Source organism: Pseudomonas aylmerensis, assembly GCF_001702265.1.
In the GTDB taxonomy this organism is placed as follows: domain Bacteria; phylum Pseudomonadota; class Gammaproteobacteria; order Pseudomonadales; family Pseudomonadaceae; genus Aquipseudomonas; species Aquipseudomonas aylmerensis.
On record NZ_MAUE01000013.1, the window covers coordinates 56,938 to 114,608 of the forward strand.

Consider the following 57,671-nt stretch of genomic DNA (forward strand, 5'->3'; position numbering starts at 1 on the left):
CCTGACCCTGCTCGGTGGCATTCGCAACCTCAACGCCAGCCGCATTGCCGTGCTGGTGGACCTGGGCGCATGCGACTGGAAAGACACCGACTTCTTCTCCCTGGCCCTGCAGGCCGGCGAGCGTTTCCAGCGCGATGAACAGGTTCTGACGCTGTTTACCTACGATCTGCTTGACTATAAACAGGTGCCGGACTGGCTCAACGCCCGCTTCTGGGCCAACCCGGAAAACTTCGGAAAGTATTGGTGGTAACCCGATGAGTACATCCATTTGCCCCTGCGGCAGTGGCAACCTGCTGGATGCCTGCTGCGGCCATTATCACGCCGGGCACCCGGCCCCGTGCGCCAGCGCCCTGATGCGTTCACGCTACAGCGCCTATGTGCTGGGCCTGGTGGACTACCTGGTGGCCACCACCCTGCCCGCGCAACAGGCCGGCCTCGACCGCGACGCCATCGCCGCCTGGAGCGCCCAGAGCACCTGGCTCGGCCTGGAAGTCGAAAACTCGGAGGTGTTCGGCGGCCAGCCAGAACATGCCTTTGTGACCTTTACCGCGCGTTGGCACGACAGCACCGGCGAACATAGCCACCGCGAGCAGTCTTCTTTCGTACAGAATGAGGGGCGCTGGTACTTCATCGACCCGACAGTGGAAGTGAAGGCCGGACGCAACGATGCCTGCCTGTGCGGCAGTGGGCAGAAATTCAAGAAGTGTTGTTCCAGCTACCTCTGACCTGCAAGCGCGAGCTTGCTCGCGAAAACCCCGGGGGCGCCTTTGTGTGTCAGGCTTAGCGCGTCATCGTTGACGACCTTCGCGAGCAAGCTCGCTCCTACACAGGATGGATAACGCCATGCTTCGGATGTACAGCTTGATGCTGGCGTTGACCCTCGGCCTCACCGGCTGCGCGTCCTGGTTCGAAGACGATGCGCCGCCGCCCCACGTCTCGCTGGTGAAAGTCGAAGTGGTGCGGGCCAAGTTGCTCGAGCAGAAATTCAAACTGTACTTTCGCGTGGACAACCGCGACGACGCCGACCTGACGGTGCGCGGCCTGATCTACAAAGTCAGCCTCGGCGATTTTGTGCTGACCGAAGGTGAGTCCAACGAATGGCTGACCGTGCCGCCCCGGGGCCACGCGTTTTTCAAGGTGTCGGTGCGCACCAACCTCTGGCCGCAGATCCGCGATGTCGTGCAGATGCTGAAAAATCCCGACAAACCCGTGCCTTATCGTCTGGAGGGTGAGCTGAAAACCGGATTATTCATCGGTTATGACGTGCAGGTGAACCACAATGGCGAGATAATCCCCGGCGATTTTATTCCGGAGCGACATCGATGACTCAGCAACCCCATGTCCATGGTCCTGACTGCAACCACGATCATGATCATCACGATCACCACGATCACGACCACGGTCATGTCCACGGCCCGAACTGCGGCCACGCTCACCAGGAGCCGGTGCGCAACGCGTTGAAGGACGTCGGCCGCAACGATCCTTGCCCGTGCGGCAGCGAGAAGAAATTCAAGAAGTGCCACGGGGCTTGATGCCCTGACCCTGCAGGAACCGGCTTGCCGGCGATGGCGTCCCCAACATCGCTGTCGCCGACAAGCCGGCTCCTTCAGGTTGAGTTAGCACGTCAGGGTTTGTGTTGAAACTGCAACACCACCTCAAGCCCCCCGCCGTTCCGATTGCTCAAGCTCAACCGTCCCTCGTGCGCCCGGGCAATGGTGTGCGCAATGCTCAACCCCAGCCCATACCCGCCCGTCTCGGCATTGCGTGAACCCTCCACGCGGTAGAACGGCTCCATCACCTGCTCCAGTTGTTCCTGGGGAATCCCCGGCCCTCGGTCGCGGATGATGATCTTCAAACTGTCCGCCTGGTCCTCGACCCGCACCACCACGTCGCGACCATAACGCACCGCGTTTTCCAGCAGGTTCTGCACGCAACGCTTGAGGCTGCGCGCGTACCCCGGCAACGGTTGCCTGGCACGACCTTCGATGCGCACGCTTTCGCCCACATCCTGCAAGTCCGCCTGCAAGCTTTGCAGCAGGGCATTGATGTCGATGTTCTGCCGCGTCTCGTTGATTTCACCGCTGCTGGCAAAATCCAGGGTGCTGGAGACCATGTGCTCCATTTCTTCCAGGTCGCTGCGAAAACGCTCCTGGGTGCGAGGGTCGTCGAGCATCTCGGTACGCAGGCGCAGGCGTGTGATCGGTGAACGCAAGTCGTGGGAAATCGCCGCAAGAAAACGCGTGCGCTCGGCGATGTTGGCAATCAGCCGTTGCTGCATCGCGTTGAAGGCCTGCGCGGCGCGGCGCACTTCGGTGGGGCCATCCTCCGACAGCGGCGGCCGCTGGATATCACGGCCCAGGGCTTCGGCGGCCTTGGCCAGCGCATTGAGCGGACGGATGGCCAGGCGCACCGCCACCAGGGCAATCACCACCAGCACCAACACGCGCAACAAATAGATGCGCATCACGTAGTCGAACAGCAGGTCCAGCGGCGAGGTACTGGTCCAGCCCTGCTCTTCACTGGCATCCACCTGCAACCAGCGCCCATCGGGAAGACGCAGGTCGATCAAGAATTGCCCCACCACCGGTTGGGAGCTGAGCAGTGTCGAGAGCCCGGCGCTTTGCCCTTCGCCATCGACCAGGGAAAGGCGCAACAGCACCAGGGTCTGGGCGTAGCCGGTCTTCTGCGACAACACCTTTTTGATCAAGCGCTCGGTGGGCCGGTCGGCATCGTTGAGGGTACTGGGGGTGCTGCTGGCCTGCTCGCTCAGGGTCAGGCGGAAGTTCGGCGTATCGAGCATTTTGATCAGCAGGTCCGCCTGCTGCGGATCGCTGTGCACCAGCCGCACCACATCCGCCAGTCGAGTGGCGATCAGCCGCGCAGGGATTTCCAGCACCTGGCCATGCCGCCGGTCGTACCAGATGCTGCTGGTCAGGGCCTGGGCCGCGAGCATGCCGCTGACCAGGATCAGCACCAGCCGCCCGAACAGCGAGCGCGGCAGCAGTCTCACGATTCCAACACCACGTCATCGGCGGTGAGCATGTAACCCTCGTTGCGCACGGTCTTGATCAGCCCCGCCGGCAGTTGCGAGCGCAGGCGGCTGATGCACACGTCGATGGAGCGGTCGAACGGCGTGCTGTCCTTGTCGAACACGTGGTTGAGCAAAAAGTCGCGGCTCAACGGACGGTTGGGGTGCTGCAACAGCAGGCGCAACACGCGGTAATCCGAGTTGCCCAGGCTCACCACCACGCCTTGCGGCGACAGCAACTGCCGCGCCCGCGTGTCGAGCTGCCAGCCGGCGAAGCGAATGCTCGGCGCCTCGTCCAGGCGCGCGCGATCCGGAAAACTCTGCACGCGTCGCAGCACGACCTTGATCCGTACCAGCAACTCACGCGGGTCGAACGGCTTGGGCAGGTAGTCATCGGCGCCGATCTCCAGGCCGACGATGCGGTCGATCAACGAGCCCTTGGCCGTGAGCATGACCACCGGCGTGTTGGAACTGACCCGCAGTTCGCGACACAGGCTCAGGCCGTCTTCACCCGGCAGCATCAGGTCGAGCACGATCAGGTCAATCACGTTCAGCGCCAGGCGGCGGCGCATTTCCTTGCCGTCGGCGGCGGTGGATACCTGGAAACCGGCGTCGCTCAGGTAGTCGCAGAGCAGTTGGCGGATTTGCGGGTCGTCATCAACGATCAGCAGGTGGTCTTGCTTGGCCATGGGCAGTCGATCCGAAAACTCAAAACGCAGGAGATAGCCGAAAGTTCAGCCAGCAGTGCAGGCAAATGTAATGGAATGTTGTAGGAAACCATAATCACGCATCAGCGATACAAAGCCCCGGTATGGCAGGCGGAATCGCTCTTTAGACTACCGAACCTAAATGAGAGTAATTGTAATTTAGACTCGGATCACTGCCTATGTCATTGCCCACCCCTCACCGTCACACGTTGCACAGTACCCTGGCGCCGATGTTCGGTTTCCTCGCGGCTGGTGGCGTCGCCCCGACCGCCTTGGCCGATACGACAGCCGCCACGACCAATGGCTCGGTGCTGAGCCTGCCGGAAATCAAGGTCGACGGTGAAGCCACCTCCACCTTCAAAGTGGACCGGGTGACCTCGGCGAAAATCAGCCAGCCGCTGCTGGACGCGCCGCAAAGCGTGACCATCGTGCCCCAGCAGGTGCTCAAGGAGCAAAACGCGCAGACCCTGCAGGAAGTGTTGCGCAACGTGCCGGGCATTACCTTCATGTCTGGCGAGGGCAACCTGGGCTGGGGCGATCTGTTCTCGATCCGGGGCTTTTCTTCGGAGCAGAGCCTGACCGTCGACGGCGTGCGCGATGCCGGCATGTCGACCCGTACCGACACCTTCAACCTGCAACAGGCCGAAGTGTTCAAGGGCACCGGCTCCATCGAGTCCGGGGTGTCTGCGGTGGGCGGCAGTGTCAACCTGGTCAGCAAGGAAGCGCACCTGGGCGATGCCAACAAGGTCTCGGCCGGGATCGGCACCGACAGCTATCGCCGGCTCACGGCCGACCTGAACAAGCAACTGAACGACACCACCGCCGTACGCATCAACCTGATGAAACACTACAACCAGGTGGCCGAGCGCGACGACGTGGACTACGACCGCTGGGGCATCGCCACCTCGTTCGGCTTCGGCCTGGGCACCGACACGCGGCTGTTCATCGACACCTTCTACCAGAAAGACACCAACACCCCGGACGGCGGCGTGCCGATCCAGCGGGGCACCGACGGCGACCGCATGCCCGGGGTGAAACGCTCGAACTGGTACGGCGACTCCAGCCTCTACACCCAGCAAAACAAAACCACCTCGCTGACTGCCCGCCTGGAGCACGACTTCGACTGGAATGAAGCCAACCTGCGCAACCAGACTCGCTGGGAACGCAGCGACAACTTCGCCGTGCTCTCCCCGGCGCGCTTTTTTGCCGCCGACGCGAATGGCAACAAAACCTGCACCGGCGCCCGTTGTGCGACTTTGGGCTACACCGGTGTAGGCCCGATCAGCCAAGTGCCCGGTAGCACGGTGAATGCCTACACCGACTACGTGAACAACAGCAACACCGCCTACGGCATCCTGCGCGGCAGCGACTTTGGCTTGTCGAAGCACTACACCATCCTGGATAACCAGACCGACTTCAGCTTCAAGTTCAATACAGGAAGCCTGCAACACGCGGTGGTCTCGGGCCTCGAGTTCTACCACGAGACCTACGGCGGGCTGAAGCGCAACGCCGAAGTGCCGGCAGGCAACCTGTTCTTCGACATGAGCGAGCCCAGCCACAGCTTCGCCAGCACCTACGTGACCAAGGGTGAAGGCGACCCGCGCTCGGTGATCGACAACGCCGGTATTTACCTGGGTGACACCGTCACCCTCAACGAGCAGTGGCAGGTGCTGGGCTCGCTGCGCTACGACAACTGGCGGGCGCAAACCAGCCAACGCGGCCAATCGACCATCAGCAGCACCGACGGTGCGGTGAGCGGACGGGTCGGCGCGGTGTACAAGCCGTTGCCCAACGGCAGCGTCTATGTGTCCTACAGCGAAGCAGCGCAACCCTCGGCGTTGGGCGCATCCACCAACAACCAGATCTACGGCGCGGCCAGCACCAGCAACTACAGCCCGGCCAAGTCCAAGACCTACGAGTTGGGCACCAAGTGGGACATTGCCCACGACATGCTGAACGTCACCGCCGCGATTTTCCGCACCGAACTCGACAACGCCTGGGAATACCAGGACGGCGAATCCGCCCCGGTACGCGCCCTGCCCGCCAAGCGCGTGGACGGCGTGGAACTCGGCCTGCAAGGCAATATCACCTCGCGCTGGACCGCCTACACCGGTTTCTCGGCGCTCAAGAGTACCCAGACCAAAGGCATCAACAAGGGCGCCGAAGCCAAGAACGTCCCTGACCTGACCGCCAACCTGTGGACCACCTATGCCGTCACCGACGCCCTGAGCCTGAGCTACGGCGAGCAATACGTCGGCCGGCGCCGCTACACCGACAACAAATACGTCGGCGGCTTGAACAACAACAGCAGCTACGCCAATGGCCCCTCCGGCGTGAATGCGATCTACACCCGCGACCATGAAAAAGCCCCCGGCTACTGGCTCAGCAGCCTGGCCGCGCAATACAAGGTGAACAGGGACACCACGGTCAACCTCAACCTCAACAACGTCTTCAACACGTTCTATTACAGCCAGGTCGGCGCCTCCCTCGATGGCTTCCAGCTCTATGGCATCCCAGGTGCCGGGCGCACCCTCACCGCCAGCGTCGATTATGAATTCTGATCCTCTCTCACCAGGAGCCTCTGCCATGCGCAAACCCCTTCACTTGCTCAAGCTCGGCGTGCTGTTCGGCGCCTTGGTCCTCGGCCATGCCGAAACCGCCGCCGCCCACGAAGTCACCGACGTGCTCGGCCGCAAGGTCGAGGTAAAAGACGACGTCAAACGCGTGGTACTGGGTGAAGGTCGCCTGATTTCGGCATTTGCCCTGCTCGACAAGGACGCGCCGTTCCAGCGCATCGTCGGCTGGCAGAACGATCTGAAGCTGCTGGACCAACACACCTATAACGCCTACGTGGCGAAATTTCCGACGGTCAAGGACATCCCTTTGATCGGGCAGGCGTCGGAACAAAGCGTCAGCGCTGAAGAAATTCTCTCACTGAAACCGGACCTGGCGGTGTTCAGCATCTCCGGGCACGGCCCGACCGAACACAGCCCGGTCGCCGATGTATTGGCCAAGGCCGGAATCCCGGTGCTGTTCGTCGACTTTCGCATCAACCCGGTACAAGGCACCCATAGCAGCATGAGCGCGCTGGGCCAGGCGTTGGGGCGTGAAGCCCAGGCCAAGGCATTCCTCGCGTTCTATGACCAGCACATCAAGGTGATCAGCGACGCCGTCGCCACCTTGCCGGCCGGCCCGCGCCCGAGCGTGTTCCTCGAACTGCTGGCCGGTGCCTGGCAGGCACCGGGGCACACCACCGGCAAAAGCGGCATGGGTGAAGTGATCAAGCTGGTCGGCGGACGCAACATCGCTGCCGATGTCGTGCCCGGCGCGCTGGGTGATATCAGCGTTGAATATGCGCTGAAGGCTGATCCGGATGTGTACGTGGCCACCGGCAACCACAAACCCGGGCTGATCCTGGGCGCAGGCGTTACCCAGGACGAGGCGCGTGAAGCGTTTGACCGCGTGTTGGCGCGGCCGGAATTCGCCAATCTTCGCGCGATCCGCGAAGGCAATTCCCACGGCCTGTGGCATGACTTCTACAACTCGCCCTACAACCTGCTGGCGATTGAAGCGCTGGCCAAGTGGGTACACCCGCAACTGTTCGCCACGCTGGACCCGCAGGCGACGATGGCGCAGATCAACCAGCAGTTCCTCGGGATGCCGCTGCAGGGTGCCTATTGGATCAACAGCAAGCCTGCTGTCGAAACGCGGTAAAAACTGTGGGAGCGGGCTTGCTCGCGAAGGCGGTGTATCAGTCGACCTATTCAGTGACTGACACCGCGCATTCGCGAGCAAGCCCGCTCCCACATTTGGATTTTCATCGTCTTCAAAATTGTGTGAACTCCATGACCACTCAAACCCTCGACCTCGCCAGCGCCACCCACGGCTACCGGCGCCTGCTGGCGCGGCGTGCCTGGCTGCTGGCCTTGCTCGGCAGCGCGCTGGCCTGCGCGATTCTGGTCGACCTGGCCAGCGGCCCGTCGGGCATGGGCCTGCTGGCGTTACTCGACGGCATCCTGCATCCCTCGCACCTGAGCGCCACCGACCAGGTGATCATCTGGAACGTGCGCCTGCCCTACGCGCTGATGGCGGTGCTGGTAGGCTGCGCGTTGTCGCTGGCCGGGGCCGAGATGCAGGCGATCCTCAACAACCCGCTGGCCAGCCCGTTTACCTTGGGCGTGTCGTCGGCGGCGGCGTTGGGTGCATCGCTGGTGATTGTGTTCCCGGTGACCACGCTGTGGGTCTCGGCCAACACCGCGATTTCGATCTCGGCGTTTATCTTCGCCGCCGCCTCGGTGTTTTTGCTGCAAGCCATGTCACGCCTGCGCGGCGCCGGCGTGGAAAGCCTGGTGTTGTTCGGCATCGCGCTGGTGTTCAGTTGCAACGCGGTGGTGGCCTTGCTGCAACTGGTGGCCACCGAAGACGTGCTGCAACAGCTGGTGTTCTGGACCCTGGGCAGCGTGACCCGGGCCAATTGGGACAAGCTCGGCATCCTGGCGCTGGTGGTCGCGGTGGTGCTGCCGTTTTCCTTCACCGCCGCACCGCGCCTGACCCTATTGCGCATGGGCGAGGACCGCGCGCAAAGCTTTGGCGTGGACGTGAAGCGCCTGCGGTTTTTCTCGTTGCTGCGCATCAGCCTGTTGTCGGCCACCGCCGTGGCCTTTGTAGGCACCATCGGATTTATCGGTCTGGTAGGTCCGCATATCGCGCGGATCCTGGTGGGTGAGGATCAACGCTTCCTGTTGCCGGCCAGCGCCCTGACCGGTGCGTTGCTGCTGTCGCTGTCGTCGATTGCCAGCAAGCTGATCATGCCCGGGGTGATTGTGCCGGTGGGCATTGTCACCGCCTTGGTCGGCGTGCCGATTTTCGTGGTGCTGGTGTTCAAGCGGGGGAGGCAGTTATGAGTGCGGGCTTATCGGTACACAACGCCAATGTGAGCTACGGGCGCCGGCAGATCGTGCATGACCTGAGCTTGCCGACTTTGCCCCACGGCAGCCTGACCGCCTTGATCGGCCCCAACGGCGCGGGTAAATCCACCTTGCTGCGTGCCGTGGCCGGGCTGGAAAAGATGCAAGGCGTTGTGCGATTGGGCGACCTCGACCTGTCGGCCATGTCCGTTGCCGAACGCGCGCGACGGGTGACCTACATGCCGCAGAACCTGCCGCCCGGCCTGAGCCTCAGCGTGATGGAAAGCGTGATCGCCGCGCTGCGCGTGGCCCATGTGGAGGGCGTTCCACTCTCCAGCGAGGCCTGCCTGCGCGAAGCCTTCGAGGCGTTGCAACGCATTGGCATCGCGCACTTGGCCGACCAGTTACTCAGCACGCTGTCGGGTGGCCAGCGCCAATTGGTCAGTCTTGCCCAACTGATCGCGCGTCGCCCCCAGGTGATGCTGCTGGACGAACCCACCAGCGCCCTCGACCTCAACTACCAGTTGAAAGTCATGGAGTGCGTGCGCGGGCTGGTGCGCGAGCACCAACTGATCGCCGTGGTGGTGCTGCACGACATCAACCTTGCCGCACGCTTTGCCGACCATATCGCCGTGCTGCGCCAGGGCCGGCTGTATGCCAGCGGCACGGCAGATGAGGTGCTCGACCCGGCGCTGTTTGCCGAGGTGTATGGCGTGCAGGTGCGCATCGAACGCTGCTCGCAGCAGTCGCTGCAAGTGTTGGTGGACGGCGCTGTGTAAAACGCTTCTAAGGTTAGACGCAAATGTTTGATTGAATTATTGCCCTTTGGTCTTCACCTATAGCTGCAGGCATTCGCTCATTTGGAGAGCTTCATGATCGACCTGTACTACTGGACTACCCCCAACGGTCACAAAGTATCGCTGTTCCTGGAAGAAGCCGGCCTGCCCTATAAGGTGCACCCGATCAATATCGGCCAGGGCGACCAGTTCAAGCCGGACTTCCTGAAGATCGCTCCCAACAACCGCATCCCGGCCATCGTCGATCAGAATCCGACCGACGGCGGTGCGCCGATTTCGCTGTTTGAATCCGGCGCAATCCTGCTGTACCTCGCGGAAAAAACCGGCAAGTTCATTCCGCAAGACCTGCGTGGTCGCCAGGAAGCACTGCAATGGTTGTTCTGGCAGATGGGTGGATTGGGGCCGATGGCGGGCCAGAACCACCACTTCAGCCAGTTCGCCCCGGAGAAGATTCCCTACGCGATCAAGCGCTATGTGGACGAAACCGCGCGCCTGTACGGTGTGCTCGACCGGCGCCTGGCCGACCGCGCGTTCGTCGCGGGTGAGGACTACAGCATTGCCGACATGGCGATCTATCCATGGATCGTTTCCCACAAGTGGCAGAGCCAACGCCTGGAAGACTTCCCACATGTGCTGCGCTGGTTCAACAGTATCAAGGAGCGGCCAGCAACCGTGCGCGCGTATGAACTGGTACAGAAAGTGAACCCGCCCAAGGCCTGATCTGAAGCAGCACGCGATCAAATCCGGGCGCGGGCCTGCCTGCGATAGCCTCACCAGAGTGTGACTGACGCACCTGAGTGCTGGCATCGCAGGCAAGCCAACGCCCACCTTGATCGCTGTCCGAATCAAGTTCTCACGCTTAACCCAAAACTCCCGCTTGCGTCGTTTCGCCGCGCTCACTAACGTAGCGCCTTTACTGACGCTACCCCCCGCAGGAGCTTTGCCATGGCCTCGCCAGCCCTCTCACATTTTCTTCCCCGGTTCGGCGTTGCCGCGGCAGTGGCCAGTGCATTAAGCCTGGCCGGTTGCCAGCTCCAGAGCACCCAGGACACCCTGCCGCCAGTTGCCGGCGTGCAGCCGATCAAAGGCCTGGCACAGAATGTATCGGTACGCCGCAATGCCCAGGGCATGCCGCTGATCGAAAGCAACACCTTCCACGACGCGCTGTTCAGCCTCGGTTATGTGCACGCCAGTGACCGCATCACCCAGATGGTCACCCTGCGCCTGCTGGCCCAGGGCCGCCTGGCAGAAATGTCCGGCCCTGAGGTGCTGGATGTCGACCGTTTCATGCGTGCGGTCAACCTCAAGAAAAGCGCCGGCGAGCTGTATAACGCCTCCTCGCCGCGCCTCAAGCGCTTCTTCGAAGTGTATGCGCGCGGCGTCAACGCCTACCTGTTCCGCTACCGCGACAAGCTGCCGCCGGACCTGGCACAGACCGGCTACAAGCCCGAGTACTGGAAGCCGGAAGATTCGGCGCTGCTGTTCTGCCTGCTGAATTTCAGCGAGTCGGCCAACCTGCAGGAAGAACTTCCCTCCCTGGTGCTGGCGCAAAAAGTTGGCGTCGACAAGCTCGCCTGGCTGACGCCGAGCACGCCGGATGAGCCGATTCCGCTGGCCGAAGCCGAGAAACTCAAAGGCGTGAACCTTAGCCAGATCACTGGCCTGGCCGGGCTGGACACGGCCAGCCAGCAACTGAGCAGCCTCAACGCGCTGGCCGTCACTACCTCGAGCAACTGGGCGATTGGCCCGCAACGCAGCCGCAGCGGCAAAAGCCTGCTGGCCAGCGACCTCGCCGCCCAGCCCCAGGCTCCGTCGCCTTGGAGCTACGTGCAGATTCGTGCGCCGAAATACCAGGCGGTCGGTGCTTCGATTGCCGGCTTGCCGACCCTGTTGTCCGGCTTCAACGGCAAAGTCGCGTGGAGCATGAGCACGGTCAAGGGCGACACCCAGGACCTGTTCCTGGAGAAGGTCAAACGCCAAGGCAACGCGTTGTACTACGAGAACAACGGAAAATGGCTACCGGCTGGCGTGCGCAACGAAACCTACTTCGCCAAGGGCCAGCGCCCACTGCGCGAAGTGGTGTACGAAACCCGTCACGGCGCTCTGCTCAACAGCAGCCAGGCCCTGACCAGCGGCTTGGGTCTGGCCCTGCAAACGGCCGACTTCAAGGATGACAAGAGCCTGGATGCATTCTTCGACTTGTCCCGGGCGCAAAACGTCGCCAAGGCGTCGGACGCCACCCGGGAAATCCGCGCGATTGCCTTGAACATGATCTTCGCCGACGCCACCAATATCGGCTGGCAAGTCACCGGGCGTTTCCCCAACCGTCGCGAAGGCGAAGGCCTGCTGCCCTCGCCGGGCTGGGACACCCGCTTTGACTGGGACGGCTACGCCGATGCGATGCTGCACCCCTACGACCAGGACCCGGCCCAAGGCTGGATCGGCACCGCCAACCAGCGCACCGCGCCGCGCGGCTACGGCATGCAACTGTCCAACTCGTGGGACGCGCCGGAGCGCAGCGAGCGCCTGGCGCAATTGGCCAATGCCGGCAAGCACGACAGCCGCAGCATGATCGCCATGCAGTACGACCAGACCACCCTGTTCGCCGCCAAGCTCAAGACCATGTTCCAGGCACCGGGCATGGCCCAGCCGCTGAAACAGGCGATTGCAGCATTGCCGGCCGCCGAACAGGCCAAGGCGCGCGAGGCGCTGAGTCGCCTGATGGCGTTTGATGGCCGGCTCGTGGCAACGTCCGCCGACGCCGCGCTCTACGAGCTGTTCCTGCAGGAAAGCACCAAGCAGATCTTCCTCGACGAACTGGGCCCGGAAAACAGCGCCAGCTGGAAGGCCTTCGTCAGCAACGCCAGCCTGTCCTATGCCGCCCAGGCCGACCACCTGCTGGGCCGTGAAGACAGCCCGTTCTGGGACGACGTGCGCACGCCGCAAAAAGAAGACAAACCCGCGATCCTTGCGCGCAGCCTGGCCGCCGCGATCACCGCCGGCGACAGCCAACTCGGTGCCGACCACAAGGCCTGGCAGTGGGGCAAGCTGCACAGCACCACCTGGAAAAACAGCACTGGCCAGGTGATTCGCGGCCCGCTGGCGTCCGGTGGCGACCACAACACCTTGAACCCGGCACCGTATGCCTGGGGCCAGGACTTCAACACCACCCAGGTGCCGGCGCTGCGCATGATCGTCGATTTCGGCCAGGTGGAACCGATGATGGGCCAGGGGGGCATCGGCCAGTCCGGCAACCCCGCCAGCCCGAACTACGCCAACGGCATCGACCCGGCGCTCAAGGCGCAATACCTGAGCTTCCCGATGCAGCCGCAGAACTTCGAGAAGGTGTATGGCAAGGCGCGGTTGACCCTGACGCCGGGCAAATAACCCGCCTCCTTATAGGCGCCGGCTTGCCGGCGATGGTGCACTGTGAGCCGGCGTTCCAGCCGGCTGACACAGCGCTATCGCCGGCAATGGACCACCTGCATTCAGATAGAACTTCTCGCCCCGCCCCTGCCTCCTACCTGATAAGCCCATTGCCCCCGGCACGCCCATGGACCTTGTCATCGCCCGCCCCGAAGGCCTCTACTGCCCCGCCGGAGATTTCTACATCGACCCCTGGCGCCCGGTGGAACGTTCGGTCATCACCCACGCCCACGGCGACCACGCCCGCACCGGCAACCAGCACTACCTTGCCGCCGCCCCCGGTGAAGGCATCTTGCGTTCGCGCCTGGGCCAGGACATCAACCTGCAGACCCTCGCCTATGGCGAACAACTCGTCCACCACGGCGTGACCCTGAGCTTCCACCCTGCCGGGCATGTACTCGGTTCGGCCCAGGTGCGCCTGGAATACCAGGGTGAAGTCTGGGTTGCCTCCGGCGACTATAAAGTCGAACCTGACGGCACCTGCGCGCCGTTCGAGCCCGTGCGTTGCCACACCTTTATCACCGAGTCGACCTTCGGCCTGCCGATCTACCGCTGGCAACCCCAGGCGCAGATCTTTGCCGGGATCAACGCCTGGTGGCAGGCCAATATCGCCGCCGGCAAGGCCAGCGTGTTGTTCTGTTACTCGTTCGGCAAGGCCCAGCGCATCCTGCATGGCATCGACGCCAGCATCGGCCCGATCCTCAGTCATGGCGCGGTCGAACCGCTGAACCGGGTGTACCGCGAAGCGGGTATCTATATCCCGGAAACCCTTTACGCCGGCGACTTCAAAAAAACCGACCCGCTGCTGCGCCAAGCCCTGATCATCGCCCCGCCCTCCGCCGGCGGCAGCAGTTGGATCAAGCGCTTCGGCGACTACAGCGACGCCTTCGCCAGTGGCTGGATGCGCCTGCGCGGCACACGGCGGCGGCGCGGGGTCGACCGTGGCTTTGTGCTGTCCGACCACGCCGACTGGCCGGGGCTGTTGTGGGCCATCGAACAGACCGGCGCCGAACGCGTGATGGTGACCCACGGTTCGGTCGGCGTACTGGTGCGCCACCTGCGGGAAAAAGGCCTGGATGCCCAAGGCTTCACCACCGAATACGGGGATGACGAAGAAGAGGCCACGGCATGAAAGCCTTCGCGCAGCTCTACGCCAACCTTGACGCCACCACGTCCAGCAATGCCAAGCTCGCGGCATTGCAAGCCTACTTCCTGCAAGCCCCGGCAGAAGATGCGGCATGGGCGGTGTATTTTTTATCCGGCGGGCGCCCTCGCCAGTTGGTGCCGACGCGCCTGCTGCGGGACATGGCCACCGAGGCGGCGGGCATCGAGCCGTGGCTGTTCGAGGAAAGCTACCAGTCGGTCGGCGACCTGGCCGAGACCATTTCCCTGCTATTACCGGAATCTGCCTACACCTCGCAGGATGGCCTGGCGGTGTGGCTGGAAGAAAAGCTCCTGCCGCTGCGCGGCCTGGCGCCTCAGGATTTGGCCGAGCGCCTACCGGCGTTATGGGCGCAACTGGATCAACCGAGCCTGATGGTGTGCATCAAGCTGATCACCGGCAGCTTTCGCGTCGGCGTGTCCAAATTGCTGGTCACCCGTGCACTCGCCGCAATGGCCGACCTCGACAGCAAGCGGGTCGCGCAGCGGTTGGTGGGTTACACCGACCTGTCCAACCGGCCGACGGCAGAAGGCTACCTCAAGCTGATCGCCGCCGAATCAGACGACGAACATGCGCAACGCGGCGGACAGCCCTATCCGTTTTTTCTCGCCCATGGCTTGTCGCAACCGGTGGAGCAATTCGACGCATTGCTCGGTTCCCCCGCCGATTGGCAGGTGGAGTGGAAGTGGGATGGCATTCGCGCGCAACTGGTCAAGCGCGACGGCCGCCTGTGGGTGTGGTCGCGTGGCGAAGAATTGGTCACAGAGCGTTTCCCCGAACTGCACAGCCTGACCAGTGGCCTGCCCGATGGTACGGTGATCGACGGCGAAATCGTGGTGTGGAAGGACGCAGTGCAGCCCTTCGCTCTGCTGCAACAGCGAATTGGCCGCAAGACCCTGAGCAAAAAGGTGCTCGACGATGCACCGGTCGCCGTCCTCGCCTATGACCTGCTGGAATACCAGGGCGCCGACTGGCGCAACCAGCCCCAGGCCGAACGTCGCGTTCAACTCGAGCGGGTAATCGCCCAGTGCAACCAACCCGTGCTGATTCCATCGCCCCTGCTCACGGGCGCGACCTGGCAGGATCTTGCGCAGCAACGCGAAGCCTCCCGTCAGTTGGGCGTCGAAGGCATGATGCTCAAGGAGCGCAAAGGCCTTTACGGTGTGGGTCGCACCAAGGACATGGGCCTGTGGTGGAAGTGGAAAGTCGACCCGTTCAGCGTCGACGCCGTGTTGATCTACGCCCAGCGCGGCCATGGTCGGCGCGCCAGCCTCTATAGCGACTACACCTTCGCCGTGTGGGACGGCCCGCCCGGCAGCGAGCGCACGCTCGTGCCCTTCGCCAAGGCCTATTCAGGGCTGACCGACGAAGAGATGCGCAAGGTCGACGCGATTGTGCGCAAGACCACCGTAGAGAAGTTCGGGCCGGTCAGCAGTGTCACGCCGAGCATGGTATTCGAGCTGGGATTCGAGGGCATTGCCCTGTCCAAGCGGCATAAAAGTGGGATCGCGGTGCGGTTTCCGAGGATGTTGCGGTGGCGGCAGGACAAGACGGTGGATGAGGCTGACAACCTGGCCACGCTGCAAGACCTGCTGACCGGATGCTAAAACCCCACAAATCCCTGTAGGAGCTGGCTTGCCTGCGATGGCGGCGGATCAGTGACAGATGAATAAGCCGACCCGCCACCATCCCCGGCAAGCCAGCTCCCAGGTTTTCGATCTGCATCAGCCCCAAATGGGTGCACTGTTTTTTGTGTGCCCATTTTCGGGCATCTCCTACACTGAGATCTCCCTCTTCCCACCTTTTAAAACGACCATTCGGAACTATGGTGCAGAAATTGCTACTTGTGTTGCGTCTGACACCGTTCAGTAACAGTCCTAAACGCGCCACAAGCGCTTATCTTGGTTTCCAGGGATTACATAATGAAAAAAGCATTGCTGACCCTTTCTGCACTGGCTCTGTGCATGGCCGCTGGTACTGCGTTGGCCAAGGAATACAAGGAACTGCGTTTTGGTGTCGATCCGTCCTACGCGCCATTCGAATCCAAGGCCGCCGACGGCAGCCTGGTGGGCTTCGATATCGACCTGGGCAATGCGATCTGCGCCGAGCTGAAAGTGAAGTGCAAGTGGGTCGAAAGTGACTTCGACGGCATGATTCCAGGCCTGAACGCCAACAAATTCGACGGCGTGATTTCGTCGATGACCGTGACCGAAGCCCGTGAAAAGGCGATCGACTTCTCCAGCGAGCTGTTCTCCGGCCCGACCTCCCTGGTGTTCAAAAAAGGCGCGAACTACTCCACGCCTGAGTCCCTCAAGGGCAAATCGGTGGGCTACGAGCAAGGCACTATCCAGGAAGCCTACGCCAAGGCCGTGCTGGACAAAGCCGGTGTGACCACCAAGGCCTACGCCAACCAGGACCAGGTGTACGCCGACCTGACCTCCGGCCGTCTGGATGCGTCCGTGCAGGACATGCTGCAAGCCGAACTGGGCTTCTTGAAGTCGCCGGCCGGCGCTGACTACGAAGTCAGCAAGGCTATCGACGACCCTTTGCTGCCGTCGAAAACTGCGGTCGGTATCAAAAAAGGTAACAAAGACCTCAAGGCCTTGCTCGATAAAGGTATCAAAGCGTTACACGATGATGGCACCTACGCCACCATCCAGAAGAAACACTTCGGCGATCTGAACCTCTACAGCGGTAAATAACACCCTGGCGCCCACCGGTTTGCGGTGGGCGCTTTTTTATCGCCATTAGGTCCTGAATTCATGTTTGAAGATCTTTTGCAAACCCTGGGGCTGGGCGCCTTCAGTTTGAAGGGGTTCGGCCCGCTGTTGCTCCAAGGGACGTGGATGACCGTAAAACTCTCGGTCGCCTCCCTGGCTGTCAGTGTCCTGCTCGGCCTGATTGGGGCCAGCGCGAAACTGTCCAGCGTCAGCTTGATCCGTATTCCCGCCCAGCTCTACACCACCTTGATTCGCGGCGTACCGGACCTGGTACTGATGCTGCTGATTTTCTACAGCCTGCAAATCTGGCTGACCGGTTTGACCGACTTCATGGAATGGGACTACATCGAGATCGACCCATTCAGCGCCGGGGTGATCACCCTGGGCTTCATCTACGGTGCCTACTTCACCGAGACATTTCGCGGTGCGATCCTCGCGGTCCCGCGTGGCCAGTTGGAAGCTGCAACCGCCTACGGGCTGAGTCGCGGGCAGCGGTTTCGCTTCGTGACCTTTCCGCAGATGATGCGTTTTGCCCTGCCGGGCATCGGCAATAACTGGATGGTCATGCTCAAGGCCACGGCGCTGGTATCGATCATTGGTCTCGCGGACCTGGTCAAGGCCGCCCAGGATGCCGGCAAGAGCACCTATCAACTGTTTTACTTCCTGGTCATCGCGGCGTTTATCTACCTGCTGATCACCAGTGCATCCAATTTCGTCCTGCGTCGGCTTGAACGCCGCTACTCCGCTGGGTCCCGGGAGGCCGTGCGATGATCGAACTCCTGCAGCAATACTGGCGCCCCTTCCTGTACAGCGACGGCCAGCACATCACCGGGCTGGCAATGACCATGTGGCTGCTCAGCGCCTCGCTGGTGATTGGTTTCCTGGTCTCGATCCCGCTGTCCATCGCCCGCGTCTCGCGAAATCGCCTGGTGCGTTGGCCGGTGCAGTTCTACACCTACCTGTTTCGTGGCACGCCGCTCTATATCCAGTTGCTGATCTGCTACACCGGCATCTACAGCATCGCCGCGGTGCGCGCGCAGCCGGTGCTGGACGCATTTTTTCGCGATGCGATGAACTGCACGATCCTGGCCTTTGCCCTCAACACCTGCGCCTACACCACCGAGATTTTCGCCGGTTCGATCCGCAGCATGGCCCACGGCGAAGTCGAGGCCGCCAAGGCCTATGGCCTCAGCGGCTGGAAGTTGTATGCGTATGTGATCATGCCGTCGGCCCTGCGCCGCTCGTTGCCGTACTACAGCAATGAAGTGATCCTGATGCTGCACTCGACCACCGTGGCGTTTACCGCGACAGTGCCCGACATTCTCAAGGTCGCACGGGACGCCAACTCGGCGACCTACATGACCTTCCAATCCTTCGGCATCGCCGCGCTGATCTATCTGACAGTGACCTTTGCCCTGGTCGGCCTGTTTCGTCTGGCGGAGCGCCGCTGGCTGGCCTTCCTCGGGCCGAGTCATTAAGGAGCCTTCATGCGTCATCAGGTTCATGAACTGATCGCGCCTGTGCCTGGCACGGCGCGGCAGATTCACAGTTTCCACTTCGGCCCGGAACAGGCTGAAGGCAAGATCTACATCCAGTCGTCGCTGCATGCCGATGAAATGCCCGGCATGCTGGTGGCCTGGCACCTCAAGCTGCGCCTGGCGCAACTGGAGGCCGCCGGGCGCCTGCGCAGCGAAATCGTGCTGGTGCCGGTCGCCAACCCGGTGGGCCTGGAACAGGTGTTGATGGATATTCCGCTGGGCCGCTACGAGCTGGAAAGCGGGCAGAACTTCAATCGCTTGTTTGTCGACCTCAGTGACGCGGTGGGTAACCAGGTCGAGGCATTGCTCGGGGATGATCCGCGACACAACGTCGAACTGATCCGCACCGCGCTGTCCAACGCCCTCGCCGCGCAAACCGCGGAGACCCAGTTGCACTCCCAGCGCCTGGTGCTGCAACGCCTGGCCTGCGACGCCGACATGGTGCTCGACCTGCATTGCGATTTCGAAGCCGTGGCGCACCTGTACACCACGCCCGAGGCGTGGCCGCAGGTCGAGCCGCTGGCGCGCTATCTCGGCTCGGAAGCCAACTTGCTCGCCACCGATTCCGGCGGGCAATCCTTCGATGAGTGTTTCACACTGGTGTGGTGGCAATTGCAGCAGCGTTTCGGCGAGCGCTTCCCGATCCCGATGGGCAGCTTTTCCGTCACCGTCGAGCTGCGTGGCCAGGGCGACGTCAACCATGGCCTGGCCAGCCTCGATTGCCAGGCGATCATCGATTACCTGATCCACTTCGGCGCGATCGAGGGCGAAGCCGCCCCGCTGCCGGCGCTGCCCTACCCCGCCACGCCGCTGGCAGGCGTCGAACCGGTGGCGACACCGGTGGGCGGCCTGCTGGTGTTCAGCGCCCTGCCGGGGGAATACCTGGAGGCCGGGCAACTGATCGCCGACATCATCGACCCCATTACCGACCGCGTAACGCCTGTGCACTGCCAGAAGGCCGGCCTGCTTTACGCCCGTTCGCTACGCCGCATGGCCACTGCCGGGATGGTCATCGGCCATGTCGCCGGCTCAGAGGCCTACCGTAGCGGCTATCTACTTTCGCCTTGAGGATGCACGCCCCATGTACAAATTGACCGTTGAAGGCCTGCATAAAAGCTATGGCGACAATGAAGTGCTCAAAGGCGTCTCGCTCAAGGCCAAGACCGGTGACGTGATCAGCCTGATCGGCGCCAGCGGCTCCGGCAAGAGCACCTTTTTGCGCTGCATCAACTTCCTGGAAACCCCCAACGACGGCGCCATGACCCTCGACGGCCAGCCGATCCGCATGGTCAGCGACCGCCATGGCATGCGCGTGGCTGACGATGCCGAACTGCAGCGCCTGCGCACACGCCTGGCGATGGTGTTCCAGCACTTCAACCTGTGGAGCCACATGAGCGTGCTGGAAAACATCACCATGGCCCCGCGCCGGGTGCTGGGTTGCAGCAAGAAGGACGCCGAAGACCGTGCCCGTCGCTACCTCGACAAGGTCGGCCTGCCGGCACGCGTAGCCGATCAATACCCGGCCTTTCTCTCCGGTGGCCAGCAGCAACGGGTGGCCATCGCCCGCGCCCTGGCCATGGAGCCGGAAGTGATGCTGTTTGACGAGCCTACTTCAGCCCTCGACCCGGAGCTGGTGGGCGAGGTATTGAAGGTGATCCAGGGCCTGGCCGAGGAAGGCCGCACCATGATCATGGTGACCCATGAGATGAGCTTCGCGCGCAAGGTGTCGAGCCAGGTGCTGTTCCTGCACAAGGGCCTGGTGGAAGAGCAAGGTGCGCCGGCGGATGTGCTGGGCAATCCGAAAAGCGAGCGGCTGCAGCAATTTCTCAGCGGCAACCTGAAGTAAACGGGGAGGAACCGCCTGGCGATAGCGCCTTGAGCCCTGCGGCGATCTTTGCGCCACCCTCGCCGCGGTGCGACGCGCCTGCAAGGATTGCGTTAAACCTTTGATGCTCGGTGAAGGTCTGTGGAATAGGCCTTCCAGAGTGTCAGCCGTCGCATGGCAAAACCCCACGACTTCGCCAAAACATGGTTCGCCGCCAAGGGCTGGAAACCGTTCGCCTTCCAGAAAGCGGTGTGGTCTGCCGTCAAGGCAGGCCAGTCCGGCTTGCTGCATGCCAGCACTGGTGCGGGCAAAACCTATGCGCTGTGGTTTGCCGCCCTCAATCGCTTCGCCATCACTCGCCCGCCGGCCAGCGGCAAGCGCAAAGCGCCCGCAGAGCCACTGACGGTGCTGTGGATCACGCCCATGCGGGCGTTGGCCGCCGATACCGCCCGCGCACTCGAAGCACCGCTTGAGGCCTTGCAGATTCCCTGGAGCATCGGCCTGCGCACCGGCGATACCAGCAGCAGCGAGCGTGCCCGCCAGACACGCCGACAGCCCACCGCACTGGTCACCACCCCGGAAAGCCTGACCCTGATGCTCGCCCGCGCGGACAGCGAAGTGAGCCTGGCGCACCTGCGCATGGTGGTGGTGGATGAATGGCATGAGCTGATCGGCAACAAGCGCGGCGTGCAACTGCAGCTGGCGCTGGCACGGCTGCGGCGTTGGCATCCCGAGCTGATGGTATGGGGGATTTCGGCAACGCTGGGTAATCAGGCTCACGCCTTGGAGGTATTGGTCCCACAAGGTGGCGGGATCAACGTGCAGGGGCAGACAGCCAAGCAGCTGTTGGTCGACACCTTGTTGCCGCCCGTCGCGGAACGCTTCCCCTGGGCCGGGCATATCGGCTTGAAAATGTTGCCGCAGGTAGTGGCCGAAGTGGAAACCAGCAGCAGTTGCCTGGTATTCACCAATACCCGCGCGCAATCGGAAATCTGGTACCAGGCGTTGCTCGAGGCGCGCCCGGACTGGGCCGGCTTGATTGCCCTGCACCATGGCTCACTGTCCCGGGAGACGCGTGACTGGGTCGAGCGCGCACTCAAGGACGGGCAGCTCAAGGCCGTGGTGTGCACCTCGAGCCTGGACCTGGGGGTGGATTTTCTGCCGGTGGAGCGAGTCCTGCAGATTGGCTCGGCCAAAGGCGTGGCGCGGCTGATGCAACGCGCCGGGCGCTCGGGCCACGCGCCAGGGCGGCCATCGCGGGTGACGCTGGTGCCGACCCACAGCCTGGAACTGGTGGAAGCCGCCGCCGCCCAGGATGCCATTGCGCAGCGGCACATCGAAGCGCGGGAATCGCCGCACAAGCCGTTGGATGTACTCGTACAGCACTTGGTGAGCATGGCGCTGGGCGGTGGCTTCACCCCCGACGCGTTGCTGGCAGAAGTGCGCGGTGCCTGGGCCTATCGCGACCTGACCGAGGCCGACTGGGCCTGGGCCCTGGGCTTTGTGCGCCATGGCGGGCTGTCGCTGACTGCCTACCCGGACTACCGCCGCGTGGAGCCCGACGAACACGGCATCTGGCGCGTCCCCGACGCCAGGCTCGCGCGCCGGCATCGCATGAGCGTGGGCACCATCGTCAGCGACGCCAGCATCCAGCTGAAATTCTGGAGCAAGGGCGGCGGCGGCAAGAACCTCGGCAGTGTCGAAGAAGGCTTCATCGCGCGCCTCAAGCCGGGTGATGGGTTCCTGTTTGCCGGGCGCTTGCTGGAGCTGGTCCGAGTGGAAAACATGACCGCCTATGTACGTCGCAGCAGCGCCAAAAAAGCCGCAGTGCCGCGCTGGAATGGCGGGCGCATGCCGCTTTCCAACGAGTTGGCGCAAGCCGTGGTGGAACGCTTCGACGCTGCGGCGCGCGGGCACTACGACGGCCCGGAAATGCGCGCGGTGCAACCCTTGTTGCAGACGCAGTTGCGCTGGTCCGGCCTGCCGACGCACGACGGGTTGTTGGCCGAAGCCCTGAAATCACGCGAGGGGTGGCACCTGTTTCTCTACCCGTTTGCCGGGCGCCAGGTGCACTTGGGCCTGGCGAGCCTGTTGGCATGGCGGGTCAGCCAACGCCAACCCGTGACCTTCTCGATTGCAGTGAATGATTACGGCTTGGAGCTGCTGAGCGCGACGCCGGTGGAGTGGCCTGCCCTGCTGAACGAAGCATTGCTGAGCCCGGCAGACTTGCTGGCCGACGTCGTGGCCAGCCTGAACGCCGGCGAACTCGCCCTGCGCCGCTTTCGCGAGATTGCGCGGATCGCCGGACTGGTGTTTGCCGGTTACCCCGGCGCGCCGAAAAGTACACGCCAGGTGCAGGCATCCAGCGGCCTGTTCTTCGAGGTATTCAAGCAATATGACCCGCAGAACCTGTTGCTGACCCAGGCAGGGGAAGAAGTCCTGCGTGATGAGTTGGATATTCGTCGGCTGGAACAGACACTGCGGCGTCTGTCAGCGCTGCAACTGGACTTGCACGTGATCGAACGGCCGACGCCGCTGGCCTTTCCGCTGTTGGTGGAACGGATGCGTGAAAGCATGAGTTCGGAAAAACTCTCCGAGCGCATCGCGCGGATGGTCAAGGACCTGGAGAAAGTCGCGGATAACGGGAAGGGTTGATGTATTACACCGTGCAATTGGAAGGTGAAACGTTATGGCTGCTGGCGGACAAGGCCGTGTATTGGCCTGCGCGCCAGTGTTTGCTGATCGCCGATGCGCATTTCGGCAAGGCCTCGGCCTACCGCAGCCTCGGGCAACCGGTGCCGCAAGGGACTACCACCGAGAACCTGCAACGACTGGATCGGCTGTTAGCGGCCTTTACCTGCGCGCGCGTGATCTTCCTGGGCGACTTCCTGCACGGCCCCGGCTCGCATGCCAGTGGCACGCTGGGCGCCTTGCGGGCGTGGCGTGAACGCCATACAGGGCTGCACCTGACTTTGATTCGCGGCAATCACGACAAGCGCGCAGGCGATCCGCCGGCGGACTTGGACATTGAGGTGGTCGCGGAGCCGCTGCTGATGGGGCCATTCGCACTGCAACACGAACCGGATGCGCATGCCAGCCACCATGTACTCGCGGGCCATGTGCACCCGGTGTATCACTTGCGCGGCAAAGGCCGGCAACGCTTGCGCCTGCCGTGCTTCCAGCTGGGTAGCCGCGTCAGCCTGTTGCCGGCATTCGGGGCGTTTACGGGGGGTTATGCGGTAGAGCAGGACAATGACCACCGAATCTTTGTGATCGGTGATCACGAGGTATGGCCAGTGCGTTGACCGGCCTCCCAGTTATCAGGCGACAGGCGCGGGCGGTGGCTCGTCCGGAAGGGTCGGTTCACCGGGCTCGGTCGGCTGGGGGTAATCCGGCTCGGGTTGGCCGGGGATGCCGCCTGCGTAGGCGGGATCGGCCATCAGGGACCAGGCCAGAACACCAATCTGGTTGGGTTCAAGCCGGGCAAGTTCGGCGCTGATTCGCGGGTCGATCTTCATAAAAGTACTCCTCAAGCGTGGCCCGGCGCGTCTTGCACGCGCCGAGGCAGTACACCCAATAGAGTCACTTTCCGCAGACTAATTCCCTTGGCGTGTAGGACCTTTCGATCAAGCGCGCGGCAAGGTCACGCCACGCTGGCCCTGGTACTTGCCGCCACGGTCCTTATAGGACACTTCACAGGCCTCATCGGACTGCAGGAACAGCATCTGCGCCACGCCTTCGTTGGCGTAGATCTTCGCCGGCAGCGTGGTGGTGTTGGAGAACTCCAGGGTCACGTGACCTTCCCACTCAGGCTCGAGCGGCGTCACGTTGACGATAATGCCGCAGCGAGCGTAGGTGCTCTTGCCCAGGCAGATGGTCAGCACGTCGCGCGGAATGCGGAAAAACTCCACGGTACGCGCCAGGGCGAAGGAGTTTGGCGGGATGATGCACACGTCGCTCTTCACGTCGACGAAGCTTTTTTCGTCGAAGTTTTTCGGATCGACGGTCGCCGAATTGATATTGGTGAACACCTTGAATTCATCGGCGCAACGCACATCGTAGCCGTAGCTGGAAACCCCGTAGGAAATCAGGCGTTCAGCGCCTTCGCCACGCATCTGGCGCTCTACGAAGGGCTCGATCATGCCGTGCTCTTGCGCCATGCGGCGAATCCACTTGTCCGATTTGATGCTCATGGCGGGTGTCCTGAATAGCGAGGTGGAAAAATTCTGTGGGGCATCTTACCGGGGCCAGCGTTGGGGTTCAAAGGGCGTGGGGGATTTGTTGATGAATGCGCACGCTCCTGTAAGTCGCGGCCAGCGGGGCCGGGACCCGGGTTGCAGGCGCTGGTGGCGGTAAATACCACCGCCAGTCACGAAAATAGAGAAACCTTCGGAAATACCATTGGCACGTCCCGGAAAAAGGGTTAAGGTGGCGCCACTGTGCTGCTTGTGTCACTGAGAATCTCTACACGATATGTTGAATTTCGATCCAACCATCTCCAAGAATTTTTCCTGCTCTTTGCACTCAGTCTCGGCCAGGGCTTTTCCTGAGTCGCAGTTAACTTTGTCCAAGGAGATACACCATGTCTAATCGCCAAACTGGTACCGTTAAGTGGTTCAACGATGAAAAAGGCTTCGGCTTCATCACTCCACAATCCGGTGACGACCTGTTCGTTCACTTCAAAGCTATCCAATCCGACGGCTTCAAAAGCCTGAAAGAAGGCCAACAGGTTTCTTTCATCGCTACCCGCGGTCAGAAAGGCATGCAAGCTGAAGAAGTTCAAGTTATCTAACTTGTACTGACTTAGTCGAAAAAACCTCGCCCTCAAAAGCGGGGTTTTTTTATGCCTGCAATTTGGTGCTGTGATGCCGCGCACAAAGCAATGTGGGAGCGGGCTTGCTCGCGAAAGCGATGGATCAGTCAGGACATCTGCCTACTGATACTGCGCATTCGCGAGCAAGCCCGCTCCCACATTTCGTCCTGCGTCACCTATTGGAACAACGACTCACTCGACAAGCCATTCTTCTCCAGGATCTCACGCAAGCGCTTGAGCCCTTCTACCTGGATCTGCCGCACCCGCTCACGGGTCAGGCCGATCTCCAGGCCTACATCCTCCAGGGTGCTGCTCTCGTGGCCACGCAGGCCGAAGCGGCGGATCACCACCTCACGCTGCTTGTCCGTGAGCTCCGACAACCACTGGTCAATGCTTTGGGACAGATCATCGTCCTGCAACAGCTCGCAAGGATCTGTAGGACGATCATCCGTCAGGGTGTCCAGCAGGGTTTTATCCGAATCCGGACCCAGCGAGACGTCGACCGAAGACACCCGCTCGTTAAGGCCCAGCATGCGCTTGACCTCCCCTACCGGTTTTTCCAGCAGGTTGGCGATTTCTTCGGGCGAGGGTTCATGATCGAGTTTTTGTGTCAGCTCACGCGCTGCCCGCAGGTAGACGTTGAGCTCCTTGACCACATGGATCGGCAGCCGGATCGTGCGGGTCTGATTCATGATCGCCCGTTCGATGGTCTGGCGAATCCACCAGGTGGCATAGGTTGAGAAGCGGAAGCCCCGCTCAGGGTCGAACTTCTCCACCGCCCGGATCAAGCCCAGGTTGCCTTCCTCGATCAGGTCCAACAGCGACAGCCCACGATTGACGTAGCGTCGAGCGATTTTCACCACCAGTCGCAGGTTGCTTTCAATCATGCGCTTGCGCCCAGCCGGATCGCCCTTTTGCGACAAGCGCGCAAAATGGACTTCTTCTTCGGGGGTCAGCAGGGGGGAAAAGCCGATTTCATTGAGGTACAGCTGGGTCGCGTCGAGCGCCCGGGTGTAGTCAATGTATTTGTGTTGCTTTAACGCGGTGGAGTTCTTGGATTTGGTACGAACTGAAGGTACAGCAGGTCCCTCATTCGACATCGATTCCGTAGCGATACCGGTCTCCATAAGGAGAACCTCATCGTCGATGTCAAACTCCGGCGCTTCTTTACTGAGAGCCATTGTTATAGTCCTTTGGTGAGTTCGACCTCAAGCTCAAGCGACGCCTTTATCCTTGGCAACGCTGGAGCCTGTTCCTTCTACGTGAGGGAACAGGCTGTGCAACACATCAACGACGGGGTAGGAATTGCAGCGGATCTACGGGCTTCCCCTGACGGCGAATCTCAAAGTGCAGTTTCACCCGGTCTGTACCAGTTGACCCCATTTCGGCAATTGTCTGTCCGACTTTGACCTGCTGCCCCTCCCGAACCAACAGCCTGCGGTTGTGACCGTAGGCACTGACGTAGGTATCGCTGTGTTTGATGATGACCAGCTCGCCGTAGCCCCGTAAACCACTCCCGGCGTACACCACTGTCCCATCAGACGCAGCTAAAACAGGCTGTCCCAAATCTCCGGCGATATCAATGCCTTTATTCAAACTACCGTTTGAAGAGAATTTTCCAATCAATACACCGTTTGAAGGCCACCCCCAACCGGTCGGTGCAGGCCCTGCCGGCGGCAGCGGCGCGGGTGCCGGCTTGCTCGCAACCGTAGGCGCGGCGGTGCCTGCAGGCCGGGTGATGATGGTGGTCTTGCTCGAAGACGACGGCGAAGATCCGCTGTTTGTCACCACTGCCGTAGGCGTTGAACCGGTGCGGCCATCGAAGCGAATGGTCTGACCCGGATGTATCGTATACGGCACAGGAATATTGTTGCGAGCTGCAAGCGCCTTGTAGTCCCAGCCATAACGGAAGGCAATCGAGAACAGTGTGTCGCCTTTGCGAACCACGTACTGGCCAGTGGTGACCGTCGGCTTTTGCGGCACTGCGCTATTACGGTCAACCACCCGCGCGCCGCTGCTTGGCGAGCTGGAGCACGCCGCCAACAGGGAACTCAAGACAAGGCCAAGCACCAGTCGCTGAAAGCTTGTTTTACTCATACGCTGCGCAAGACCTGTGAGACTCACCCGCCGCTCCCTTTGTGGTGGCTGAACATGAACGCCTGTATCAGGCTTGAAATATGACGCAAGTATAACTGGGCATTGGCTTTTTACCGGCACACGACTGAAACGAAAAATTCATCCTGTTGAATGCCGCCGCTCATCTTGTTGACTCGATGAACCCCGCCGTAAGACACATCCTCACCAGCAGAATTCACTGCCCATGAACAAATGATCAGGCCAGCGGGCCGTTCAGCAACGGTACGAATCGCACGGCCCCCAGCACATGCCGGGAAAAGCCGTCGTCCTCACGGATAATGAGCATCAATTGTTGCACTTCGCCGGAACCCACCGGGATCACCAGGCGGCCGCCCGGCGCGAGTTGGTCGAGCAACGCTTGCGGCACATCCGTGGCCACGGCGGTGACGATGATGCCGTTATATGGCGCCAGCGCCGGCCAGCCTTCCCAGCCATCACCCCAGCGGAACACCACGTTGCGCAGGTTCAGCTCCACCAGGCGTTCCTTGGCGCGGTCCTGCAGCACCTTGATGCGCTCCACCGAGAACACCCGCTCTACCAGTTGCGCCAGTACCGCGGTCTGGTAGCCGGAGCCGGTGCCGATTTCCAGCACCTTGTCCAACGGCCCGGCGGCCAGCAGCAGCTCGCTCATGCGAGCCACCATATAAGGTTGGGAGATAGTCTGGTTATGACCGATCGGCAATGCCGTGTCTTCATAGGCACGGTGGGCCAGGGCCTCGTCGACAAACAGATGCCGAGGCGTGCGCCGGATCACTTCCAGCACCTGGGCGTTGGACAAGCCTTCCTCGTACAGGCGCTGGATCAAACGCTCGCGGGTGCGCTGGGACGTCATCCCGATGCCACGGCGCAGCAGGTCGTCTTGTTCACGAGCCATCAGCGCAGGCCCTCCAGCCATCCATCGAGACCACTGAAGGCATCACTGAAGGTGCGATCAAGTTGCAACGGGGTAATCGAAACATAACCTTGCATCACCGCATGAAAGTCCGTGCCTGGGCCGCCATCTTCAGCGTCGCCCGCAGCGGCGATCCAGTAGCCTTCCTTGCCACGCGGGTCGACCACCTTCAATGGCGCTGCCGCACGGGCGCGATGGCCCAGGCGCGTCAGCTGGATGCCGCGAATATGGTCGAGGGGCAAGTTGGGAATATTGACGTTGAGCACCGTGCGTGGCGGCAGGTCGAGGGAACCATGGGCCTCCACCAGCTTGCGCGCGAAATAGGCGGCAGTGGGCAGGTTGTCCAATTGGCGCGAGGCAAACGAAAAAGCGAACGCGGTACGCCCCAGGAAGCGCCCTTCAAGGGCCGCCGCCACGGTACCGGAATACAGCACGTCATCGCCCAGGTTCGCCCCGAGGTTGATGCCCGACACCACCAGGTCCGGTTCCTGGTCCAGCAGGCTGTTGATCGCCAGGTGCACGCAGTCGGTAGGGGTACCGTTGACGCTGATAAAGCCATTGGCCAGGACCTGCGGGTGCAGCGGACGGTCGAGCGTCAGCGAGCTGCTGGCGCCGCTTTTGTCCTGGTCGGGGGCGACCACCACACACTCGGCATAATCCTGCAGCGCAGCATAGAGCGCGGCAAGCCCGGGTGCGGTGGCACCGTCATCGTTTGATATCAGAATACGCATGGGTTGTCCGTCTGCCCCACCGGCACCAGATCAACAAGCTCGCGCACCAAGACAGTGGCGAAGCATCCGGCCGGCAGGACGAATTCCAATTGCAGAATGTCCAGCGAGGGATAATGCCACGTCAACCCGCCAATGGGCAGTCGCAGAATGCGACGTTCCTGGCTCATGCCGGCTTTCACCAGCCAATCGCGCAGGTCTGCTTCTTCGGCGGCAATCGCCTGTTCCAACGCGTGGGTGGCACCCGCCGCCGGTGAGTCGCCCTCGCCCCACTGTGGGCCGGTGGGGTGCAGGTCCAGAATCGCCAGGCGCGGGTCGCTGCATTCCGCCTCCCCCGCCGGAAAAAAGCTGCGACTGTCGGTGAACGCCAGCAGGTCGCCGACCTGGGCCTTCTGCCACGAACCATCGGCCACACGGGCTGCCAGGACTCTGTTGAACAGGTAGCTGCGCGCAGTAGACAGCAAGCGCGAACGCACATTGCGCTGTTCCGGCAAGGCCTTGCGCGCCGCCCATTCGCGGGCGTCGGCGACGTTGCCGCCATTGTGACCAAAGCGCTGCGCGCCGAAGTAGTTCGGAATGCCGTGTTGGGCAATCAGTTGCAACCGCGCGTCGATGGCGGCGGTGTCACCGTCCAACTGGGTCAGGCGCAAGGTGAAACCGTTGGCCGAATGCGCGCCCCGCTGCAGCTTGCGTTTGTGCCGACCGGTCTTGAGGATCTTGAGGGTGTCGTTTTCGGCGCCGCTCATGTCCGGGTCGGCCTTGCCCGGCAGTTGCACGCTGAACCATTGGCGGGTCAACGCCTGGCGGTCCTTGAGCCCGGCGTAGCTGACGGTGCGCAACGGCACGCCAGCGGCCTTGGCAATCCGCCGCGCAGCTTCTTCGGTATTCAGACCGCGCTTTTCCACCCACAGCCACAGGTGCTCGCCCTCGCCGCTCAGCGGGATGTCCAGCACCTCGTCCACCTGGAAATCTTCCGCCGTGGCCTTGAGGACCGCGCTGCCCAAGGCCTCGCCGTAGGCCCGTGGGCCCAGCAGTTGCAGGTCATTCATGCGCGCAGCAACAAGGCGACGGAGTGCACCGCGATGCCCTCTTCACGACCGGTAAACCCGAGCTTTTCGGTGGTGGTGGCTTTCACGTTGACTTGATCCAATTCAATTTGCAGGTCTGCGGCAATCAGCGCGCGCATCGATTCGATATGCGGGGCCATTTTCGGCGCCTGGGCCACGATGGTGTTGTCGACGTTGCCGACCTTCCAGCCCTTGGCGTGGATCAGGCCGACCACATGGCGCAGCAACACGCGGCTGTCCGCACCCTTGAAGGTGGGGTCGGTGTCCGGAAAGTGCTTGCCGATATCGCCCAACGCCGCTGCGCCGAGCAAGGCATCGCTCAAGGCATGCAGGACAACGTCGCCGTCGGAATGAGCCAGCAACCCATGGTGGTGTGCAATGCGCACGCCGCCCAGGGTGATGAAATCGCCTTCAGCGAAACGGTGCACATCGTAGCCGTGGCCAATACGCATAAAAAAACGCCCCGATTTAATTCAGGGCGTGATTCTACCTACTTTTGCCTCACATTAACCGAGCAAAGCACGACCATGGTGTCGCAAATGGTCTTCGATGAAGCTGGCGATAAAGAAGTAGCTGTGGTCATAGCCGGGCTGCAGGCGCAGTTCCAGCGGATGGTTGGCGGCCTTGGCCGCTTGCTGCAAGGCTTCCGGCTTGAGTTGCACGGCGAGGAAGTCGTCGCGGTCGCCCTGGTCTACCAGCAGCGGCAGCTTCTGCGAGGCTTCACTGATCAACACGCAGGCATCCCATTCACGCCATTTCGAGCGCTCTTCGCCCAAGTAACGGGAGAAGGCTTTCTGGCCCCAGGGGCAATCCATCGGGTTGTTGATCGGCGAAAATGCCGACACCGACAGGTAACGCCCGGGGTTGCGCAAGGCACACACCAGCGCACCATGGCCGCCCATGGAGTGCCCGCTGATCCCGCGTTTATCCGATGCGGGGAAATGGGCCTCGACCAGTGCCGGCAATTCCTGCACCACGTAGTCATGCATCCGATAGTGCTTGGCCCAGGGTTGCTGGGTCGCATTGAGGTAGAAGCCGGCGCCAAGGCCGAAATCCCATGCATTATCCGGATCACCGGGTACACCGGGGCCACGGGGACTGGTGTCCGGCGCCACGATGATCAACCCCAGCTCGGCGGCCATGCGCTGGGCGCCGGCCTTCTGCATGAAGTTTTCGTCGGTGCAGGTCAGCCCGGACAGCCAGTACAGCACCGGCAACTTGCCGCCCTGCTCCGCTTGCGGGGGCAGGTAGACGGCGAAAGTCATGTCGCAATCGAGCACATCGGAACGATGCTTGTAGCGTTTATGCCAGCCACCAAAACTCTTCTGGCATGAGATGTTTTCCAGGGTCATGAGAATGCTCCCAGCTGCAAGCGGCAAGCAATCAGCTGCAAGTAAGGCGTGCTCACTTTAAGCTTGTCGCTTGTGGCTTGCCGCCGCTTCAGAAATGGATGACGGTACGAATGCTCTTGCCTTCGTGCATCAGGTCAAACGCCTTGTTGATGTCTTCCAGGCCCATGGTGTGGGTGATGAAGGTATCCAGCGGGATTTCGCCGGTCTGGGCCATTTCCACATAGCTTGGCAATTCGCTGCGACCGCGCACGCCACCGAAGGCCGAACCGCGCCAGACGCGCCCGGTCACCAGTTGGAAGGGGCGCGTGGCGATTTCCTGGCCAGCACCGGCAACGCCGATGATCACCGACTCGCCCCAGCCTTTGTGGCAGCACTCGAGGGCGGCGCGCATCAGTTGCACATTGCCGATGCACTCGAAGGAAAAGTCCACGCCGCCGTCAGTCAAATCGACAATCACGTCCTGGATCGGGCGATCGTAGTCTTTCGGGTTGATGCAGTCGGTGGCGCCCAGTTGCTTGGCGATTTCGAACTTGGCCGGGTTGATATCGATGGCAATGATACGACCCGCCTTGGCCTTCACCGCGCCGATCACCGCCGACAGGCCGATCCCGCCGAGACCGAAGATGGCCACGGTGTCGCCCGGCTTGACCTTGGCGGTGTTGATCACTGCACCAATACCCGTGGTGACGCCACAGCCGAGCAGGCAGACTTTTTCCAATGGGGCTTCTTTAGGAATTTTTGCCACGGAAATTTCCGGCAGCACGGTGTACTCGGAGAATGTCGAGGTACCCATGTAGTGGAAAATCGGCTGGCCCTTGTAGGAAAAGCGCGTGGTGCCATCAGGCATCAAGCCTTTGCCCTGAGTGGAGCGAATGGCTTGGCACAGGTTGGTCTTGCCCGACAGGCAAAATTTGCACTTGCCGCATTCCGGGGTGTACAGCGGGATCACGTGATCGCCGACGGCCACCGAGGTCACGCCCTCGCCGATCGCTTCAACGACCGCACCGCCTTCATGGCCCAGAATCGACGGGAAGATACCTTCCGGGTCGGCGCCCGACAGGGTGTAGGCATCGGTATGGCACACACCGGACGCAACCACCCGCAACAGCACCTCGCCCGCCTTGGGCATGGCCACATCCACTTCAACGATCTCAAGGGGCTTCTTGGCTTCGAAGGCTACGGCGGCACGGGACTTGATCATCCGGGATTCTCCATCGGGTTAAAAACTGAGACGGTGAGTGTAAAACATGGCTACCTGATTAATAATCCAGGCGAAAGCAAAACTTTATTGCTGTACAGGGATAATCGCCATGCTGGAAAACCGCTGGGAAGGCATCGATGAGTTCGTCGCCGTCGCCGAGTGCAGCCAATTCACTGCAGCAGCCGAGCGGCTGGGCGTGTCGTCGTCGCATATCAGCCGGCAAGTGGCACGCCTGGAAGAACGCCTGCAGACGCGTTTGCTCTATCGCAGCACGCGCAAAGTGACGCTGACTGAGGCCGGCCAGACTTTCCTGCAACATTGCCAACGCCTGCAGGATGGCCGCGAGGAAGCGTTGCGCGCCGTGGGTGACCTGACCAGCGAGCCCAAGGGCATGTTGCGCATGACCTGCGCCGTGGCCTACGGCGAGCGCTTTATCGTGCCGTTGGTGACGCGGTTCATGGCGCTGTATCCGCAGTTGCGGGTAGATATCGAATTGACCAATCGCCAGCTCGACCTGGTGCACGAGGGCCTGGACCTGGCGATTCGCCTGGGACGCTTGCAGGATTCACGCATGGTCGCCAGCCGCCTCGCTCCCCGGCGCATGTACCTGTGCGCGTCACCGTCCTACCTCGCCCGGTATGGTCGGCCACATAGTTTGTCGGAATTGAGCCGGCACAACTGCCTGATCGGCAGCTCGGATATCTGGCAACTGGCCCAGGACGGGCGCGAATTTTCCCAGCGGGTGCAGGGCAATTGGCGCTGCAACAGTGGGCAAGCGGTGTTGGACGCGGCCTTGCAAGGCGTCGGCTTGTGCCAGTTGCCGGATTATTACGTCCTGGAGCACTTGCACAGCGGTGCACTGGTGTCACTGCTAGAGGCGCATCAGCCGCCGAATACGGCGGTGTGGGCGCTGTATCCGCAGCAACGGCACTTGTCGCCGAAGGTAAGGAAATTAGTGGATTTCTTGAAGGAAGGGTTGGCTGAGCGGCCGGAGTACAGCCGGTAATGCTGGGCTGTTGATGCCGGCCTCTTCGCAGGCAAGCCAGCTCCCACATTGACCGCGTTTATCCTGCAGGAGTCGGCTTGCCTGCGAAAACGGCGGGTCAGCCACCGAATGCATCACACCGCCTTCGCGAGCACGGCCGCTGCCACAGGGGATTGGGGTGAGGCCTAGCCCCTGGGCATATGGAGATTGAATGTAGGAGCCGGTAATGCTGGGCTGTTGGTGCCGGCCTCTTCGCAGGCAAGCCAGCTCCCACATATCACCGACTAGCGTCGATTCGCCCACCGCAAGCGCAACCACTCCAGATCTTCCGGCCGGGTCACTTTGATATTGTCCGAGCGCCCTTCGATCAGCCGGGGGGCCTGACCGGCCCACTCCATGGCCGACGCTTCGTCGGTGATCACCGCATCCGCCACCAGGCTGTCAGCCAGCGCACGGTGCAAAGCACCGAGGCGGAACATCTGCGGGGTGTACGCTTGCCAGATCAGGCTGCGATCCACGGTTTCCTGCACCCGGCCGTGCTTGTCGACACGCTTGAGGGTGTCGCGGGCCGGCACGGCGAGCAGGCCACCCACCGGGTCGTCCGCCAGTTCCGCCAGGAGTTTGTCGAGATCATCGCGGCTCAGGTTCGGTCGCGCCGCATCGTGCACCAATACCCAATCGTCGTCGCCGGCGCCCAGCGCATTCAGATGCAGCAGTGCATTGAGCACCGACCCCGAGCGCTCCGAACCGCCGTCCGCACGCTGGATGCGCGGGTCAGTGGCACATGCCAGGCTGGGCCAATAGGGATCATCAACAGCAAGACTGACCACCAGGCCCTTGAGCGTAGGGTGGTCAAGGAAACAGCCGAGGCTGTGTTCGAGAATAGTGCGCCCGCCCAGTTGCAGATATTGCTTGGGACGGTCCGCAGCCATACGGGCACCGATGCCCGCGGCAGGTATCACGGCCCAGAAGGCCGGCAAACGGTGACTCATTGGGCCAACTGGTAGAGGGTTTCACCCTCCTTGACCATGCCCAGCTCATGACGCGCGCGCTCTTCCACGGTCTCGGTGCCTTTTTTCAGCTCAAGCACTTCGGCATCGAGGACGCGGTTACGCTCCAGCAGACGCTCGTTCTCGGCATGCTGGTCGGCAATTTGCTGCGTCAGGTCTTTTACCTGCGCAAAGCTGCCATTACCCACCCATAGGCGGTACTGCAGGCCAGCCAGCAACAAGAGCAAGACGAGGAACAACCAATTGGGACTGCGCATCGAATATCGGGTATCCAGTGAAAAAAGACCGCCATGCAAAACTTTTGCAGCAACTGATAGCACGAAGCCTGGAAGAACCAGGCTTGTGCTAGATAGTCATCAGATTAGCGTCGAAATTCACACTGTCGTGATTTTTCCGACGCAATCCGCGGACTTTTTACCATTTAACAATCAGCCGCGAAACTCGCTGCGACCGTTGTATTTGGCTTTGCCGCCCAGTTGCTCTTCGATACGCAGCAATTGGTTGTACTTGGAAACGCGGTCGGAACGGCACAGGGAACCGGTCTTGATCTGGCCCGCCGAGGTGCCCACGGCCAGGTCGGCAATGGTCGAGTCTTCGGTTTCGCCGGAGCGGTGGGAGATCACGGCGGTGTAGCCCGCAGCCTTGGCCATCTGGATGGCTTCCAGGGTTTCGGTCAGGGTGCCGATCTGGTTGAACTTGATCAGGATCGAGTTGGCGATCTTTTTATCGATGCCTTCTTTCAGGATCTTGGTGTTGGTCACGAACAGGTCGTCGCCCACCAGTTGGATTTTCTCGCCGATCTTGTCGGTGAGGACTTTCCAGCCAGCCCAGTCGGACTCATCCAGGCCGTCTTCGATCGAGATGATCGGGTAGCGCTCGGTCAGGCCCTTGAGGTAGTCGGCAAAACCTTCGGAGGTGAACACGTGGCCTTCGCCGGACAGGTTGTATTTACCGTCCTCGTAGAACTCGCTGGCCGCGCAATCCAGGGCCAGGGTCACGTCGGTGCCCAATGTGTAGCCAGCGTTGGCCACCGCTTCGGAGATCACTTTCAGTGCATCTTCGTTGGACGCCAGGTTCGGCGCGAAACCACCTTCGTCACCCACAGCAGTGCTGAGGCCACGGGCCTTCAGTACAGCCTTCAGGTGGTGGAAAATCTCGGTGCCCATGCGCAGGCCTTCGGAGAACGACTTGGCGCCCACCGGCTGCACCATGAATTCCTGGATGTCGACGTTGTTATCGGCGTGTTCGCCACCGTTGATGATGTTCATCATCGGGACCGGCATCGAGTAGACACCCGGCGTGCCGTTCAGGTTGGCGATGTGGGCGTACAGCGGCAGGTCCTGGTCCTGGGCCGCGGCCTTGGCAGCTGCCAGGGACACCGCGAGGATGGCGTTGGCGCCCAGGCTGCCTTTGTTTTCAGTGCCATCGAGCTTGATCATCGCGTGGTCCAGGGCTTTCTGGTCCAGCGGGTCCTTGCCCAGCAACAGGTCACGGATCGGGCCGTTGATGTTGGCTACGGCCTTGAGTACACCCTTGCCCAGGTAACGGCTCTTGTCGCCATCACGCAGTTCCAGCGCTTCGCGCGAACCGGTGGAAGCACCGGACGGCGCGCAGGCGCTGCCGATGATACCGTTATCGAGAAGCACGTCGGCTTCGACGGTGGGGTTGCCACGGGAGTCGAGAACTTCACGACCTTTGATGTCGACGATTTTTGCCATTGTTGTAAACACTCCAAAGTTGACGAAAACGCTCTATACCGCTCGATTTAACTTGTGGTGCACATTGCAGGAGCCGGCTCGCCGGCGATGCGGTCCGTTGCATCGCCGCAAGGCTTGAGGGCGCCATCGCCGGCAAGCCGGCTCCTGCACAGGGATCGTGATCTTACGCGGTTTCGACGACAGGAAAACTCTTGACCAGTTCGTCCATCTGCTTGAGCTGGGTCAGGAACGGCTCCAGCTTGTCCAGGCGCAGGGCGCAGGGGCCGTCGCACTTGGCGTTGTCCGGGTCCGGGTGGGCTTCCAGGAACAGGCCCGCCAGGGACTGGCTGATGCCCGCCTTGGCCAGGTCCAATACCTGGGCACGACGCCCGCCAGCGGAATCGGCGCGGCCACCCGGCATTTGCAGCGCGTGGGTCACGTCGAAGAACACCGGGTATTCGAACTGTTTCATGATGCCGAAACCGAGCATGTCCACCACGAGGTTGTTGTAGCCGAAGCTCGAACCACGCTCGCAGAGGATCAACTGGTCGTTACCCGCTTCCACGCACTTGTTCAGGATGTGTTTCATTTCCTGGGGTGCGAGGAACTGGGCTTTCTTGATATTGATCACCGCGCCGGTCTTGGCCATGGCGACCACGAGGTCGGTCTGGCGCGACAGGAAGGCCGGCAACTGGATAATGTCGCACACCTCGGCGACCACGGCAGCCTGCTCAGGCTCGTGGACGTCGGTGATGATCGGCACGCCGAAGGCTTGCTTGATGTCCTGGAAGATCCGCATGCCTTCTTCAAGGCCCGGGCCGCGATAGGAGGTCACGGACGAACGGTTGGCCTTGTCGAAGCTGGCCTTGAACACATACGGGATCCCCAGTTTCTGGGTAACGCGTACGTACTCTTCACAGACCTGCATCGCCATGTCGCGGCTTTCCAGCACGTTCATGCCGCCGAACAGCACCATGGGCTTGTCGTTGGCAATCTCGATATCGCCTACGCGAATGATCTTCTGGGCCATCAGGGTTACGCCTTCTTCTGATGTTGCGTCAGTGCTGCTTTGACGAAACCGCTGAACAACGGGTGACCGTCGCGCGGCGTCGAGGTGAACTCAGGGTGGAACTGGCAAGCCACGAACCACGGATGATCCGGTGCCTCGACCACTTCAACCAGCGCGCCATCACCGGAGCGACCGGAGATCTTCAGGCCGGCTTCTTTGATTTGCGGCAGCAGGTTGTTGTTCACTTCGTAGCGGTGACGGTGACGCTCGACGATCACGTCCTTGCCGTAGCAGTCGTGGACCAGCGAGCCCGGCTCCAGCAGGCAATCTTGCGCGCCAAGGCGCATGGTGCCGCCCAGGTCGGAGGCTTCGGTGCGGGTCTCGACGGCACCGGTGGCATCTTCCCACTCGGTGATCAGGCCCACGACCGGGTGGCCGCTCTTGCTGTCGAACTCGGTGGAGTTGGCGTCTTTCCAGCCCAGCACGTTACGGGCGAACTCGATGACGGCCACTTGCATGCCCAGGCAGATACCCAGGTATGGCACTTTGTTCTCACGGGCGTACTGCACGGCGGTGATCTTGCCTTCCACGCCACGCAGGCCGAAACCGCCCGGTACGAGGATCGCGTCAACCCCTTCGAGCAGCGCGGTACCCTGGTTCTCGATGTCTTCGGAATCGATGTAGCGCAGGTTGACCTTGGTCCGGTTGCTGATGCCGGCGTGGCTCATCGCTTCGATCAGCGACTTGTACGCGTCCAGCAGTTCCATGTACTTGCCGACCATGGCGATGGTGACTTCATGCTCAGGGTTGAGCTTGGCGTCGACCACGGCTTCCCATTCGGACAGGTCGGCACCGCCGCACTGCAGGCCGAAACGCTCGACCACAAAATCATCCAGGCCTTGCGAGTGCAGGATGCCCGGGATCTTGTAGATAGTGTCGGCGTCTTCCAGGGCAATCACCGCACGCTCTTCAACGTTGGTGAACTGCGCGATCTTGCGACGCGAGGAGATGTCGATCGGGTGATCGGAGCGGCACACCAGCACGTCCGGCTGCAGGCCGATGGAACGCAGTTCCTTGACCGAGTGCTGGGTGGGCTTGGTTTTGGTTTCGCCGGCGGTGGCGATGTACGGCACCAGCGTCAGGTGCATCAGCATCGCGCGCTTGGCGCCGACTTCGAAACGCAACTGGCGGATGGCTTCGAGGAACGGTTGGGACTCGATGTCACCCACGGTGCCACCGATCTCGACCATCGCCACGTCGGCATCGCCTGCACCCTTGATGATGCGGCGCTTGATTTCGTCGGTGATGTGCGGGATCACCTGGATGGTTGCACCCAGGTAGTCACCACGGCGCTCCTTGCGCAGCACGTGCTCGTAGACACGGCCGGTGGTGAAGTTGTTGTTCTGGGTCATGGTCGTGCGGATGAACCGCTCGTAGTGGCCCAGGTCCAGGTCAGTCTCGGCGCCGTCGTGGGTGACGAACACTTCACCGTGCTGGAACGGGCTCATGGTGCCCGGGTCGACGTTGATGTACGGGTCCAGCTTGAGCATGGTGACCTTAAGTCCCCGCGCCTCCAGGATGGCCGCCAATGAAGCGGAGGCAATGCCTTTCCCCAATGAAGAAACAACACCGCCCGTGACGAATATGTAGCGCGTCATGAAAAACCCTAGAAGTCTGCGTTAAAGCGGTCCGAGCCGCCGGGGAAAGCGAAGGAAGGCCGAAGCCCCCGATCACCTGCATTAATCACAGTGCACCTTTCAAAAAAACCGCCGCGTTGTGACAGACCAGCAATGAAACACCGGTACGTTGATCGCTACACATTTTTTGGAATCGCCCAGCAAAGACTGCTTGGTAATCGGCAACTGCTGCGATTCAGGCGAATCCACAGAAGTTGTATCAAGAAGGGAGCGTAGTCTACCGGAAAGGCTCTATCAGCTCAAACCTTGATCGCAGGTCTGTGGCACCCAATGCAATTGCCAGCGTTCGCGCGTTGCTGGCCAGAGTCCCGCAAGGCTGGGCACACCCAGCAATTGCTCGCCCTGATAGAGCAGCGGCAATCTGCCACGGACGAAACCCGGCAGCCCACTTTCATTAAGCAGGCGCTTCAAGTCACGCCGGCCTCGACCTGGCACTTCGACGATTTCACCGCCCTGGCGATAACGGACAACCAAAGGGCCTGCAGGCGCATTGCCGGTCGCACTCAGCCGACCATTGCCGGGTAACTCTAGTGGGTATTGCGGATCAGGCCAGCTCACCGATGCGTCGGAAAACTCCGACCAAACGGCAGGCAGCCACCAGAGGCGCCCACGGCAACGGTGCAGCTCACCGTCAGCCAGGCACCACACAGGCTGTGCGTCGTCCTTGGCATCCCGCAGGGAAAGCCAGCTGGCCCAATGGTCGCTGTCGGGCAAGCGTGTAAGCGGAGTCAGCCAATGCCGCAGGGCGTTGCGCTGACGAGCGTCGGACAGTTCACACAGCGGCGCAAGCGCCAGCGACGGTATTGGCAGCCAGGCAAAGGGGGACGGCTGATCGGCGGCGTGCAGATCCATGTGTGCCAGCTCATCGAGCAGGCCCTGGGCTTCACTCAGGTGCTCGGCCGTGCGCGCAAGGCTGGCTACGGCCTGAGGCCAGCGCTGCGCAAACACCGGCAACACACGATGACGAAGGTAGTTGCGAGAGAAGCGTGGATCGGCGTTGGACGGGTCTTCGATCCACCTGAGTTGATGCACGTGGGCGTAGGCTTCCAGCTCTTCACGCGAGACATGCAGCAATGGCCGCACCAGATAGCCACCTGCCAATGGCCGCTGTACCGGCATTGCCGCCAACCCACGCACCCCAGCCCCACGCAACAGGCGAAACAGCAGGGTTTCAGCCTGATCGTCACGATGCTGACCGGTGAGCAGCACCTGCCCTGCCCCCGTCACCTCGGTAAACGCCTGGTAACGCGCGTCTCGGGCGGCGCGCTCAAGGCTGGCACCGGGTTGCACCTGCACGCGCATCACACGCAGGGCCACGCCCAGGCTGTCGCATACCGACTGGCAGTGAACAGGCCACGCGTCGGCGGCAGCTTGCAGGCCATGGTGGACATGGATCGCGCTCAGTGGCGGGAGGTGGTCAGTGTTGGCCAGCGTGGCCAGGAGGTGCAGCAGGACAGTGGAATCAAGGCCACCCGAGAATGCGACGTGCCAGGCCGGGGCATTGCGCCACGGGGCAAGGGCTTGCAGGATTTGGGCGGGTAGAGTTGGTTTCATCACACATTACCGCCGCCAATCTGGAATACGTCCGCCAAGCATACACAAAGCAAATGTGGGAGCGGGCTTGCGTGGGAACCGGGCTTGCCCGCGATGCAGGCAACTCGGGTCATCAGTGACATCGAGTTGATGCTATCGCAGGCAAGCCAGCTCCCACACAAGCCAGCCCCCACATTGAGTACTGCGTCGTGCTTAGAGGCCGTAGCTCATCAGGCGCTCATAGCGACGAGCCAGCAGCGCTTCGTTATCCAGCTTCTTGAGCATCGCCAGTTGCGAGCCCAGTTCGGCACGGATGGTCGCTGCAGCCGCGGCCGGGTCACGGTGGGCACCGCCCAAAGGCTCGGCGATGACTTTGTCCACGATACCCAGGCCTTTGAGGCGATCGGCGGTGATGCCCATGGCTTCAGCAGCGTCCGGCGCCTTTTCGGCGGTTTTCCACAGGATCGAGGCGCAACCTTCCGGCGAGATCACCGCGTAGGTCGAGTATTGCAGCATGTTCAGCTGATCGCAGACGCCAATGGCCAGTGCACCGCCGGAACCACCTTCACCGATCACGGTGGCGATGATCGGGGTTTTCAGACGGGACATCACTCGCAGGTTCCAGGCGATCGCTTCGCTCTGGTTGCGCTCTTCAGCGTCGATACCTGGGTATGCACCCGGAGTGTCGATGAAGGTCAGGATCGGCATCTTGAAACGTTCGGCCATTTCCATCAGGCGGCACGCCTTGCGGTAGCCTTCCGGACGCGGCATGCCGAAGTTGCGACGGACTTTCTCGCGCACTTCACGGCCTTTCTGGTGACCGATCACCATCACCGGCTGGTCGTCCAGTCGGGCAATACCGCCAACGATGGCCGCGTCGTCGGAGAAGTGGCGGTCGCCGTGCAGCTCGTCGAACTCGGTGAAGATGTGCTGGATGTAGTCCAGGGTGTATGGACGGCGCGGGTGGCGAGCCAGGCGCGCGATCTGCCAGCTGGTCAGCTTGCCGAAGATGTCTTCGGTGAGCGTGCTGCTCTTGTCTTGCAGGCGAGCGATCTCATCGCCGATGTTCAGCGAATTGTCATTGCCGACCAGGCGCAGTTCTTCAATCTTGGCTTGCAGGTCAGCGATCGGCTGTTCGAAATCAAGAAAATTCGGGTTCATAAGCGTCCGTCTTGGGTCGACGGCCAGGGAGTGCCTGGCCAGCCGGTTGTCTATTCGCGCCCTACCTTAAGGGAGAGGCGCGTTTAGGTCGAGATTAAATGTTTAGTCGTGATCAGACATATCTGACCGTCAACGGTATTGGAGGAAGACGTTGTCTCGCCCGAACTGGTCACGCAATGCTTGAATCAAGCCATCAGCGGGATCAATTCGCCAGGTCTCACCAAACTGCAGCATCGCCTTGGCGTCATTGCCGGTGTACTCCATGGTCACCGGGCACGCACCACGGTGGCGCTTGAGCAGGTCGCCCAACCAGCGTAGCTGATCGCCCTTGAGTGCCTCGGTTTTCACCTTCAGGCGCAGGCTTTCGGCCAGATTGGTACGCGCATCCTCCATGCTCATCACCCGCTTGATCCGCAGGCGCAGGCCGCCGGAGAAGTCGTCGTTGCTGACCTCCCCTTCCACGACCACCATGGCATCGGTCTGCAGCAGCGACTGCGCGGAATGGAAGGCGTCGGCAAACAGCGACGCCTCGATCCGGCCCGAGCGGTCGTCAAGGGTGATAAAGCCCATCTTGTCGCCCTTTTTGTTTTTCATCACGCGCAGGGCGATGATCATGCCGGCGACGGTCTGGGTATCCCGCGCCGGCTTCAGGTCGATGATGCGTTGGCGGGCGAAACGGCGAATCTCGCCCTCGTACTCGTCAATCGGGTGACCGGTGAGGTACAGGCCCAGGGTGTCTTTCTCACCCTTGAGGCGCTCCTTGAGGGTCAGCTCCTTGGCCTTGCGATGGTTGCCGTACACATCCGCGTCTTCCTCGACGAACAGCCCGCCAAACAGGTCGGCGTGACCGCTGTCGTGGGTGCGAGCAGTCTGTTCGGCGGCCTTGATCGCTTCTTCCATGGCGGTGAGCAGCACGGCGCGGTTGCGGTCGATGTTCGCCTGGTAGGCCTTCGGCTCGTCATGGAAGTACGGGCCGAGGCGGTCCAGCGCACCGCTGCGGATCAAGCCGTCGAGGGTGCGCTTGTTGATGCGCTTGAGGTCCACCCGTGCGCAGAAGTCGAACAGGTCCTTGAACGGGCCGTCCTGGCGGGCTTCGGTGATGGCTTCCACCGGGCCTTCGCCGACGCCCTTGATCGCGCCGAGACCATAGATGATGCGGCCTTCGTCGTTCACCGTGAACTTGAATTCCGAGGCGTTCACGTCCGGCGCGTCGAGGCGCAGCTTCATGGTGCGCACTTCCTCGATCAAGGTCACGACCTTGTCGGTGTTGTGCATATCCGCCGAGAGTACCGCAGCCATGAACGGCGCCGGGTAGTGGGCTTTCAGCCAAGCGGTCTGGTACGAGACCAGGCCGTACGCGGCGGAGTGGGATTTGTTGAAACCGTAACCGGCGAATTTTTCCACCAGGTCGAAGATGTTACCGGCGAGGTCAGCGTCGATATTGTTGGTGGCGCAACCTTCAATGAAACCGCCGCGCTGCTTGGCCATTTCCTCGGGCTTTTTCTTACCCATGGCTCGACGCAGCATGTCCGCGCCACCGAGGGTGTAACCGGCCATGACCTGGGCAATCTGCATCACCTGTTCTTGATACAGGATGATGCCGTAGGTCGGCGCCAATACGGGCTTGAGGCCTTCGTACTGGTAGTCGGAGTGCGGGTACGCCAGCTCGGCACGCCCGTGCTTACGGTTGATGAAGTCATCCACCATGCCCGATTGCAACGGGCCCGGACGGAACAGGGCCACCAGTGCGATCAAGTCTTCCAGGCAGTCGGGCTTGAGCTTTTTGATCAGCTCTTTCATGCCACGCGATTCAAGCTGGAACACCGCTGTGGTTTCAGCTTTTTGCAACAGCGTGTACGTCGGTTTGTCGTCCAGCGGGATAAAGGCGATATCCAGCGGTTCTTCACCGACCTTGGCGCGGTCGCGGTTGATGGTCTTGAGCGCCCAGTCGATGATCGTCAGGGTCCGCAGGCCGAGGAAGTCGAACTTCACCAGGCCGGCTGCCTCGACGTCATCCTTGTCGAACTGGGTCACCAGGCCATCGCCTTCTTCGTCGCAATAGATCGGCGAAAAGTCGGTCAGCTTGGTCGGCGCGATAACCACACCACCGGCGTGTTTACCGACGTTACGCACCACACCTTCAAGCTTGCGCGCCATGTCCCAGATTTCGGCGGCTTCTTCATCGACCTTGATGAAGTCGCGCAGGATTTCTTCCTGCTCGTAAGCCTTCTCCAGGGTCATGCCGACTTCGAACGGAATCATTTTCGACAGGCGGTCAGCCAAGCCGTAGGACTTGCCCTGCACCCGTGCCACGTCGCGGATTACCGCCTTGGCCGCCATCGAACCGAAGGTGATGATCTGGCTCACGGCGTTGCGGCCGTACTTCTCGGCCACGTATTCGATCACGCGGTCGCGACCGTCCATGCAGAAGTCGACGTCGAAGTCGGGCATGGAGACCCGTTCCGGGTTGAGGAAGCGCTCGAACAGCAGGTCATATTCCAGCGGGTCGAGGTCGGTGATCTTCTGCACATAGGCCACCAGCGAGCCAGCACCTGACCCCCGGCCCGGACCGACCGGTACGCCGTTGTTCTTGGCCCACTGGATGAAGTCCATCACGATCAGGAAGTAACCGGGGAACCCCATCTGGATGATGATATCCAGCTCGAAATTCAGCCGATCGACGTAGACCTGGCGCTTGGCCTCGTAGTCTTCGGTGGTGTCCTTGGGCAGCAGGACGCTGAGGCGCTCCTCCAGGCCGTCAAACGACACCTTGCGAAAGTATTCATCGATGGTCATGCCATCGGGAATCGGGAAGTTGGGCAGGAAGTGCTTGCCCAGCTTCACTTCGATATTGCAGCGCTTGGCGATTTCGACCGAGTTTTCCAGGGCCTCGGGCAGGTCACTGAACAGCTCGGCCATCTCGTCCGCGCTTTTGAGGTACTGCTCTTCGCTGTAGTTCTTGGAGCGGCGCGGGTCATCCAGGGCCCGGCCTTCGCCGATGCACACGCGGGTTTCGTGGGCCTCGAAATCTTCTTTCTTGATGAAGCGCACATCGTTGGTCGCCACCAGCGGCGCGCCCAGCTTGTCGGCGAGGGCCACGGCGGCGTGCAGATGCTCTTCATCGTTGGGGCGGTTGGTGCGCTGCACTTCCAGATAGAAGCGCCCCGGAAAAACCTGCATCCACTCACTCGCCAACACTTCGGCTTCGTGCGGGTTACCGCCCAACAGTGCGATGCCGATCTCACCTTCTTTGGCGGCCGACAACATGATCAAGCCTTCGCTGGCCTCGGCGACCCACTCGCGCTCGATGATGATCGAGCCGTTGCGCTGGCCATCGATAAAGCCACGGGAAATCAATTCGGTGAGGTTGCGATAACCGACGCCGTTCATCGCCAACAGGCTGATGCGACTCAGGGGGTTATCGGGGTCTTTGTTGGACAGCCACAGGTCGGCGCCGCAGATCGGCTTGATCCCGGCGCCCATGGCGTTCTTGTAGAACTTGACCAGGGAACACATGTTGTTCTGATCGGTCACCGCGACCGCAGGCATATTCATGCCCACCAGGGTTTTGACCAGCGGTTTGATCCGTACCAGGCCGTCGACCAGGGAGTATTCAGTGTGCAGGCGTAGATGAACGAATGAAGCCGGCATAGTGATCCTGTCTTGATACATGAAAACAACAAGGCCCGGATTGTACCGGGCCTTGGCAAAAACATCAGCCTCGCGACTAAACCTCGCTGAGGCTCTCGCGCAGCTCGTAGGCCTGGCGCACCGGGGCGAACGAGCGGCGGTGGATCGGGGTAGGACCCAGGCGCGCCAGGGCTTCCAGATGAACGGGCGTCGGATAGCCCTTGTGCCCACCGATGCCGTAGCCGGGATAGATCAATTCAAACGCAGCCATTTCACGGTCTCGACTGACTTTGGCCAGGATCGAAGCGGCGGCAATGGCCGGCACCTTGCTATCGCCCTTGACCACCGCCTCGGACGGCATGGCCAGCTTGGGGCAACGGTTGCCGTCGATCATCGCCATTTTCGGCGTGATGTGCAGGCCTTCCACCGCCCGCTGCATGGCCAGCATGGTGGCGTGGAGGATATTCAGTTCGTCGATTTCTTCGACTTCGGCCCGGGCGATATGCCAGCTCAGGGCTTTTTCACAGATCTCGTCGTAGAGCTTTTCACGCCGTGCTTCGGTGAGCTTCTTCGAGTCGTTGAGGCCCAGGATCGGGCGGTTCGGGTCGAGGATCACCGCCGCCGTCACCACCGCGCCGCACAGCGGGCCGCGTCCGACTTCGTCAACGCCGGCCACGAGTGCGTGGGCTTCGGCAACCAGGCTGAAATCCAGGCCCATTTGCGTGCTCATAAAGCTTCCTGTTTGTGGCCGATCAAGCTCAACACGGCGTCAGCCGCCTGGTTCGAGGCATCCCGGCGCAGGGTGCGGTGGATGTCGTCGAAACCACGGGTCTGTTCTTCGCCGCCGTCGATCAAGGGTAGTAGAGTTTGCGCGAGGGCCTCGGGCGTTGCATCGTCCTGCAACAACTCCGGCACCAGCAGGCGCTGGGCCAGCAGGTTGGGCAAGGAGATGTAAGGGCTCTTGACCATGCGCTTGAGAATCCAGAACGTCAGCGGCGCAAGGCGGTAGGCCACAACCATCGGGCGCTTGTACAGCAAGGCTTCCAGGGTCGCGGTGCCCGAGGCGATCAATACCGCGTCGCAGGCCGCGAGAGCCAGGTGCGACTGACCGTCGAGCAAGGTCAATGGCAGGTTACGACCTTCCAGCAAGGTTTCGATCTGCGCGCGACGCTGCGGGCTGGCGCACGGCAGCACGAAACGTACGCCCGGCTTCAAGGCCTGCAGGCGCTCGGCAGCATCAAAAAACACCGAGGCCAAACGGCCGACTTCGCCGCCACGGCTGCCCGGCATCAGCGCCACCAGCGGGCCGTCGGGCAGGCCCAACTCGGCACGCGCAGCCGCGCGGTCAGCCTGCAAGGGAATGGTGTCCGCCAGGGTATGCCCGACAAACCTTACCGGCACCCCCTTCTCTTCGTAGAACCTGGCCTCGAACGGCAGCAGGGTCAACATCAGGTCACAGCCTTCACGGATTTTCAGCACACGCTTCTGCCGCCACGCCCAAACGGATGGGCTGACGTAGTGCACGGTCTTGATCCCGGCCTGGCGCAACTTGAGTTCGATGTTGAGGGTGAAATCCGGTGCGTCGATGCCGATGAAGACGTCAGGCTTTTCTTCGATCAGGGTCTGTATCAGCAGCTTGCGGCGGGCCAACAGTTCGCGCAGGCGACCCAGCACCTCAACCAGCCCCATGACCGACAGGCGCTCCATGGGGAAGTAGGACGTGAGCCCTTCAGCCTGCATCAGCGGGCCGCCGACGCCGATGAACTCCACCGCTGGATGCTGGGCCTTGAGCGCCCGCATCAGACCTGCGCCCAAAATGTCGCCGGAGGCTTCTCCGGCCACCAGCGCGATACGCAGAGTGGCCATGATCAGCGGGTGATGCCGCGAGTCGACGCCTGGATCGAGTCGCGAAACACCGCGACTTCCGGGAACAACGCTGCCGACTCGGCCAGTTGGATCAACGCCTGGTCCACCGTCAGCCCCTGACGATAAACCACCTTGTAGGCACGGCGCAGGGCGTGGATCGCCTCTTCGCTGAAACCCCGACGGCGCATGCCTTCGAAGTTCATGCTGCGGGCTTCGGCCGGGTTGCCGAATACCGTGACAAACGCCGGTACGTCCTTGCCGATTGCGGTACCCATGCCGGAAAAGCTGTGGGCGCCGATATGGCAGTACTGATGCACCAGGGTAAAGCCGGACAGGATGGCCCAGTCGTCAACGTGCACATGGCCAGCCAAGGCGGTGTTGTTGACCAGGATGCAGTGGTTGCCGATCACGCTGTCATGGCCGATATGGGCATAGGCCATGACCAGGTTGTGATCACCCAGCGTGGTCTCGGCACGATCCTGCACAGTGCCACGGTGAATGGTCACGCCTTCACGGATGATGTTGTGATCACCGATTACCAGGCGTGTCTCTTCACCCTTGTACTTCATGTCCGGGGTGTCTTCGCCTACCGAGGAGAACTGGTAGATGCGGTTGTGTTTGCCAATGCGGGTCGGACCCTTGAGGATCACGTGCGGCCCGATGACAGTCCCCTCGCCGATTTCCACACCTGCGCCGATGATCGACCAAGGGCCGACCTCAACGTCGGCGGCCAGCACGGCCGACGGATCGATGATTGCGCGAGGGTCAATCAAACTCATAGTTTGCGTTCCGCACAGATGATCTCAGCGGAGCACACCGGCTTGCCATCCACCGAAGCCTGGCATTCGAACTTCCAGATCTGGCGCTTGCAGCTGATGAACTTGGCTTCCAGGATCAACTGGTCACCCGGGGTAACCGGGTTGCGGAAACGCAACTTGTCGGAGCCCACGAAATAGTAAAGCGTGCCATCGGCAGGCTTGAGGTCGAGCATTTTGAAACCAAGGATACCGGCAGCCTGGGCCATCGCTTCGATGATCAACACGCCCGGCATGATGGGATGCGCAGGAAAGTGACCATTGAAGAACGGTTCGTTGATGCTGACATTCTTGTAGGCACGAATGCGCTTTTCCTCAACATTGAGGTCCACTACGCGGTCCACCAGCAGGAACGGGTAACGGTGAGGCAGGTATTCGCGAATCTCGTTGATGTCCATCATTTCGGGGGGAAGCCTGTAATAAAGATTGGGGGCGGGCGAACTAAAAGCACGCCCCGCTAGCAAATCAAGGAGGCAGTCTAGCGGCTGTGCACACTTGATATGGAAATGGTATCAGCCTTCTGATGAAGCATTACCGCCAGGGGTCACGTCTCCAACACGCTTTTCCAGCTGTTTGAGGCGTCGAGCCATGTCGTCGAGCTGCCTCAACCGTGCTGCACTCTTGCGCCATTCAGCTGCAGGCTGCATGGCGGTACCGGAAGAATAGGCACCCGGCTCGGTAATCGAGTGGGTCACCATGGTCATGCCGGTGATGAATACGTTGTCGCAAACTTCAATATGCCCCACCAACCCTACGCCACCGGCTAGCATGCAATGCTTGCCGATTTTGGTGCTGCCGGAGATGCCTACACACGCCGCCATGGCGGTGTGATCGCCAATCTGTACGTTGTGGGCGATCTGGATCTGGTTATCGAGCTTCACGCCGTTACCGATCACGGTATCGGCCAGGGCCCCGCGATCAACAGCGGTGTTGACGCCGATTTCCACGTCGTCGCCGATCAATACGCCGCCGACCTGGGCAATCTTGTTCCAGACACCTTTGGAATTGGCAAAGCCAAAACCTTCACCGCCGATCACGGCACCCGACTGGATGACCACACGCTCGCCGATACGCACATCGTGGTACAGGGTCACGCGCGGTGCCAGCCAGCCATCGGCACCGATTTCGCAGCGTGCGCCGATGAAGCAATGCGCACCGACAGTCACACCCGCCGCAATGCGTGCACCGCTCTCGATCACCGCAAACGCGCCGACGCTGGCCGCAGGGTCAACCTGCGCATCATCGGCAATGACCGCCGAAGGATGAATACCGGCGGCAGCCTTGGGTTTCGGGTCGAACAGGTGCGATACCCGTGCATAAGCCAGGTACGGGTCGGCCACCACCAGCGCATCCCCGGCAAACCCTTCGGCGTCAGCGGCTTTGAGCAACACGGCTGCAGCCTGGCTATCGACGAGGTATTTACGGTATTGGGGATTTGCGAGGAAGCTCAACTGAGCTGGGCCAGCCTCCTGCAAGGTGGCTAGCCCAGTGATTTCTTTCTCCTTGGAGCCACGCAAGGTGGCCCCCAGGAACTCGGCCAACTCGCCGAGCTTGATAGTCGCGGTCATGGCTTACTTCAGCTGGTTCATGCGCTCGATCACCTGACGGGTGATGTCGTATTGAGGCTTGACGTCGATGACAGCGCCACGCTCGAACACCAGGTCAAAGGCACCTTTCTTGATGACTTCTTCCACAGCGCTGTCCAGTTTCGGCTTCAGCTGCTTGAGCATTTCGCGGTCAGCAACTGCCTTGGCTTCGTTCAGCTCCTTGGACTGGAACTGGTAGTCACGGGCCTTTTGCTTGAATTCAAGCTCCAGGCGCTCGCGCTCGCCCTGCTGCATCTTGTCGCCACCGGCTACCAGGCGATCCTGGATGCCCTTGGCACTGCTTTCCAGGGTCTTGAGCTTGGTCAGTTGCGGACCGAATTTCTTCTCGGCATCCACGGCGTACTTCTTGGCCGCATCGGATTCCAACAGAGCCATCTGATAGTTCAGGACGGCGATTTTCATTTCGGCGAAGGCCGGGGTGGTTACCAGCACGGTGGCCAGCAGAACCAATTGAGTCAACTTACGCACGATGTACTCCTACAGAATCCGTTGTCGTTATCTTGGGTCAGACGCTTAGAACGTCTGGCCGAGGGAGAATTGGAAAATCTGGGTTTCAGCGTTATCCGGTTTCTTGATCGGCATGGCCAGAGCAAAGCTCAATGGGCCAAGCGCAGTCACCCAGGTCACACCCACACCCACGGAGCTTGCCAGGTTGCTGAGGCTCACGTCGTTGCATTGGGTTTCGGACTTCACGCCGCTCGGGTTACGGATCTGCTCGCACTTGGAGTCGAACACGTTACCCACGTCCCAGAAGACCGAAGTACGCAGCGAACGCTGATCCTTCACGAATGGCAGCGGGAACAGAATCTCCGCACCACCCTGAATCAAAACGTTACCACCGAACGGCAGCGGGTCGTTGTCCGAATCCGCCACAGTGCCTTGGTTACCGGTTACACCTACACCACGGCTTGGCGTACCACGAGGACCCAGGGTGCTGTCCTTGAAGCCACGTACCGAGTTGAAACCACCAGCATAGTAGTTCTCATAGAACGGCAAGCCATTGGTCGAACCATAACCATCGCCATAGCCCAGCTCAGTGTGCAGGCGCATGGTGTAGTTATCGCTCAACGGCTGGAACAACTGGCCGCGGTAGTCGAGCTTGAAGAACGACAGGTCGCTGCCCGGCGTCGTGGTTTCCAGGGTCAGGCTCTGGGAATGACCACGGGTCGCCAGCACACCTTTGTTCAGGGTCGACTCGGACCAGCCGGCGGACGCCTTGAAGTTCAGGAACTTGTCACCTTCGCGACGGGTAAAGTCGAAGATCTCGTCCACGGTGTACACACCGGTCTTGATCTCATCCTGTTGCGCGGTCAGGCCAAAGGTCAGGCGCGACGTTTCGCTGATCGGGTAGCCAATGTTGGCGCCCACACCCAGGCTGTCGATCGCATAGCTTGCTACGTCAACGTCGAGGTCTTTGTAGTCGGTGGTGCGGTAGAAGGCGTTGTAGCCCAGGCTCACACCGTCGGCAGTCCAGTAGGGGTCGACATAACCGAAGTTATAGCGGCTCTGGTATTCGCTGCGGGTCAGGCCGATGGAAACCTTGTTACCGGTACCGAGGAAGTTGTTCTGGGTGATCGAACCACCGAGGATCAGGCCGGCGCTCTGCGCGAAACCAACGCTGGCGGTGATGGAACCCGACGCCTGTTCTTCCACGGCGTAGTTCACGTCAACCTGGTCATCCACGCCCGGTACGGCCGGGGTCTCGACGTTGACTTCCTTGAAGAAGCCCAGGCGCTCAAGACGGGTCTTGGACTGGTCGATCAGGTAAGTCGACGCCCAGCCACCTTCCATCTGACGCATTTCACGACGCAGCACTTCGTCCGCAGACTTGGTGTTGCCACGGAAGTTGATGCGGTTCACGTAGGCACGCTTGCCGGGGTCGACAACGAAAGTGATGTCCACGGTGTGGTCATCATCGTGCGGGGTCGGCACGCCGTTGACGTTGGCGAAGGTATAGCCTTCGTTACCGAGGCGGCGGGTGATCAGTTCGGAGGTGGTGGTCATCAGCTTGCGCGAGAACACCTGGTCCTTCTGCACCAGCAACAGCGCCTTGACCTGGTCTTCAGGGACTTTCAGGTCGCCGCTGAGCTTCACGTCACGAACCTTGTACTTCTCGCCTTCGTTGACGTTGACGGTGATGTAGACGTGCTTCTTGTCCGGGGTGATGGACACCTGGGTCGAAGCGATATCCATGTTGATATAGCCACGGTCCAGGTAGTAGGAGCGCAGACGCTCCAGGTCACCGGAGAGTTTTTCACGTGCGTACTTGTCGTCATTCTTGAAGAACGACAACCAGTTGGTGGTCTTGAGTTCGAACAGGTCGATCAGGTCGTCATCAGCGAACTTGGTATTGCCCACCACGTTGATGTGCTGAATCGCCGCCACGGTACCTTCGTTGATGTTGACCTTGAGGCCGACACGGTTACGAGGTTGCGGGACCACTTCGGTTTCCACGGTCGCGGAGTAGCGGCCCTGGGCAACGTACTGGCGTTGCAGCTCGTTACGCACACCCTCAAGGGTGGCGCGCTGGAAGATCTCGCCCTCGGCCAGGCCGGATTGCTTGAGGCCCTTCATCAGGTCTTCAGTGGAGATCGCTTTGTTGCCTTCGATCTCGATACTGGCGACGGAGGGTCGCTCGACGACAGTGATGACCAGGACGTTGCCTTCGCGACCCAGTTGGATGTCTTGAAAGAAACCGGTTTTGAACAGCGCACGAGTGGATTCCACCAGGCGACGGTCATCAGCCTGTTCCCCAACGTTCAACGGCAAGGCACCAAAGACGCTACCCGCGGAAACCCGCTGGAGGCCGTTGACGCGAATATCGGAGATGGTGAAGGACTCGGCGTGAACTTCGGCGATCATCAATACGGTGAGAACCGCAGTTAGCAGCAGACGTTTCATGAAGTCCTTTCTTATTCCAACTGGCAATAAACAAACTGCCGCAAAATGCGGCAGATTCGCAATTCAGCGAAGCGTTACAGACGACCCAGATCGTTGACCAAGGCTAACAACATCACCCCGACCACCAAACTGATACCGATCTGTATCCCCCAACCCTGCACCCGATCCGACAAGGGACGACCACGCGCCCACTCGACCAGATAAAACAACAGATGCCCCCCATCCAATACTGGAATGGGCAGCAAATTCAGAACACCCAGGCTAATACTCAGATAAGCCAGGAAATTCAGGAAATCCGCGACACCCGACTGGGCAGAAGCGCCCGCCACTTTAGCAATGGTTATCGGTCCACTCAAGTTTTTTACCGAGAGCTCGCCGAACAACATTTTCTTGAGGGATTCGAGGGTCAGCACACTCATGGTCCAGGTGCGTCGAGCGCCCTCGCCAATTGCTGCCAACGGCCCGAAACTGACCTCGCGCACCATCGATGGCGGCCACTCTACACCCTTCACCCCGGCACCCAGGTAACCCCCGGCCGCCTTGGCTTCCCCGCGCACCGCCAGGGTGACAGGGATGTCGATTTGAGCACCGTCGCGCTCAACTTTCAGCACAATTTTGGTATCAGGCCGTACACGAACCAGGTCGACCACTTGCTGCCAGTCGCCCAATGCCTGACCATCAAGGGCCAACAGGCGATCACCGGTTTTCAACCCGGCGGCCTGGGCCGGGCCTTTCGGGTCCAGCTCGGCGAGCACCGGCGGCAGCGCCGGGCGCCACGGACGGATACCCAGGGATTTGATCGGATCAGGCTCGTCAGCCCCCTTCAGCCAATGGTCAAGGGCCAGCGTACGCGGGGTTTCGGTCGTGGAATCCTGCTCGCGCACCACCACATTGACGGTACCGCTCTCACCCAGGCGACGAACCAATTGCAAATTGACCGCGCCCCACCCCGTGGTGGGCTCGCCATCAATGGATACAATTTCTTGCCCTGCGACCAGGCCGGCCTTGGCCGCCATGCTATCGGCCTCGACCGCGCCGATGACCGGGCGCACCTGCTGGCTGCCGAGCATGGCCAGCACCCAGAAGAACACCATCGCCAGCAGGAAGTTGGCGATCGGTCCCGCGGCAACAATCGCAATACGCTGACGAACGGTCTTGCGGTTAAAGGACTGGTCCAGTTGATCAGCCGGCACTTCACCTTCGCGCTCATCGAGCATCTTGACGTAGCCACCCAAGGGGATGGCCGCAATCACAAACTCGGTGCCGCGACGGTCATGCCAGCGCAACAGCGGCATGCCGAAACCGACGGAAAAGCGCAATACCTTGACGCCGCAACGACGTGCCACCCAGAAGTGGCCGAATTCGTGGAAGGTAACCAGCACACCCAGAGCAACCAGGGTGCCGACAATCATGTAAAGCGCACTCATCTAATTTCTCCGCATTCCAATCCAGTGCCTGAAGGCTCAAACACGCCCTCAAACTAACGCGCGTTGCGGTCCAGCCATTGTTGAGCCAGGGCACGAGCCTTGGCATCAGCCTCGAACACCGCTCCCAGATCATTCACTGCCACGACAGGCTCGAGCGCCAGGACGTCCTCGATGATACTCGCGATCTGCGGAAAGCGGATGCGCCGTTCGAGAAACGCCGCCACGGCCACTTCATTGACAGCATTGAGCATCGCCGGTGCGCTGTTACCCGCTTGCGCCGCATGTCGTGCCAGGCGCAGGCAAGGAAAGCGTTGCTCGTCCGGCGCCTCGAAATCCAGCCGCGCAATTGCGAACAGGTCCAATGGCGCCACGCCGGAATCAATCCGCTCCGGCCAGGCCAGGGCGTTGGCGATGGGCGTGCGCATGTCGGGGTTACCCAACTGCGCCAACACCGAACCATCGACATAGTCGACCAGGGAATGAATCACACTTTGCGGGTGGATCACCACCTCGACTTGCTCGGGGCGCGCATCGAACAGCCAGCAGGCCTCGATCAACTCCAGCCCCTTGTTCATCATGCTTGCCGAATCCACGGAGATCTTGCGCCCCATCGACCAGTTCGGATGAGCGCAGGCCTGGTCCGGAGACACATGCTCCAGCTCAGCCAACGGAGTTTGACGGAAAGGACCACCAGAGGCCGTCAGCAGAATCCGACGCACGCCGACCTGGCTCAGGCCTCGGGCAAAGTCACCCGGCATGCACTGGAAGATAGCGTTGTGCTCACTGTCGAGGGGCAGCAACACCGCGCCGCTCTTGCGCACCGCCTGCATAAAGAGTGCACCGGACATCACCAGCGCTTCTTTATTGGCCAACAGGATCTTCTTGCCAGCATCGACCGCCGCCAGGGTTGGACGCAAGCCAGCTGCCCCGACGATGGCGGCGACAACGGTATCCACCTCGGCATCCGCCGACACCTGGCACAGCCCCTCCTCGCCCACCAACACCTGGGTCGCCAGCCCGGCAGCCCGCAAATCATCCTGCAGCCCGCGCGCCAACGCGGCCTCAGGCACGACCGCGAAACGCGGTGCATGGCGCACACACAGGGCGAGCAATTCGCTCAAACGGGAGAACCCGGTCAGCGCGAAGACCTGATAGCGATCCGGGTGTCGGGCGATCACGTCCAGGGTGCTCAGCCCTACTGAGCCCGTAGCGCCCAGCACGGTTACCTGTTGCAGGCGGCTCACGAGGCAGTCATCCACAGCAGTACGGCAAAAATCGGGATGGCCGCCGTCAGGCTGTCGATACGATCCAGCACGCCGCCGTGGCCCGGCAGCAGGTTGCTGCTGTCCTTGATCCCGGCCTGGCGCTTGAACATGCTTTCGGTCAGGTCACCGACCACCGAGATAAAGACGACGATGGCAGTGCCCAGCAGCGCCAGGAAGATCTCCTTCACCGACCAGTCACGCACCACACCCACCACCAGCGTGATCAGCAGGGTCAATGCCAGGCCGCCGTACACGCCCTCCCAGCTCTTGCCCGGGCTGACCGCCGGCGCCAGCTTGCGCTTGCCGAACGCACGACCCGAGAAGTAGGCGCCGATATCCGCGCCCCAGACAAGCACCATCACCGCCATGATCAGCCAGTTGCCCATCGGCGAATGCTTGATCAGTACCAGCCCTTGCCAGGCCGGTAGCAGGATCAACAGGCCAATGACCAGCTTGCAGGCCACACTGGACCAATGACTGCTGGTGCGCGGATAGGTCAGCACCAGGAACGTCGCCAGCGCCCACCACAAGACCGCCGCCCCCAGCACCCAGGGCGCGACGTCCGGCAGGATGTACATGAGAAACAGCAACAGCGCCACGATTGCGGCGTACACCACACGTGGCAACTGTGCACTGAAGCCCGCCAGACGCGCCCATTCCCAGGCGCCCAGGGTTACGACCAAGCCAATAAACAGCGCAAAGCCGGAACCATCGAGCAGGAAAAACCCACACAAGGCGATCGGCAACAGGATCAGTGCTGTGATGATTCGTTGTTTAAGCATTAAACCCGGGCTCCAGCTTCGATCTGCTCGCTCGTTTTACCGAAGCGACGCTGACGGGAAGCGAAATCGGCCAGCGCATTACGCATGGCATCGTGTTTGAAGTCCGGCCAGAACAGGTCGGAGAAGTACAGCTCGGTATAGGCCAGCTGCCACAGCAGGAAGTTGCTGATGCGGTGCTCGCCACCGGTGCGGATGCACAAGTCCGGCAACGGCAGGTCGCCGGTCACCAGGCAGGTCTGCAGCAGTTCGGGCGTGATGTCGTCCGGGCGCAGATGACCGGCTTGCACTTCGCGGGCCAGTCGCTGCGCGGCCTGGGCGATATCCCACTGGCCACCGTAGTTGGCTGCGATCTGCAGCACAAAACGGTTGACCCCGGCGGTAATGGCCTCGGCTTCGCGCATGGCGGCCTGCAGTTCCGGGTGGAAACGCGAGCGATCGCCAATGATGCGCAGGCTGATGTTGTTGTCGTTGAGGCGCTTGGCCTCGCGACGCAGGGCCTTGAAGAACAGGTCCATCAAGGCACTGACTTCTTCGGCCGGGCGCTGCCAGTTCTCGCTGGAGAAGGCAAACAGGGTCAAGACTTCGACCTTGGCCTCGGCACACACCTCAATCACAGCCCGTACCGCATCGACACCCGCTTTATGCCCGGCAACACCCGGCATAAAGCGTTTCTTCGCCCAGCGATTATTCCCATCCATGATGATCGCGACATGGCGCGGCACCACAGAGGGTACAGTCTGCTTGGTCTTTTCCATGAAGGCGTCCTGACCCCTTATACGGCCATCAGGTCCTTTTCTTTCTCTTCCGTGGCCTTGGTGATCTGGGCCTCGGCGTCCTTGGTCAGCTTGTCGATATCGGCGACGGCGCGACGCTCTTCGTCTTCGCTGATTTCCTTGTCCTTGACCAGCTTCTTCAGGTCACCCAGGGCATCACGACGGATGTTGCGCACGGCAACACGAGCATCTTCCGCGGCGCTGCGCGCCTGCTTGGTGAAGCCCTTGCGGGTTTCTTCGGTCAGGGCAGGCATGGAGATCAGCAGCAACTCGCCCAGGTTGGTCGGGTTGAGGTTCAGCCCAGCGCTCTGGATTGCCTTGTCGACGGCAGCGAGCATGTTGCGCTCGAACGCCACGACCTGCAGGGTGCGCGAGTCTTTCACAGTGACGTTGGCCACGCCGCTCAGCGGGGTGTCAGCGCCGTAGTAAGGCACCATCACGCTACCCAGGATGCTTGGGTGAGCCTTGCCGGTACGAATCTGGCCAAAAGCATGGCTCAGAGACTCCAGGGATTTCTGCATACGCGCTTGGGCGTCTTTCTTGATTTCGTTGATCATTGTTGGCCTTCCTCGATCAGAGTCCCTTCCGCGCCGCCGTGTACGATGTTCAGCAGGGCGCCGGGCTTGTTCATGTTAAATACGCGCAGCGGCATCTTGTGGTCGCGGCACAGGCAAATAGCCGTCAGGTCCATCACACCCAGCTTGCGATCCAGCACTTCATCGTAGGTCAGATGATCGAACTTCTCGGCATGCGGGTCTTTGAATGGGTCTGCGGTGTAGACGCCGTCCACCTTGGTGGCCTTGAGCACTACGTCGGCATCGATCTCGATGGCGCGCAGGCAGGCAGCCGAGTCCGTGGTGAAGAACGGGTTGCCAGTACCCGCAGCGAAGATCACCACTTCTTTGGAGTTCAGGTGGCGCATGGCTTTGCGGCGATCATAGTGATCGGTCACGCCAACCATGGAAATAGCCGACATCACGATAGCCGAGATATTGGCACGCTCCAGGGCGTCACGCATCGCCAGGGCGTTCATCACAGTGGCCAGCATGCCCATGTGGTCGCCGGTTACCCGATCCATGCCGGCCGCACTCAGTGCCGCGCCGCGGAACAGGTTGCCGCCGCCAATCACCAGGCCGACCTGCACGCCGATACCGACCAGTTGGCCGACTTCAAGCGCCATGCGATCGAGCACCTTCGGATCGATCCCGAACTCT

The 57,671-nt window shown here is 61.3% G+C and carries 54 protein-coding genes (2 of these 54 only partly in view); 21 read left to right on the forward strand and 33 right to left on the reverse strand.

Translation table 11 applies throughout. The features are described 5' to 3' along the window. From BBG20_RS11000 to BBG20_RS31740, 4 genes are all read left to right on the forward strand, one after another. A protein-coding gene (locus BBG20_RS11000; protein ID WP_065902997.1) for a DUF6231 family protein crosses the window boundary here: on the forward strand, positions 1-250 show its 3' portion. Its footprint begins 248 nt before the window's first position; the window shows 250 of its 498 coding nt (coding positions 249-498); the start codon falls outside the window, past its left edge; its stop codon occupies positions 248-250. Between the two features lie 4 nt (positions 251-254). Further along, the gene (locus BBG20_RS11005; protein WP_065902999.1) at positions 255-725 is read left to right on the forward strand and encodes a YchJ family protein; all 471 of its coding nucleotides are present in this window, start codon (positions 255-257) and stop codon (positions 723-725) included. 118 nt (positions 726-843) lie between these two features. Beyond that, positions 844-1,326, forward strand: coding sequence for an LEA type 2 family protein (locus BBG20_RS11010; protein ID WP_065903001.1), 483 nt, complete (start codon positions 844-846; stop codon positions 1,324-1,326). Beyond that, positions 1,323-1,532: an SEC-C metal-binding domain-containing protein gene (locus BBG20_RS31740; RefSeq protein WP_065890089.1), complete on the forward strand. Its 210-nt coding sequence runs from the start codon at positions 1,323-1,325 to the stop codon at positions 1,530-1,532. The genes BBG20_RS11010 and BBG20_RS31740 overlap by 4 nt, the downstream gene beginning before the upstream one ends. A 92-nt stretch (positions 1,533-1,624) precedes the next feature. Here BBG20_RS31740 and BBG20_RS11015 read toward each other — a convergent pair whose 3' ends face one another. After that, positions 1,625-3,010 carry an ATP-binding protein gene (locus BBG20_RS11015; protein WP_065903003.1) on the reverse strand — a complete coding sequence of 462 codons (1,386 nt, stop codon included), beginning with the start codon at positions 3,008-3,010 and terminating at the stop codon, positions 1,625-1,627. After that, entirely contained in the window at positions 3,007-3,717 is a 711-nt protein-coding gene (locus BBG20_RS11020) for a response regulator (RefSeq protein ID WP_065903005.1), read from the reverse strand. Before BBG20_RS11020 ends, BBG20_RS11015 begins: the two co-directional genes overlap by 4 nt. A 197-nt stretch (positions 3,718-3,914) precedes the next feature. Between BBG20_RS11020 and BBG20_RS11025 the strand changes: the two genes are divergently transcribed. From BBG20_RS11025 to pdeM, 15 genes are all read left to right on the forward strand, one after another. Beyond that, positions 3,915-6,296, forward strand: coding sequence for a TonB-dependent receptor (locus BBG20_RS11025; protein WP_065903007.1), 2,382 nt, complete (start codon positions 3,915-3,917; stop codon positions 6,294-6,296). A 25-nt stretch (positions 6,297-6,321) separates the two neighbouring features. Next, positions 6,322-7,449 (forward strand): ABC transporter substrate-binding protein, encoded by a 1,128-nt coding sequence (locus tag BBG20_RS11030; protein ID WP_065903009.1) that lies wholly within the window; start codon positions 6,322-6,324, stop codon positions 7,447-7,449. 131 nt (positions 7,450-7,580) lie between these two features. Next, a complete protein-coding gene (locus BBG20_RS11035; RefSeq protein ID WP_065903011.1) occupies positions 7,581-8,639 on the forward strand; it encodes a FecCD family ABC transporter permease in 1,059 nt (352 codons plus the stop codon). After that, entirely contained in the window at positions 8,636-9,421 is a 786-nt protein-coding gene (locus tag BBG20_RS11040; RefSeq protein ID WP_065903015.1) for an ABC transporter ATP-binding protein, read from the forward strand. Before BBG20_RS11035 ends, BBG20_RS11040 begins: the two co-directional genes overlap by 4 nt. A 93-nt stretch (positions 9,422-9,514) precedes the next feature. After that, positions 9,515-10,159, forward strand: a complete 645-nt coding sequence (locus BBG20_RS11045) for a glutathione S-transferase N-terminal domain-containing protein (protein ID WP_065903017.1) — start codon at positions 9,515-9,517, stop codon at positions 10,157-10,159. Positions 10,160-10,384: 225 nt separating this feature from the next. Then, a complete protein-coding gene (locus tag BBG20_RS11050; RefSeq protein ID WP_065903018.1) occupies positions 10,385-12,826 on the forward strand; it encodes a penicillin acylase family protein in 2,442 nt (813 codons plus the stop codon). Between the two features lie 166 nt (positions 12,827-12,992). After that, on the forward strand, positions 12,993-13,997 hold the full coding sequence (locus BBG20_RS11055; protein WP_065903019.1) for a ligase-associated DNA damage response exonuclease: 1,005 nt from the start codon (positions 12,993-12,995) through the stop codon (positions 13,995-13,997). Continuing rightward, positions 13,994-15,634 (forward strand): ATP-dependent DNA ligase, encoded by a 1,641-nt coding sequence (locus BBG20_RS11060; protein WP_065903020.1) that lies wholly within the window; start codon positions 13,994-13,996, stop codon positions 15,632-15,634. The genes BBG20_RS11055 and BBG20_RS11060 overlap by 4 nt, the downstream gene beginning before the upstream one ends. Before the next feature lie 315 nt (positions 15,635-15,949). After that, complete coding sequence (locus BBG20_RS11065; RefSeq protein WP_065903021.1) at positions 15,950-16,729, forward strand: transporter substrate-binding domain-containing protein; 780 nt, start codon at positions 15,950-15,952, stop codon at positions 16,727-16,729. Between the two features lie 60 nt (positions 16,730-16,789). Then, positions 16,790-17,518 (forward strand): ABC transporter permease, encoded by a 729-nt coding sequence (locus tag BBG20_RS11070; RefSeq protein WP_065903023.1) that lies wholly within the window; start codon positions 16,790-16,792, stop codon positions 17,516-17,518. Beyond that, positions 17,515-18,225 (forward strand): ABC transporter permease, encoded by a 711-nt coding sequence (locus BBG20_RS11075; RefSeq protein WP_065903025.1) that lies wholly within the window; start codon positions 17,515-17,517, stop codon positions 18,223-18,225. Before BBG20_RS11070 ends, BBG20_RS11075 begins: the two co-directional genes overlap by 4 nt. A 9-nt stretch (positions 18,226-18,234) precedes the next feature. Then, entirely contained in the window at positions 18,235-19,353 is a 1,119-nt protein-coding gene (locus BBG20_RS11080) for a succinylglutamate desuccinylase/aspartoacylase family protein (RefSeq protein WP_065903027.1), read from the forward strand. 13 nt (positions 19,354-19,366) lie between these two features. Beyond that, complete coding sequence (locus tag BBG20_RS11085; protein WP_065903037.1) at positions 19,367-20,131, forward strand: ABC transporter ATP-binding protein; 765 nt, start codon at positions 19,367-19,369, stop codon at positions 20,129-20,131. 153 nt (positions 20,132-20,284) lie between these two features. After that, positions 20,285-22,765, forward strand: coding sequence for a ligase-associated DNA damage response DEXH box helicase (locus BBG20_RS11090; protein WP_065903039.1), 2,481 nt, complete (start codon positions 20,285-20,287; stop codon positions 22,763-22,765). Next, entirely contained in the window at positions 22,765-23,415 is a 651-nt protein-coding gene (pdeM, locus tag BBG20_RS11095; protein WP_065903041.1) for a ligase-associated DNA damage response endonuclease PdeM, read from the forward strand. The genes BBG20_RS11090 and pdeM overlap by 1 nt, the downstream gene beginning before the upstream one ends. Positions 23,416-23,430: 15 nt before the next feature. Here pdeM and BBG20_RS11100 read toward each other — a convergent pair whose 3' ends face one another. Both BBG20_RS11100 and dcd read right to left on the reverse strand, forming a co-directional pair. After that, on the reverse strand, positions 23,431-23,628 hold the full coding sequence (locus tag BBG20_RS11100) for a hypothetical protein (protein WP_010212420.1): 198 nt from the start codon (positions 23,626-23,628) through the stop codon (positions 23,431-23,433). 108 nt (positions 23,629-23,736) lie between these two features. Continuing rightward, on the reverse strand, positions 23,737-24,303 hold the full coding sequence (dcd, locus tag BBG20_RS11105; RefSeq protein WP_065903042.1) for a dCTP deaminase: 567 nt from the start codon (positions 24,301-24,303) through the stop codon (positions 23,737-23,739). A gap of 389 nt (positions 24,304-24,692) precedes the next feature. Between dcd and BBG20_RS11110 the strand changes: the two genes are divergently transcribed. Beyond that, complete coding sequence (locus BBG20_RS11110; protein WP_002554837.1) at positions 24,693-24,902, forward strand: cold-shock protein; 210 nt, start codon at positions 24,693-24,695, stop codon at positions 24,900-24,902. A gap of 197 nt (positions 24,903-25,099) precedes the next feature. Here the strand turns inward: BBG20_RS11110 and rpoS are convergent, their stop codons facing one another. From rpoS to BBG20_RS11150, 8 genes are all read right to left on the reverse strand, one after another. Continuing rightward, complete coding sequence (rpoS, locus tag BBG20_RS11115; RefSeq protein ID WP_025855149.1) at positions 25,100-26,104, reverse strand: RNA polymerase sigma factor RpoS; 1,005 nt, start codon at positions 26,102-26,104, stop codon at positions 25,100-25,102. A gap of 106 nt (positions 26,105-26,210) precedes the next feature. Further along, positions 26,211-27,047, reverse strand: a complete 837-nt coding sequence (locus BBG20_RS11120) for a peptidoglycan DD-metalloendopeptidase family protein (protein ID WP_065903043.1) — start codon at positions 27,045-27,047, stop codon at positions 26,211-26,213. A 208-nt stretch (positions 27,048-27,255) separates the two neighbouring features. Beyond that, entirely contained in the window at positions 27,256-27,891 is a 636-nt protein-coding gene (locus BBG20_RS11125) for a protein-L-isoaspartate(D-aspartate) O-methyltransferase (protein WP_177343936.1), read from the reverse strand. Between the two features lie 41 nt (positions 27,892-27,932). Further along, the gene (gene surE / locus BBG20_RS11130) at positions 27,933-28,682 is read right to left on the reverse strand and encodes a 5'/3'-nucleotidase SurE (RefSeq protein WP_065903045.1); all 750 of its coding nucleotides are present in this window, start codon (positions 28,680-28,682) and stop codon (positions 27,933-27,935) included. Continuing rightward, on the reverse strand, positions 28,670-29,728 hold the full coding sequence (gene truD / locus BBG20_RS11135; RefSeq protein WP_065903046.1) for a tRNA pseudouridine(13) synthase TruD: 1,059 nt from the start codon (positions 29,726-29,728) through the stop codon (positions 28,670-28,672). The genes surE and truD overlap by 13 nt, the downstream gene beginning before the upstream one ends. Further along, a complete protein-coding gene (ispF, locus tag BBG20_RS11140) occupies positions 29,725-30,198 on the reverse strand; it encodes a 2-C-methyl-D-erythritol 2,4-cyclodiphosphate synthase (protein ID WP_012722614.1) in 474 nt (157 codons plus the stop codon). The genes truD and ispF overlap by 4 nt, the downstream gene beginning before the upstream one ends. A 54-nt stretch (positions 30,199-30,252) precedes the next feature. Beyond that, positions 30,253-31,098, reverse strand: a complete 846-nt coding sequence (gene fghA, locus BBG20_RS11145) for an S-formylglutathione hydrolase (RefSeq protein ID WP_065903047.1) — start codon at positions 31,096-31,098, stop codon at positions 30,253-30,255. Between the two features lie 88 nt (positions 31,099-31,186). Beyond that, positions 31,187-32,299 (reverse strand): S-(hydroxymethyl)glutathione dehydrogenase/class III alcohol dehydrogenase, encoded by a 1,113-nt coding sequence (locus BBG20_RS11150; RefSeq protein WP_010212435.1) that lies wholly within the window; start codon positions 32,297-32,299, stop codon positions 31,187-31,189. 109 nt (positions 32,300-32,408) lie between these two features. Here BBG20_RS11150 and BBG20_RS11155 point away from each other — a divergent pair, with 109 nt between their 5' ends. After that, positions 32,409-33,305 carry a LysR substrate-binding domain-containing protein gene (locus BBG20_RS11155; RefSeq protein ID WP_065903049.1) on the forward strand — a complete coding sequence of 299 codons (897 nt, stop codon included), beginning with the start codon at positions 32,409-32,411 and terminating at the stop codon, positions 33,303-33,305. A 263-nt stretch (positions 33,306-33,568) separates the two neighbouring features. Here the strand turns inward: BBG20_RS11155 and ispD are convergent, their stop codons facing one another. The 21 genes from ispD to pyrH all read right to left on the reverse strand — a co-directional run. Then, positions 33,569-34,276, reverse strand: coding sequence for a 2-C-methyl-D-erythritol 4-phosphate cytidylyltransferase (ispD, locus tag BBG20_RS11160; RefSeq protein WP_065903051.1), 708 nt, complete (start codon positions 34,274-34,276; stop codon positions 33,569-33,571). Further along, complete coding sequence (ftsB, locus tag BBG20_RS11165) at positions 34,273-34,551, reverse strand: cell division protein FtsB (RefSeq protein WP_003172294.1); 279 nt, start codon at positions 34,549-34,551, stop codon at positions 34,273-34,275. Before ftsB ends, ispD begins: the two co-directional genes overlap by 4 nt. Positions 34,552-34,722: 171 nt before the next feature. Further along, the gene (gene eno, locus BBG20_RS11170) at positions 34,723-36,012 is read right to left on the reverse strand and encodes a phosphopyruvate hydratase (protein WP_065903054.1); all 1,290 of its coding nucleotides are present in this window, start codon (positions 36,010-36,012) and stop codon (positions 34,723-34,725) included. A 163-nt stretch (positions 36,013-36,175) separates the two neighbouring features. Continuing rightward, positions 36,176-37,021, reverse strand: coding sequence for a 3-deoxy-8-phosphooctulonate synthase (gene kdsA / locus BBG20_RS11175; protein ID WP_065903056.1), 846 nt, complete (start codon positions 37,019-37,021; stop codon positions 36,176-36,178). Between the two features lie 5 nt (positions 37,022-37,026). Beyond that, complete coding sequence (locus BBG20_RS11180) at positions 37,027-38,658, reverse strand: CTP synthase (protein ID WP_065903062.1); 1,632 nt, start codon at positions 38,656-38,658, stop codon at positions 37,027-37,029. Between the two features lie 273 nt (positions 38,659-38,931). Further along, the gene (tilS, locus tag BBG20_RS11185; protein WP_065903065.1) at positions 38,932-40,251 is read right to left on the reverse strand and encodes a tRNA lysidine(34) synthetase TilS; all 1,320 of its coding nucleotides are present in this window, start codon (positions 40,249-40,251) and stop codon (positions 38,932-38,934) included. 192 nt (positions 40,252-40,443) lie between these two features. Next, on the reverse strand, positions 40,444-41,391 hold the full coding sequence (locus BBG20_RS11190) for an acetyl-CoA carboxylase carboxyltransferase subunit alpha (RefSeq protein WP_003172288.1): 948 nt from the start codon (positions 41,389-41,391) through the stop codon (positions 40,444-40,446). A gap of 129 nt (positions 41,392-41,520) precedes the next feature. Continuing rightward, complete coding sequence (dnaE, locus tag BBG20_RS11195; protein ID WP_065903070.1) at positions 41,521-45,042, reverse strand: DNA polymerase III subunit alpha; 3,522 nt, start codon at positions 45,040-45,042, stop codon at positions 41,521-41,523. Positions 45,043-45,118: 76 nt separating this feature from the next. Further along, positions 45,119-45,751: a ribonuclease HII gene (gene rnhB, locus BBG20_RS11200; RefSeq protein WP_065903072.1), complete on the reverse strand. Its 633-nt coding sequence runs from the start codon at positions 45,749-45,751 to the stop codon at positions 45,119-45,121. Continuing rightward, positions 45,748-46,887 (reverse strand): lipid-A-disaccharide synthase, encoded by a 1,140-nt coding sequence (lpxB, locus tag BBG20_RS11205; protein ID WP_065903073.1) that lies wholly within the window; start codon positions 46,885-46,887, stop codon positions 45,748-45,750. The genes rnhB and lpxB overlap by 4 nt, the downstream gene beginning before the upstream one ends. 2 nt (positions 46,888-46,889) lie before the next feature. Beyond that, complete coding sequence (gene lpxA / locus BBG20_RS11210) at positions 46,890-47,666, reverse strand: acyl-ACP--UDP-N-acetylglucosamine O-acyltransferase (protein ID WP_065903075.1); 777 nt, start codon at positions 47,664-47,666, stop codon at positions 46,890-46,892. Further along, complete coding sequence (gene fabZ, locus BBG20_RS11215; RefSeq protein WP_003172281.1) at positions 47,663-48,103, reverse strand: 3-hydroxyacyl-ACP dehydratase FabZ; 441 nt, start codon at positions 48,101-48,103, stop codon at positions 47,663-47,665. Before fabZ ends, lpxA begins: the two co-directional genes overlap by 4 nt. A 111-nt stretch (positions 48,104-48,214) precedes the next feature. Next, positions 48,215-49,270, reverse strand: a complete 1,056-nt coding sequence (gene lpxD / locus BBG20_RS11220) for a UDP-3-O-(3-hydroxymyristoyl)glucosamine N-acyltransferase (RefSeq protein WP_065903077.1) — start codon at positions 49,268-49,270, stop codon at positions 48,215-48,217. Between the two features lie 3 nt (positions 49,271-49,273). After that, a complete protein-coding gene (locus tag BBG20_RS11225) occupies positions 49,274-49,777 on the reverse strand; it encodes an OmpH family outer membrane protein (RefSeq protein WP_003172279.1) in 504 nt (167 codons plus the stop codon). Positions 49,778-49,822: 45 nt separating this feature from the next. After that, positions 49,823-52,210 carry an outer membrane protein assembly factor BamA gene (bamA, locus tag BBG20_RS11230; RefSeq protein WP_065903080.1) on the reverse strand — a complete coding sequence of 796 codons (2,388 nt, stop codon included), beginning with the start codon at positions 52,208-52,210 and terminating at the stop codon, positions 49,823-49,825. 74 nt (positions 52,211-52,284) lie between these two features. Further along, on the reverse strand, positions 52,285-53,637 hold the full coding sequence (rseP, locus tag BBG20_RS11235; RefSeq protein WP_065903081.1) for a sigma E protease regulator RseP: 1,353 nt from the start codon (positions 53,635-53,637) through the stop codon (positions 52,285-52,287). Positions 53,638-53,690: 53 nt separating this feature from the next. Continuing rightward, the gene (gene ispC, locus BBG20_RS11240; protein ID WP_065903082.1) at positions 53,691-54,881 is read right to left on the reverse strand and encodes a 1-deoxy-D-xylulose-5-phosphate reductoisomerase; all 1,191 of its coding nucleotides are present in this window, start codon (positions 54,879-54,881) and stop codon (positions 53,691-53,693) included. After that, the gene (locus BBG20_RS11245) at positions 54,878-55,684 is read right to left on the reverse strand and encodes a phosphatidate cytidylyltransferase (protein WP_065903083.1); all 807 of its coding nucleotides are present in this window, start codon (positions 55,682-55,684) and stop codon (positions 54,878-54,880) included. The genes ispC and BBG20_RS11245 overlap by 4 nt, the downstream gene beginning before the upstream one ends. Then, the gene (uppS, locus tag BBG20_RS11250) at positions 55,684-56,439 is read right to left on the reverse strand and encodes a polyprenyl diphosphate synthase (RefSeq protein ID WP_065903084.1); all 756 of its coding nucleotides are present in this window, start codon (positions 56,437-56,439) and stop codon (positions 55,684-55,686) included. Before uppS ends, BBG20_RS11245 begins: the two co-directional genes overlap by 1 nt. A gap of 17 nt (positions 56,440-56,456) precedes the next feature. After that, entirely contained in the window at positions 56,457-57,014 is a 558-nt protein-coding gene (gene frr / locus BBG20_RS11255; protein ID WP_016974404.1) for a ribosome recycling factor, read from the reverse strand. Further along, a protein-coding gene (gene pyrH, locus BBG20_RS11260; RefSeq protein WP_003189161.1) for a UMP kinase crosses the window boundary here: on the reverse strand, positions 57,011-57,671 show its 3' portion. Its footprint extends 83 nt past the window's final position; 661 of the gene's 744 nt are visible here — the last part of the coding sequence; its start codon lies beyond the right edge, outside the window — the gene reads right to left on this strand; it ends in the stop codon at positions 57,011-57,013. The genes frr and pyrH overlap by 4 nt, the downstream gene beginning before the upstream one ends.

Coding starts and splice junctions, on each gene's coding strand:
- lpxA (WP_065903075.1), bottom strand. CDS start 47,666: ATGAGTTTGATTGACCCTCGCGCAATCATCGATCCGTCGGCCGTGCTG.
- BBG20_RS11020 (WP_065903005.1), bottom strand. CDS start 3,717: ATGGCCAAGCAAGACCACCTGCTGATCGTTGATGACGACCCGCAAATC.
- BBG20_RS11110 (WP_002554837.1), top strand. CDS start 24,693: ATGTCTAATCGCCAAACTGGTACCGTTAAGTGGTTCAACGATGAAAAA.
- fabZ (WP_003172281.1), bottom strand. CDS start 48,103: ATGATGGACATCAACGAGATTCGCGAATACCTGCCTCACCGTTACCCG.
- BBG20_RS11060 (WP_065903020.1), top strand. CDS start 13,994: ATGAAAGCCTTCGCGCAGCTCTACGCCAACCTTGACGCCACCACGTCC.
- BBG20_RS11065 (WP_065903021.1), top strand. CDS start 15,950: ATGAAAAAAGCATTGCTGACCCTTTCTGCACTGGCTCTGTGCATGGCC.
- kdsA (WP_065903056.1), bottom strand. CDS start 37,021: ATGGCCCAGAAGATCATTCGCGTAGGCGATATCGAGATTGCCAACGAC.
- BBG20_RS11045 (WP_065903017.1), top strand. CDS start 9,515: ATGATCGACCTGTACTACTGGACTACCCCCAACGGTCACAAAGTATCG.
- eno (WP_065903054.1), bottom strand. CDS start 36,012: ATGGCAAAAATCGTCGACATCAAAGGTCGTGAAGTTCTCGACTCCCGT.
- BBG20_RS11025 (WP_065903007.1), top strand. CDS start 3,915: ATGTCATTGCCCACCCCTCACCGTCACACGTTGCACAGTACCCTGGCG.
- pdeM (WP_065903041.1), top strand. CDS start 22,765: ATGTATTACACCGTGCAATTGGAAGGTGAAACGTTATGGCTGCTGGCG.
- BBG20_RS11090 (WP_065903039.1), top strand. CDS start 20,285: ATGGCAAAACCCCACGACTTCGCCAAAACATGGTTCGCCGCCAAGGGC.
- BBG20_RS11010 (WP_065903001.1), top strand. CDS start 844: ATGCTTCGGATGTACAGCTTGATGCTGGCGTTGACCCTCGGCCTCACC.
- truD (WP_065903046.1), bottom strand. CDS start 29,728: ATGAATGACCTGCAACTGCTGGGCCCACGGGCCTACGGCGAGGCCTTG.
- lpxD (WP_065903077.1), bottom strand. CDS start 49,270: ATGACCGCGACTATCAAGCTCGGCGAGTTGGCCGAGTTCCTGGGGGCC.
- fghA (WP_065903047.1), bottom strand. CDS start 31,098: ATGACCCTGGAAAACATCTCATGCCAGAAGAGTTTTGGTGGCTGGCAT.
- BBG20_RS11155 (WP_065903049.1), top strand. CDS start 32,409: ATGCTGGAAAACCGCTGGGAAGGCATCGATGAGTTCGTCGCCGTCGCC.
- tilS (WP_065903065.1), bottom strand. CDS start 40,251: ATGAAACCAACTCTACCCGCCCAAATCCTGCAAGCCCTTGCCCCGTGG.
- dnaE (WP_065903070.1), bottom strand. CDS start 45,042: ATGCCGGCTTCATTCGTTCATCTACGCCTGCACACTGAATACTCCCTG.
- surE (WP_065903045.1), bottom strand. CDS start 28,682: ATGCGTATTCTGATATCAAACGATGACGGTGCCACCGCACCCGGGCTT.
- rpoS (WP_025855149.1), bottom strand. CDS start 26,104: ATGGCTCTCAGTAAAGAAGCGCCGGAGTTTGACATCGACGATGAGGTT.
- BBG20_RS11070 (WP_065903023.1), top strand. CDS start 16,790: ATGTTTGAAGATCTTTTGCAAACCCTGGGGCTGGGCGCCTTCAGTTTG.
- rnhB (WP_065903072.1), bottom strand. CDS start 45,751: ATGAGCACGCAAATGGGCCTGGATTTCAGCCTGGTTGCCGAAGCCCAC.
- BBG20_RS11005 (WP_065902999.1), top strand. CDS start 255: ATGAGTACATCCATTTGCCCCTGCGGCAGTGGCAACCTGCTGGATGCC.
- BBG20_RS11080 (WP_065903027.1), top strand. CDS start 18,235: ATGCGTCATCAGGTTCATGAACTGATCGCGCCTGTGCCTGGCACGGCG.
- frr (WP_016974404.1), bottom strand. CDS start 57,014: ATGATCAACGAAATCAAGAAAGACGCCCAAGCGCGTATGCAGAAATCC.
- BBG20_RS31740 (WP_065890089.1), top strand. CDS start 1,323: ATGACTCAGCAACCCCATGTCCATGGTCCTGACTGCAACCACGATCAT.
- uppS (WP_065903084.1), bottom strand. CDS start 56,439: ATGGAAAAGACCAAGCAGACTGTACCCTCTGTGGTGCCGCGCCATGTC.
- BBG20_RS11085 (WP_065903037.1), top strand. CDS start 19,367: ATGTACAAATTGACCGTTGAAGGCCTGCATAAAAGCTATGGCGACAAT.
- BBG20_RS11190 (WP_003172288.1), bottom strand. CDS start 41,391: ATGAACCCGAATTTTCTTGATTTCGAACAGCCGATCGCTGACCTGCAA.
- BBG20_RS11245 (WP_065903083.1), bottom strand. CDS start 55,684: ATGCTTAAACAACGAATCATCACAGCACTGATCCTGTTGCCGATCGCC.
- lpxB (WP_065903073.1), bottom strand. CDS start 46,887: ATGGCCACTCTGCGTATCGCGCTGGTGGCCGGAGAAGCCTCCGGCGAC.
- BBG20_RS11180 (WP_065903062.1), bottom strand. CDS start 38,658: ATGACGCGCTACATATTCGTCACGGGCGGTGTTGTTTCTTCATTGGGG.
- BBG20_RS11050 (WP_065903018.1), top strand. CDS start 10,385: ATGGCCTCGCCAGCCCTCTCACATTTTCTTCCCCGGTTCGGCGTTGCC.
- dcd (WP_065903042.1), bottom strand. CDS start 24,303: ATGAGCATCAAATCGGACAAGTGGATTCGCCGCATGGCGCAAGAGCAC.
- BBG20_RS11040 (WP_065903015.1), top strand. CDS start 8,636: ATGAGTGCGGGCTTATCGGTACACAACGCCAATGTGAGCTACGGGCGC.
- BBG20_RS11030 (WP_065903009.1), top strand. CDS start 6,322: ATGCGCAAACCCCTTCACTTGCTCAAGCTCGGCGTGCTGTTCGGCGCC.
- BBG20_RS11055 (WP_065903019.1), top strand. CDS start 12,993: ATGGACCTTGTCATCGCCCGCCCCGAAGGCCTCTACTGCCCCGCCGGA.
- BBG20_RS11075 (WP_065903025.1), top strand. CDS start 17,515: ATGATCGAACTCCTGCAGCAATACTGGCGCCCCTTCCTGTACAGCGAC.
- BBG20_RS11150 (WP_010212435.1), bottom strand. CDS start 32,299: ATGATCAAGTCCCGTGCCGCCGTAGCCTTCGAAGCCAAGAAGCCCCTT.
- ispD (WP_065903051.1), bottom strand. CDS start 34,276: ATGAGTCACCGTTTGCCGGCCTTCTGGGCCGTGATACCTGCCGCGGGC.
- ispF (WP_012722614.1), bottom strand. CDS start 30,198: ATGCGTATTGGCCACGGCTACGATGTGCACCGTTTCGCTGAAGGCGAT.
- bamA (WP_065903080.1), bottom strand. CDS start 52,210: ATGAAACGTCTGCTGCTAACTGCGGTTCTCACCGTATTGATGATCGCC.
- BBG20_RS11035 (WP_065903011.1), top strand. CDS start 7,581: ATGACCACTCAAACCCTCGACCTCGCCAGCGCCACCCACGGCTACCGG.
- ftsB (WP_003172294.1), bottom strand. CDS start 34,551: ATGCGCAGTCCCAATTGGTTGTTCCTCGTCTTGCTCTTGTTGCTGGCT.
- BBG20_RS11100 (WP_010212420.1), bottom strand. CDS start 23,628: ATGAAGATCGACCCGCGAATCAGCGCCGAACTTGCCCGGCTTGAACCC.
- rseP (WP_065903081.1), bottom strand. CDS start 53,637: ATGAGTGCGCTTTACATGATTGTCGGCACCCTGGTTGCTCTGGGTGTG.
- BBG20_RS11125 (WP_177343936.1), bottom strand. CDS start 27,891: ATGACGTCCCAGCGCACCCGCGAGCGTTTGATCCAGCGCCTGTACGAG.